This is a genomic window from Mangrovimonas yunxiaonensis, assembly GCF_000733475.1.
GTDB classification, from domain to species: Bacteria; Bacteroidota; Bacteroidia; order Flavobacteriales; family Flavobacteriaceae; genus Mangrovimonas; species Mangrovimonas yunxiaonensis.
Window position 1 is genome coordinate 643,872 of sequence record NZ_JPFK01000007.1, and the last position, 57,671, is coordinate 701,542.

Sequence of the window (57,671 nt, forward strand, 5' to 3'; positions counted from 1 at the left end):
AGACCAACGAGTTGATTAGTTTTTCGTTATCGCGCTGGTGTAGTCCTATGCTAGGTTCGTCTAGAATATAAAGCACGCCCACGAGTTGCGATCCTATTTGTGTTGCCAAACGGATGCGTTGTGCTTCGCCCCCAGAAAGGGTTTTTGAGCTTCTGTTAAGCGATAGGTAGTCTAGGCCTACATCCATTAAAAACTGTAAGCGTGTGGCGATTTCTTTAATAATTTCTTCAGAAATTTTTAATTGTGCACCCGAAAGTTGCTCGGGAAGCGCTTGGAACCATAGGGTTAAATCGGAAATGTCTTTATTGGCCAACTGGGCAATGTTTAGGTCATTTACCTTAAAATAAAGCGATGCTTTTCTTAGGCGGGAGCCTTCGCATTCGGGACAGTTTACTTTGTCCATATATTCTTTTGCCCAGCGTTTTAAAGCGGTGCTATCGGCATTGTTATATTGGCTTTCAATAAAATTGGCAACCCCTTCAAAATCGATGTTGTAATCGCGGGTTACGCCTAGGGTTTTGCTCGCTACCGAAAACTGTTCGTTACCGCCGTAAAGGATAACGTGTTTGGCTTCTTTAGGAATGCTTTTATAGGGGTCGTTAAGCGAAAACTTGTAGCGTTGGGCTATGGCTTCTAATTGCTTAAAAATCCAGCTTTTCTTTTCTGGGCCGTGTGGTGCTAGTGCGCCAGCGGCAATAGATTTGGAGCTGTCGGGAATAATTTTGTTCTCGTTAACCTGATAAAGTGTGCCAATGCCATTGCATTTTGGGCAGGCCCCTTTTGGCGAATTAAATGAAAAGTTGTTGGGCTCTGGGTTAGGGTAAGAAATTCCGGTGCTGGGGCACATAAGGTTTCGGCTAAAATAGCGAATTTCCTGTGTGTCTTGGTCCAATACCATAAGCACATCATCGCCGTGGTACATGGCGGTGTTTATGGTTTCGGTTAAGCGTTTGTCGTTGTCTGTTTGTCCATCGATTTTAAGCCTGTCGATTACAATTTCAATATCGTGTGTTTTGTAGCGGTCAAGTTTCATGCCTTTTACCAGATCCCTAATCTCGCCATCGGTTCTTACTTTAACAAAGCCTTGTTTGGCAATTTGCTCGAAGAGTTCGCGATAATGCCCTTTTCTAGAGCGCACAACTGGTGCCAGTATGTTTATGCGTTTACCGGTATAGCTTTCTACAATAAGCTTTTTGATTTGCTCGTCGTTGTAGCTAACCATTTTTTCGCCGGTGTTGTAGCTATAGGCATCGCTGGCTCTTGCAAAAAGCAATCTTAAAAAGTCATAAATTTCTGTAATGGTCCCAACGGTAGACCTTGGAGACTTGCTGGTTGTTTTTTGCTCGATGGCAATAACTGGGGAGAGGCCATCAATTTTATCGACGTCCGGACGCTCTAAACTTCCTAAAAACTGTCTGGCATAGGCCGAAAAGGTTTCGATGTAGCGCCTTTGGCCTTCCGCATAAATGGTGTCGAATGCCAAGGAGGACTTTCCAGAGCCGGATAGGCCTGTAATGACAACTAGTTTGTCGCGAGGAATGGTTACATCTATATTTTTTAGGTTATGGACCCTAGCGCCCTTAACTTCAATATGTTCTTCAAATTGGCTCATAAAATTGCAAATATGCAAAAGTACTTATTTTGAGTTGAAAAACGAAGTTAATATTCGCAGCATAAAGCACAAGGTAGTTTTGGTTTATAGGCTAAGGTGCGATGCGCTTCTCAATTTCAAGATATTTTTTTTGGGTGTGCTGTTTTAGGGCATTAAAAAACTGGGTAAACTCCTGCTCAAACTCCTGGTAATACATTTTTAGTTCGCGTGTGGCTTTATCCATTCCAGAAACATAGTTGGTACGTCTGTTCATGCCGTCGAGTACGTTTTGAATGCCTTCAATATGGGCGTAATTTAACAGCCAATTGCCCGAGATCATGTACGGCATCATGTGTTGTGTTTTTTCGGGGAGTAACTCGTAGTGCTGTTCTAGTAGGCGGTAAAAGCGATCGACATAAATGGCTAGGGGTATTGTTGAGTATTGAAGCCAGTTTTTAGCCAAAAAATGATCGTACAGAATATCGACAATAACACTGCTGTAATGGCTGTAATTTTTATGAAGCCTTTTTGTGCTTTGTCTAACAATAGGGTGGGCATCGGTATAGGTATCGATTTCCCGATGCAACAAAATGCCTATTTGAACTTCTTTGGGGTAGGTTACATACTTTTTACCGCGAATGCCATCGGCTATAAAGTTGCCAATGGTGACCAGATCGTTATTTCCAGAAAGGTAAATATGTGCTAGGAAATTCATTTCCCGAATTTACAAATTCATAATAAAGAATTACAGTTATTTCCTATTATATTTGTTGGAAAATTAAAGATCAATGACACTTATAAAATCAATTTCAGGAATACGAGGCACCATAGGAGGCGCGGTTGGCACAAACTTAACCCCTATAGATGCGGTTACTTTTGCAGCTGCTTATGGCACATGGATTAAACAACAGCGGGAGAAAGATACTTACCGCGTGGTTGTAGGTCGCGATGCCAGGTTGTCGGGCGAAATGATTCAGGGCTTGGTTATGCAAACCCTAGTAGGAATGGGAATTCACGTGATTGATCTTGGACTATCTACAACGCCAACCGTAGAGATGGCCGTGCCAATGGAACATGCCGATGGTGGCATTATTTTAACGGCCAGTCATAACCCCAAACAATGGAATGCCTTAAAGCTGTTGAATGCTGAAGGCGAGTTTTTAAATGCCGAAGAAGGCCAGAAAATATTGGATATCGCTACATCGAACCAAATGACATTTGCACCGGTTGATGCCTTAGGTAAGGTGACTAAAAACGAGGCGTATTTTGGATTGCACATTGAAGAGATTTTAGGACTGGATCTCGTAAATATCGAGGCCATTAAAAAGGCTAAATTTAAAGTCGTGATCGATGCGGTAAACTCTACGGGAGGGATTGCAATTCCTATGCTTCTGGACGCTTTGGATGTTGATTATATAAAGCTTTACTGCGAACCTACGGGGCATTTTCCCCACAATCCGGAGCCTTTAAAGGAGCATTTAACAGACCTTTCGGAAGCCGTTGTTAAAGAACGCGCCGATTTTGGTATTGTAGTCGACCCCGATGTAGACCGTTTGGCCTTTATGGATGAAACAGGCGAGATGTTTGGCGAAGAGTATACTTTGGTCGCTTGCGCCGATTATGTGTTAGGCAAAACCCCAGGAAATACGGTGAGTAACATGAGTTCGACCAGAGCCCTTAGAGACGTTACCGAAGCACATGGCGGGCAGTACGAAGCCAGTGCGGTGGGAGAAGTAAATGTCGTGGCTATGATGAAAAAGAATACTGCTATCATTGGCGGTGAAGGCAATGGCGGCATTATTTTACCTGAGCTGCATTACGGTAGAGATGCCTTGGTAGGCATTGCTTTATTTTTAAGCTTGTTGGCCGAGCGCAAAGTTAGGGTTAGTGCCCTTAGGGCCTCGTACCCCAATTACTTTATGAGTAAAAAGAAGATTGAACTTACGCCAGACTTGGATGTAGATGCCATTTTAAAGGCCATAGAAGTGGCTTACCGCCATGAAAACCCTACAACTATAGATGGGGTGAAAATAGATTTTGAAGATAGCTGGGTGCATTTAAGAAAAAGCAATACCGAACCTATTATTAGAATTTATACCGAAGCCAAATCGCAAGACGAAGCTAATACGCTAGCCGATAGATTTATAGGAGAACTAAATGCTTTGGCCCATAAATAAAAACGTTATTGAAATGCTTTGGGCACTTTATCGCGGTGTTTCCAGCGTTTGTGTGTCCAAAGATAATATCTGGGATCGTCGTAGATTTGTTTTTCAACTAACTTTAAAAACGCCTCGGTAATGGTGTAGTCTGGATAGTCTTTTGGCGTTTCTGTAATGGTTTTAAAAGTAGCTTGGTAATGGCCGCGTTTTACTTTTTCAACATTAAAAAATACAACAGCCATATCTAGCTTTTTGGCCAGCATTTCGGCACCGGTATAAACAGGAACTTTTATGCCCATAAATTCTGTCCAATGAAAAGCTTTATGAGCTTTAGGAGATTGGTCTGAAGCAAATCCGCTAATCGATAATTCCCCATCTTTTTTAGATTGTATAAGCGTAGGAATGGTTTCTTTGGTTGTAATAAGGTAGGTGTTGTATCTGGCTCTAATACGTTTAACCAAGCGATCGAAATATTTGTTAGCAAGCCTTTTGTAAATACCATAGCCTTTGTGCTTCACGTGCTTTTGCATGATGAATATCCATTCCCAACTCGCATAATGAGCACACATTAATACAATGCTTTTATGCTTTTCGCCAAGTGTATTTATAACGTCGATATTAGTAAACTTAAAGCGTTTGTTCATTTCGGCTTCAGAAATCGTCATCGATTTTATCGTTTCTAAAATCATGTCGCATAAATGATGGTAAAAAGCACTGGTTATCGCTTGTATTTCGGCATGGGACTTATTGGGGAATACCAATTTTAAGTTCTCTTTTACCGTTTTTTTCCGATACCCAAAAATTTTGAAAAGGAAGATGTAAAGGATGTCCGAAATAAAGTAAAGCACCTTAAACGGAAGGATGGAAATCATCCATAAAAACGGATAAATTATAATATAAGCGAGAAATTGCATGAATAAATTTTAGCTTTGCAAGCGCAAATATATGGTATATTTGATTGATAACATTTACAATTTATGGGCAATTTAAGTTTAGTTACGCTTGTTATTATAGCTGCCAATGCTATTATTTCTTTTAAAGGATTTAACGATTACAGTTTTTTTGAAAAGTATAAGTTTAATGTGGGCGGTATACAACGAGGCGAGCAGTTTAGAATGTTTAGCAGTGGGTTTTTACATGTAGATACCATGCATTTGTTTTTTAACATGTTTACCCTTTACATTTTTGCGCCTGTGGTTATTATGCACATGTCTGCAGTAAGTTTTATCATTATTTATCTAGGCAGTTTGATTCTAGGCAACATCCTGTCGCTATACTTTCATAAAAACGAATACCATTACAGTGCCGTAGGGGCGAGTGGTGCGGTTATGGGTATTATATACGCTGCTATTTTACTGCGTCCAGATATGGATTTATACTTGTTTTTTATTCCCATACCCATTCCAGCCTATATTTTTGGAATAGGCTATTTACTGTACACCATTTATGGGATGAAAAACCGCGTTGGAAATATTGGCCATGACGCCCATTTTGGTGGCGCCATAGGTGGGTATGCCATTACACTGCTTTTGGCACCGTGGCTATTTAAAACAAACTTGGTTATGATTGGGCTTTTGGCGCTTCCTATTATATTGCTGTTTGTGCTTAAAAAAATGGATAAGCTATAAATAAAAAGCCCGCTAGTTAAAGCGGGCTTTTTATTTATAGCTGTATAACAAATTAGTCAAGCATTTCGGCTATTTTGTCTTCTAAGGCTTTTCCTCTTAGGTTTTTAGCTACAATTTTCCCTTCAGCATCTAAAATAAAGGTTGCGGGAATGGCTCTAATGTTGTATTGTTGGGCTACTGGGCCGTTAAAATACTTTAGGTTAGAAACTTGGTGCCAGGTTAATCCATCTTTTTCAATGGCCTCGGTCCAAGCGGCTTTAGCATCTTTTTGTCTTGGGGTACCATCTAATGATACACCGATGATTTCCAATCCTTTTTCGTGGTATTTGTTATAAACTTTTACCACGTTTGGGTTTTCTTTTCTACAAGGACCACACCAAGCTGCCCAAAAATCGATAATGGTTACTTTGCCTTTAATATCGTTTAGCGCTACCATTTCGCCTTCTGGGTTAGGGGCGCTAAAGTTTGGGGCAATGCTGCCTTCGGCAGTGGCCAACTCGTTGTTTAGGCGTTCGCCTAGACGTGTTCCTATAGGGCTGGTTTTAACCGTTTCAGTAAAGGTGTCGTAAATAGCTTTTGCTTCGGCTATTTTAACGGCGTTCGAGTTGGATAAGCTTTCCAATACCATGGCGCTAACAACCAGATTGTTATTGGCTTTGGCAATTTCTAGGTTTTTATTGTTGATTTCCTGTACAAAATCCTCAAACTCTGTTCTTAAGGCCTCCATAGTAGCGGTGTCTTTTTCTTGGCTAGCGGTTCTGTACGCCGCCATTAGCGTTTTGTTTTTCTCACGAATAGGGTTGAGGTTGCTTTTAAACGTATCGAAGATTTTGTTTTCCGTGCTCCCGGTTATTGTAGAGCCCATTAGGCTGTCGTTATTAATTTCTAGCTCCATAAGCGAATTTTCTACCATTAGGGGAAATCTTTCGTTTTGGCCTTCAATGGTTAAAAGATAGAGGTCTGGATGCGTTACTTTTCCTTTTAAGGTTACTTGGCCATTGGCTACTCTAGCGGTATCTAATACTGTTTGGTTTTGCGGATCGGCAGCATAAAGTGTTACTTTTTTTCCGTTGGCAGCGGCATCAATGGTAGCATTAATGGCAAAGCCATCTATTTTAGGTTCGTTTTTACAAGCCGTAATGAGTAAGGTTAGAATACTGATGTAAAAGATTCTTTTCAACATGTTTATTTTTTCGTTTTATCGTTATAGATGCAAATATAATAGATTAATCCTACTATATCTGTTAAGATATGTTCAATGTTCTGTGTGTAATTTAGTACTTTTGTAGTATGGTAAACAACGACACTATTATTGCCTTGGCAACACCTTCGGGTGCTGGTGCTATTGCTGTTTTAAGGGTTTCTGGTAAATTGGCAATTACAATAAGCGCAAAGCTTTTTAAGTCGGTGCATGCTAAATGCCTCACCGAACAAAAAACGCACACCATTCATTTGGGGCATATTGTAGACGGCGAGCGAACTTTGGATGAGGTGCTGGTATCGGTTTTTAGAGATCCGCAATCGTACACAGGTGAAGATGTGGTGGAAATTAGCTGTCACGGGTCGCCTTACATTCAGCAAGAAATTTTACAGCTGTTTCTTAGAAACGGGTGCCGCATGGCCAATGCGGGCGAGTTTACCTTACGGGCGTTTCTAAACGGGAAATTAGACTTAAGCCAGGCAGAAGCTGTGGCCGATTTGATTGCTAGTGATAATGAAGCGTCGCACCAAATAGCCATGCAGCAGATGCGTGGTGGGTTTTCTTCGGAAATTGCTAAGCTACGCGAGGAACTTTTAAATTTTGCGTCTTTAATTGAGTTGGAATTGGATTTTGCCGAAGAGGATGTGGAGTTTGCCGATAGAACGCAATTTAAGGAACTTATTGATAGAATCACGTTTGTGTTAAAACGTCTTATCGATTCGTTTGCTGTGGGGAATGTGATTAAAAACGGGATTCCTGTTGCTATAGTAGGGGAGCCCAACGTTGGAAAATCGACCTTGTTAAATGCGCTTTTAAACGAGGAACGTGCCATTGTTAGCGATATAGCAGGAACCACACGTGATACGATAGAAGATGAAATTTCGATAGGCGGGATTGGTTTCAGGTTTATAGATACCGCAGGTATTCGGGAGACTAAAGATGTGGTGGAGAGCATTGGTATTCAAAAAACCTTTGAGAAAATAGCCCAATCGCAAGTAGTGGTTTACTTGTTTGATGCCGAAGCTGTTTTTGCAAAAAAGGCCTCTTTAGAAGGCATTAAGGTTGAAATAGAGAAAATAAAAAACAAGTACCCCCAAAAGCCCTTGGTGGTCATAGCCAATAAGGTAGACCAGATTAACGCTGCCGAGCTGCAACAGCTTAAAGCAGAGCTTCCCAACATGGAATTGTTGTCTGCCAAAACCGGAAAAGGTGTGGAAGAGCTTAAATTGATTTTAACCAATTTTGTGAATACAGGCGCCTTGAGAAACAACGAAACCATTGTAACCAACTCTAGGCACTACGATGCGCTTATTAAAGGTTTAGAAGAAATTCAGAAAGTTAAATACGGTTTGGAATCTGGCTTGTCGGGCGATCTTATGGCTATAGATATTCGCCAAGCCCTGCATTATTTTGGGGAAATTACGGGCCAAGTTACTAACGATGAGTTGCTTGGGAATATTTTTGCTAATTTCTGCATCGGGAAGTAACTTACTTTCTTTTATTTGTTAATCCTTTGTTATTGTTGGTTTTATAGTGTTTTATCTTCTTTTATTTGTTGCTTATTTACTCTTTTTTGATTAAATTTGTTGTGTATCTGTTGCCTTAAATATGGATTTGTTGCCCAAATCTGTTGGCGAAAATAAAGGCGAAATGATGCACCATAACGCACCACGTTGCACCATTACGCTACATAAAGCACCATTTATGAGCAGTAATTTATTCATTCCTAAAACTTGTAAGCATTGCGGTAATGCGTTTACAGCACGCACAACAGTTACTAAATACTGTGGTGATACTTGTGCAAAAAGGGCATATAAGGCTCGCAAGCGTCAAGAAAAAATCCAAGCTACTCTTACTGAAGATATGCAACAGCAAAAACAAGTTGTTGAAGTTTACAATCCTAATGCTGTAAATAACAAAGATTTTTTAAGCGTTACAGAAGCCTCACAACTTATTGGTGTGAGTAGATGGACCATTCAAAGAATGATTCAACAAGGACGTTTAAAAGCAGTTCCTTTTGGTAGAAAGCGTATTGTGGCCAGATGGCAAATAGAAAACCTCTTTAATTAATTCCATTATGAAAGTAACATTAAGACAACGCAAGAAGAACGACAAAATAAGCCTGTATTTAGATTACTATCATAAAGGTAAACGTAAAACCGAATACTTACGCTTATACCTTACACCAAATCCTAAAACCAAAACGGAAAGAGAGGTAAATAGGAAAACGAAGCAACTTGCAGAAACTATTTGTGCACAACGACAGATTGAAATTCAAAACGGTATTTATGGCTTTCAAGATATTGAAAAGCTAAAAGGCAGTTTTATTACTTACATCACAGCTTTAGCAGAAAAGAAAAATACAAGCTCTGGCAACTATGGAAATTGGAATAGTATGCTAAAACATTTAAAAAAGTTTTGTCCAACTGATGTTAGTTTTCAAGACATAGACAAATCATTTGTTGAGCGTTTCAAAGAGTATTTAGATAAAGATGCAATAAGTAGAGCAGGTAAAAAACTGTCTCAAAATTCAAAATATTCATATTTCGGAAAATTTTCAGCAGCATTAAAACAGGCGGTCAAGGATGGTATTTTAAAAGTAAATCCTGCAAATGGTGTTGAATACTTCAAACAAGGCGAACCTCAACGAGAATTTTTAACGCTTGATGAATTACAAAAAGTAGTTAATACAGAATGTGAACTGCCTATTTTAAAGAATGCTTTTATTTTTTCAGCTTTAACCGGATTACGTTGGTCAGATATTGAAAAACTAATATGGTCAGAAATCCAGCACTCTAAAGAAATGGGATATTATATCAGGTTTAGACAAAAGAAAACTAAAGGTGTTGAAACCTTACCAATATCAGACCAAGCAAGAAATCTATTAGGAGAAAAAGGTAATCCAGATGATAAAGTGTTTGATGGCTTACATTATAGTGCCTGGTCTAACTTAAAGCTACAACAATGGATGATGAAAGCAGGTATTACTAAAAATATAACCTTCCATTGCGCGCGCCATACCTACGCTACCTTACAATTAACATTGGGTACAGACATATATACAGTATCAAAATTATTAGGTCATAAAGAATTACGCACTACACAGATATATGCTAAAGTAATTGACGATAAAAAGAAAGAAGCTGCTAACCGTATTCAACTGGATTTATAATGAAAGGAAGTGTATTTTCAAGTTTGGTTTCTATAACCAATGGCTTACATAGAGATAATAGACAAAAAAAGGATTTTAAATACTTATTGTCTGATTTTAATTTGAATCCAAAAGCTAATAACGCAGTTTTTAAAGTAAACTTTAAAAAGCCTTTAAATGCGAAAAAAGAATACTACCAAAAGCTAATATTTAATGAAACAGAAAATACAGTAGCATCATTTGTAAAGGAATTTCCCAAAAATACAACCACACCAGAAAATAAATACAGCTATACCATTCTACTTAATAAATTTGATAAGTACTTAAATGACATTGCAGCTTATATCAATAAAAGAGTAATAACAGCAGATTTAAATAATGATGATAATTATATCATAAACTACTTAAAAGTGTCTGCTATAAGATTGTATGCTGAACTACAAGAGCAATACGGTCAGTTTTCAGAAAACACAACATTTTCTATTTCAGAAATTGCAGAAAAATACTTTAATGATGAAACTTTTGATGTTAATGTGATAGAAAAGAGCACCACTAAAAAAGTTGCTACCAAAAAAACATCAAAAACGAAAGCAAAACCAAAGACTTCTTTCGGATATAAAAGTAATGACACTTCAACTTTGCTAACTGTGCTCAAACTGGTAAATCTAAAAATAGATTTGTTAGATAACCGTACAACTGTAGAACAGTTGCACGAACTCTTATTAGCAAAAGATTTCACAAATACAGAATCGCAAATTTATCTTCAATGCGAGACGACACAGTTTAGTTACCTTGTAACAAAACTTAAACCATTTTTTATTTATTTCAATCCTACGGCAATAGAACGTTCTGGAAAATTTGTTACCAAAACAGGTACGCTATTAAAGGCTAATAATCTTCACAAAAACAAAGTTCATAACCCAAAAGAAAAGGAAGAAATAGATAAAATTATCCAACAACTGCAATAAAAAACAGTAAGAATAGTAAGAAACCTTACTGTTGTCTTACCCTTGTTTTACACTCTTACTAAAATCGAGAAGCCAATTTTGAACCTTTGTCCTGTTCTTGAAAACCAAGAATGACATTTGGCCAGATGTCCATTTACTATAAACTAAAATTTTATTAGTTATGGACGAAATATTAGAACGTCTCAAAATTATTGAACAGCACGTTTTAGACAGAAACATTATTGTAAAAAACGTATTGAGCTTCAACGAAGCGTGTAAGTTTTTGGAATTATCACAATCCCATTTATACAAACTTACAAGTACAGGAACCATTCCACATTATAAACCGAATGGAAAGAAAATTTATTTTAACAGAGTCGAATTAGAAGAATGGTTATTAAGTAACCGTGTTGATTCACAAGATGAAATCGAACAGCAAGCTGCCGATTACCTAATTAAGAAAGGAGCGGTGAAGTTATGACTGAAATAATCGATTTAATCTTGGCACTCTCGCAAGATATCAAGGACTTAAAAGCACGTATCGAATTGTTGCGACAATCGAGAGCAGAAGTATTAAAGGATACGTGGATAGACAATCAAGATGTATTGCAGACTTTACATATTAGTAAGCGTACGTTGCAAACTTTAAGAACCAATGGCACTTTGCCTTACAGCAAAGTAAAAGGTAAATTTTACTATAGAGTTGCTGACATAGAGCAATTGCTTCAAGATAACTACTACAACCATAATTTCAAGCAAGATGGAAATAAGTAGAGAAGCAATTTTAGACAAAACACATTATGGCTTAAAGATTTATGCCTATGTGTTAAGACAGTATTATCCTGATACAACAGTCCTTTCCGTAAAAGTAAGGGACTGCGGGATAACTCGTAACCCATTTAATGGTGGAAAAGAAACTTTACGGATTCATATTGATGGAGTGATTGCAACCCATAGAGATACCGAACTAAAAACCTTTAACGGTGATGTATTTGAATTTGCCAAATATCATTTTAAAACTATTGATGAAGCTGATTTATTGCAGAAAATAAATGAAGCAGTACATCTGAATTTAGAAATCAAAGAAAATGACGAGTTAGAATGGTTAAACGAACCAGACGATACCTGGTATGCTTACTGTAGCTTTTTCAAAGCACCTGTTCGTAATGTATTTCCTGCGGAAACATTGCGACTGCATCAAATATTTGCATTAATCACAAGTGATAAATACAAAAGGATTACTGAAGAATTAAGAGCAATTACCAATGTAAAAGAAGCACGTAAATTCAAAGCAAATCGCTTTGATTACGTAACACTTTCAGGAATATTTGAAAAACGAGGCGATAAAAATTTGCTAAAGCATTCTAATTTATTAACCATTGATTTTGACCATTTAGAGAATCTACAAGAGTTAAGAACACAGCTCTTAAATGATGAATATTTTGAAACCGAAATGCTATTCATATCACCATCTGGTGATGGTTTAAAATGGATTATTAGAATAGATGTTTCAGAAGTATCACATTCAGAATATTTCACAGCAGTAGCAAATTACATTAAACACAATTATAACATTGAGGTTGACCAGTCAGGTAAAGACGTTTCCAGAGCGTGTTTTTTACCATATGACCCAACAGCCTTTCTACATAAAAGACATCAAGCATTATGACAAAAATATTTAACCCAAAAGATTGGTTAGAAGTTCCTAAAGAGCAACCTCAACCAAAAAGCAACACGGCAACAACTAATGTTGTTGCTGTTGCTGATAACGACATTGAATCCTACATTTCAGCAATCGAGCAATCAGGTTTGGACATAACAGGAAACTATGCAACTTGGAGAGATTTAGGTTTTGCTTTAGCTGAAGAATATGGAGAAACAGGAAGAGATTATTTCCACCGAATAAGCAAAAACTATGCGGGCTATGATTCAAAAGAATGTGATGAACAATTCAACAAATGCTTAAATGCAAAAGGACACGGAATTACTATTGCTACCTTTTACCATAACGCACATCAATCAGGTATCAAACCGACCAAACAACAGTACAACAACGAAGTTGCAACAAACGTTGCAACTATTGTTGATACACCCAACCAAGCAATGCCAACAATACCGGATGAGGTATTTAATACCTTACCGCAGTTTTTACAACAAGTTGTAAATCCAGCGAGCAGTCAAGAGGAAAAGGACATTTTGTTATTAGGCGCATTAACAGCATTTAGTGCGTGCTTTCCTAAACTCTTCGGAATCTATGACCAACGTAAAGTGTTTTGTAATTTATATCTATTTGTTACAGCACCTGCATCTGCAGGTAAAGGAAGACTTAACCAAATTAAAAATTTGGTAGAACCTGTTCACAAGTTAAAACGGGAACAAGCCAAAGTATTAAAACAGCAATTTCAAGCAGAAACTGCTACTTACAATATGAACAAAGGCAAAGATGAAAACTTGGAAAAACCGAGTAAACCACCAGAACGAATGCTGTTTATTCCTGCTAACAATAGTGTAACAGGCGTATATCAATTAATTTCTGATAATGATGGTAGAGGATTAATTTTTGAAACCGAAGGAGATACATTAGCACAAGCCTTTAAAAGCGATTATGGTAATTATTCCGATGGATTTCGTAAAGCCTTTCATCACGAAACCATAAGCTATTATCGTAGAACCGATAGAGAATATGTAGATATTGAGAAACCGTGTTTATCAACAGTATTATCAGGGACACCAAAACAAGTGGCAACCTTAATACCCAATGCCGAAAATGGCTTGTTCAGTCGCTTTATGTTCTACTATATGAATATCAAACCAACTTGGAAAAACGTGTTTCAAAATAGCAATAAAGTAGGTTTAGACGATTACTACAACCAATTGGGTAGCGAGTTTTTAGAACTGTACAAAACCCTGAAAAACAATCCAGAGATTGAAATACGGTTAACTACAACCCAACAACAGCAATTCAATACGTTTTTTGAATCTTTACAGACCAAATACATCAACCTACAACCCGAAGAGTACATTGCAACAATAAGACGTTTAGGTTTAATTGCGTTTAGGATAATGATGCTATTTACAGCCTTTCGCATTATGGAAGATGGCGATGTAAACACAACTAAAGAATGTGAGGATATAGATTTTGAAAACGCACTAACCATAATTTCAATTTTAGTGAAGCACAGTAGTAAAGTCTTTAATGATTTACCTATTGAGCAAAAAGCAACAAAACGTTTAAATAGAAAAGAACGCTTTTTAGAGAGTTTACCAAAGCAATTTAACAGACAGGAGTATTTAGATTTAGCTACAAATCAGAGCATCCCACACAAAACCGCAGAAGGCTATATGACTAAATTTGTTGATGCAGGATTAATACACAGAGAAGCCCACAACAACTATTCAAATCCTGCAAAGATATAGTTAAGGATTTCGAGGATTTAAGGATATGATTAAATGGATTTCCTCAAATCCTCAACTTCCTCATTACCTGTTAATAACTGTTTATATCTTTTTACTTTCCTTTTGTTTCCTTTTCTTAAATTAGACAAATATTGACAAGTCAAAATATCTCTAAAATGACATTTGGTAATTATATAAGGAAGTTAAGGGAAGAAAAGCAACTATTACTGCGTGAGGTTGCCTCTCAAATGAACATTGATACCGCCTTATTAAGTAAAATTGAACGTGGTACACGTATGGCCCGAAAGGAACAGGTGGAAGATTTAGCAAAGGCATTAAACAAAAGTGAAAGTGATTTACTAAAGTTTTGGATGGCTGATAAAATTGTCAATATGCTTAAAGATGAATCCAACAGTACGGAAATCCTCAAAAAAGTAGAAGAAGAAATTAAGAACTTAACCAACAAAAACCAGCAGCTTTAAATGGCATTATTTCAAACATCAGTAATAAAAACATATCTGGCGCAACAAGATAATTCAGTTGTAGAGCGTGCCTATAAAAAATATACCAAGTATTTTCACAATGCTACCATTCAAGAGAATATTAAAAACTCTAAAGAAGAACAGTACCAGGCAAAGTTTCTGGATGAGCTGTTTGTCAATGTCTTGGGTTATACGCTAAATCCAAAGCCTGATTTTAATATCACTACCGAGTTTAAAAACCAAAAAGGCGCAGGTAAAGCAGATGGAGCTATTTTAAAGGAAGCTAAAGCAATTGGCGTAATTGAACTAAAGGGAACCAATACCAAAGATTTAGAAAGCATCCGTAAACAGGCGTTCGATTATAAAGCCAATCAAAAAGGCTGTGTGTATGTCATTACATCCAATTTTGAGAAGTTGAGGTTTTACATCAACGACGCTACCGAGTTTTTGGAGTTCAATCTCTTTCAATTAGCACCCGAAGAATTTGCTTTAATGTACCTGTGCTTACAAAAGGATAACATTCTTAACAATCTACCGCTAACTATAAAAGAAGCATCTTTAGTTGAAGAAGACAAGATTACCAAACAGTTTTACAACGACTATTCCGTATTTAAACGCGAACTCTTTAGAGACCTCGTAAAACGAAATGCCAAACGCATTAAAATGGATGCTGTCATTGCGAGCGAAGCGCGGCAATCTCTTGAAGAGAACAACGCGAATGAGAATAAAGCACTCGAAAAAAACGTAAAATTATCCCTATTCAAAAAATCACAGAAACTCATAGACCGTTTTCTGTTCATTTTCTTTGCCGAAGATAGAGACCTCTTACCACCAAACTCAACCATCCAAATTCTCGACAAGTGGAAAGCCGATATCGATTTTGGTGACGAACGTCCATTATATGGATTGTTCAAACAATACTTTCACTTTCTCGACCAAGGCAGAAAAGGCACAACCTCAAGAGCCGAAATATATGCCTACAATGGCGGATTGTTTAAACCGGATGCCATTCTCGATAGTTTAGAGATTGATGATGATTTGCTGTACAAACACACTTATAAACTCGCTAAATACGATTTTAGCAGTCAAGTAGATGTCAATATTTTAGGGCACATCTTTGAAAACTCACTTAACGAAATAGAAAGTGTTAATGCCGAAATTGAAGGTGGCGAGTTCGATAAGCAAAAGAGCAAGCGTAAAAAAGATGGCGTGTTCTACACACCAAAATACATTACCAAATACATTGTAGAAAATACCGTTGGTAAACTTTGCCAAGAGAAAAAAGACCAATTAGGTTTTAAGGAAGAAGCATATTTCGAAATAAAAAAGGGGACACACCAAAACACCAAAAAGCAATTATTAGAGGTTTTAGATAATTACAGAGCGTGGTTACTACAAATCACTATATGCGACCCAGCTTGTGGCTCTGGAGCATTCTTAAACCAAGCATTAGATTTTCTTATTAAAGAACACCGTTACATCGATGAGCTAAAAGCAAAAGTATTGGGTGGTGGCCTTATATTAAGCGATATAGAAAACACCATTTTAGAAAACAATATTTATGGGGTTGACCTTAACGAAGAATCTGTAGAAATTGCTAAACTATCGCTTTGGTTACGTACCGCACAACCACGACGAAAACTAAACGATTTAAGCAACAATATTAAATGTGGTAACTCATTAATTGATAGCAAAAACGTAGCAGGAGATAAAGCCTTTAATTGGCAACAAGAATTTCCACAGATTTTTGATAAAGGTGGTTTTGATGTGATTATTGGGAATCCGCCTTATGTTAGACAAGAATTGTTTAAGGATATTAAACCATATTTAGAAAAGCATTATAAATGCTATAATAGTATTGCCGATTTATACACTTATTTTATTGAAAAAGGGATTAATTTAATGAATGAAAGAGGACTATTTTCATTCATTTTACCAAACAAGTTTTTAAAAGCCACTTATGGTAAACAAATACGAAAAGTGATTAAGGAAGAATCCAATTTAGAATTACTTTTTGATTTTGATGATTACCCTGTTTTTGCAGATGCTACTACCTATCCAATTATCTATGTCTTAAACAATAATAAAGAAGATAACAAAAAGTCGTTTGTGTATTCTGAGATCAATAAAAGAACAAGTAGCTCTGACCCCATAAATACGCTTGAAACTAATAAAGTTATTGTTCCTTATGAATCATTAACTGAAGATATGTGGAACTTTATTGATGTAACTTCATTTGAAATATTAAACAAATTAGCAAACGATTCCATTGAATTAGGTAAATATGTCAACAAGAAAATTTATAGAGGTTTAACAACTGGCAGAAATGAAGCGTTTATAGTTGATGGAGAAAAGCGAAAAGAATTAATAGCTAAAAACTCTAAAAATGCTGAAAGAATTAAAGTTTTAGCAACAGGAAAAGAAGTAAAAAGAAATCATTTTAATTTTCAAGATAAATACTTGTTGTTTACTGGGTATGATGATGATATACCAAATCTATATCCTGATATCCAAGAAGAGTTAGATAACTACAAGGATGCTTTAATAAAAAGATATGACCAAGGCGAAAATTATTGGAATTTAAGAGCGTGTGCATACTATGAAGAAATGCAACAACCAAAAATAATCTATCCAAGAATTAACAATAGAGGTAATTTTTATTTTGATGAAAAAGGAGAAGTTTTCTTGTTGGACAATAACTTTTTTATCTCAACAGATTCTAAAGCATTATTAGCTCTTTTAAATTCCAAATTGGTGTATTTCTATTTAAAGAATGTTTGTACAACATTACAAGGTGGTTTTTATGATTTTAGAAGAGATAAAATAACAACCATACCAATTTCCAACAAGTTTAAAGATATTGGTTCCGAATTATCGAAATTAAGCAATAATCTAATTGAACTAAATGATAGTAGTAATAAGGTCCAAGATTCCTTTAGAAAATATTTCTGTATCAAATTTAATTTAGAAAAGTTATCAGGAAAACTTGAAAACTGGCACGAGTTAGACTTTGCAGACTTTATAAAAGAACTCAACAAAGCCATTAAAAAAGCAGGTGGCACACCGCTTACCAAAAAAGACGAGTTTGAGTGGTTAGAACTCTTCGAGGATAACAAGAAAAAAGCCCAAGAGTTACAAACCCAAATCACCCAAACAGAAAAAACAATTGATACTATGGTGTACGATTTATATGGCTTAACAGAGGAAGAACGAGATATTGTAGAAAATAGTTAGTAATGAAAGAAAATAAAAAGGAAATTGTAAAATTCACACCCAAACAGCTTGAAGGTTGGGAAGAGTATCGTAATGCACTTTATATTCAAAAATCAAAAAGTGACGATTTATTTGAAAAAGCCATTACGTTTATTTCATCTGGTGCTTTAGGACTCACATTGACTTTTCACGATAAAATAGTACCTGTCGAAAATTCTATTTGCGTAATCATCATTGCAATTGGCTGGACACTCTTGATAACAACACTTTTTATTAATCTTATCAGTCATTATCAATCCAGTAAATCAACAGATGCTTCAATCGACGAAATTGATGGAATATTAGACTATAAAATCAATTATTCAACCTATCAAGTTAATTTGCATAAGAGAAATAAGAAAATTGACAATCTTAATAAAACGTCTATATACCTTTTAGGAATAGGTCTATTTTTAATTATAATTTACGTATCAATAAACATTCATTATGGCAAAGAAAAGCAACTCGACACCAAAGTCGAAACCTCAAAACAGGCAACAACCAAAGACAAACAGTCAGAGTCAAAAAGGACAATCGATTCCACGTCCTACATCTCAATTAAACAACAACCCTAAAAAAAAGTAGAATGGCAAACAAAGACAACTCATCCAAGCAAAAAACAGTTAAAATTGATTTAGGAAACACTATTAAAAGACCTTCAAACAATTTAAAACCAAAAGATAGTAAACCTAAAAATAAATAATACTTGTCATTGCGAGAAGCGCAGCGACGTGGCAATCTTTTAAATTGAAACTAAAAAAATAAATATGTAAAACCCAAAAACACCTCATTACCAATGCAAGAACACCTCAAAACTAACATACTCAACTTTAAATGGCCTAATAGTGCGCCTACTATTTATTTAACTTTAGAGGATATGGAAGGCAGTCATCCCATCCATAAATCTAAATTTTCAAGGCAGATTAAAGAGGTGTTTCCAGATGCAGACCTATCTAATACAGACCAGATATTTACAACATTTACAACAGAAATACCCAATGCACCAAACATTAAGCTAAATTTAGTAGATGGTAAAGAATTAAGAATATACAAGCAATTCCTTAAACACCAATTAAGAAGCTATTTTAAATCTAAAGACTATATAGTAGTAAAAAACTTCGTTGGTGATGTACAAGTGTGGATGCCTTCAAAAAAAGGGAATACAACAGACTATAACCTCTACTATAAATTTTCATTTAAAATACAGTTTGCAAAACTCACAGACTTACCAGAGTTAATTGTATCATACGATGGTACTTCAAAAGTCCTTACAACGTCGGTTAAGGATATAGAGGATTCAGAGCTAATAAAGCGTTGTGTATATGGTCAAAAAACGTTCAATTACCAAATGGACCTCGACACAGAGGAAAAAGAAGAATTTTACAATGCTATTCAGTTTGAGCAAGCATACCCAATTTTTAATTTGCCATTAGCACGAGCATTAGATATTCCTATTGAGGAACCTGTAAGGCCAGCCAACAAATACCAAAAGTATGTAGCACTTATTAATAATTTCGCTACCAATTATCTATTTACAGAAGATTTCAAAGCCATATTTCCGTTTAAGACTGATGCGTTTATTGATGTGCCACTCAATCGTATCAATCACATTGACCCACAAGTAGGTTTATTGGAATTTGGTAAAGACCAATACGGTAATAAAAAAACACATTTAGTACCTAAATTGGCAATGAATAACCTCAACCCTTACAAAAGACCAAACAACCAAAACATTAAGTTTTTCTTTGTGTACCATACCTCACATAAAGAAGCTATTAAGACCTTTTATAACAACCTTAAATTTGGTGTTACCTCTCAAAAAAAATATTTTAAAGGGATTGAGGCTTATGTAAATATTAAGGCTTCAACGTCTAAAGAACATTTTATAGAGTTTAAAAATGAAAACGACCCAATACCAGAAATAACAGAGCAGTTAGAAAACCTTTCGTTTGACCACGATAATGTACGTTATGCAGCGTTCTATTTAAGTCCTTTCGATAAGTATACACCAAATCCCGAAGACCGAGAAATCTATATTCAAATCAAAGAACTCTTTTTAAACGAAGGCATTGTTACACAAGTTGTAGATTATGAAAAAATGGTGGTCAATATCGAGAATCAATACAACTTCCAATTTTCATTGCAAAATATGGCGTTGGCAATTCACGCCAAATTAGGTGGTGCACCTTGGAAACTCGCAGTAACTGATAAAAAGGAATTAGTAATTGGTGTTGGTGCATTTACCAATCAAGGCGAAAACAGACGGTATATTGCAAGTGCTTTTAGTTTTCAAAACAATGGCTTGTTTAGAAAGTTCGAGTATTTCGACCAAAGCGAAACAGACCTATTAGCAGGTAGTATATGTAAAGCCATAAGAGATTTTACATCGGTTGCAGAAGCAGATAAAGTAGTGATTCACTTTTATAAGGAAATGAGTTACGAGGAACTAAAACCAATTATTAGAGGGATGCATACATTAGGCTTAAAAATTCCACTCTACATTCTAAATATCAATAAAACAGAAGCAGAAGATATTATTGCTTACGACCTTAATTGGAATAAAAAGCTAATGCCAGTTAGTGGGACATACATACGAATTAGCGAAAATCAATTCCTATTGTTTAATAATGCACGTTATCCAAGTGACCGTTTTTATTCAGATACAGATGGTTATCCATTCCCAATAAAGATAAAAATAAGCAGTCCAGATGAAGATGCTTTTGAAGATGCAGATGTAGTGTTAGAATTATTAACACAAGTGTATCAGTTTAGCAGATTGTATTGGAAATCACTTCGACAACAAAATGTTCCAATCACTATAAAATATCCAGAAATGGTAGCACAAATAGCACCACGATTTAATAATGGTGTTCCAGACGATGCTAAAGATGCTCTATGGTTTTTGTAATTTACCAATCAATTTATTTGCAACACCATTGCATTCAATAATTTGTATATTTGTATAAATTATATGAAAATATTTGTTTCCATATCAATGTCTATTTTATTCTTTTTTCAAGGGATAAGCATAGATATGGACTTTTGTGGTCCAATTAAAGAAATTTCAAATGTAATTACCCATTATCAAGACCATAAAATTTATGGAGACTCTTTCCTTGATTATGTAGTTGAAGACTACATTGACGGCGATTCTAAAAATGGAGAGCATCATCATAACCCAGATAAGGAGAATACACCAGTCCATTCCCATAATCAATGTTGTCACCCTTTAGTGTTAATTATAGCTAACAATAATTTGGCTTTAACCAATCGACTAAAGTTTGAAAAGAAAAAACAATATAATTTACATAAAGTAAACTTCACTTCCAGATATTTGGAATCACTTTTCCAGCCACCTAAAGTATAATTCAGTTTTTTAAAGGATAGCTATATCCTTACGCAATGCTTTTTAACAAAAGCATTGCTTCGCTTTTATTTTGCGCGAAGCGCAAAATGATATGTTTAACTGAATTAAAATTTTACTATGATTAATAAAATCATTGATTTTTCAATCAATAACAAATTCATTATTGGTTTGCTTACGCTTACCATAATTGGAGCAGGTATTTGGAGTATGACCAAAGTGCCAATCGATGCTGTTCCAGACATTACCAATAACCAAGTACAGGTTATTACACAAGCACCTAATTTAGGTACAGAAGATATTGAACAATTTGTAACCTACCCTGTGGAAGTTGCAATGAGCAACCTGCCTGATGTAAAGGAAATTAGGTCAATCTCTCGTTTTGGCTTATCGGTTGTTACCATCGTATTCGACGATGATATGGGAACCTATCTACCTCGTCAATTAGTAGCCGAAAAACTAAACGAAGTCAAAGAACAAATTCCAGCTGGTTTTGGAGAACCTACTATGGGACCTATTTCCACAGGATTAGGGGAAATTTATCAATACACCTTAAAAGTAGCACCAGAGTATAAAGACAAATACGACATTGCAGATTTACGCTCAATGCAGGATTGGATTGTACAACGTCAAATGGCAATGGTAGAAGGTGTGGTTGAGGTTAACGCCATAGGCGGTAAAATTAAACAATACGAAGTCGCGGTTGACCCAAACGATTTAAACGCAATTGGATTGACCATTACAGATGTCTTTAATGCACTTGAAGCCAATAATCAAAATACAGGTGGTGCATATATTGAAAAGAACCATCAGGCTAATTTTATTCGTGGAGAAGGCTTGGTACGGAGTTTAGAAGACATTAAAAAAATTACGGTAAAAACCGTTAATAATATTCCTGTAACTATTAATGATATTGCAACTGTGCAATTCGGTTCTGCCATACGTTACGGTGCATTAACCCAAGATGGTGAAGGTGAAGTTGTAGGTGGATTGGTGATGATGCTAAAAGGTGCAAATTCCAATGATGTTATTGCCAATGTAAAAGAGCGAATGGCTCAAATTGAAAAGTCATTACCTGAAGGTGTAATTATTGAACCCTTATTAGACCGAAGTAAATTAATTGGCGAAACAACTTCTACTGTAACCACAAATCTTATTGAAGGTGCATTGATAGTTATTTTTGTGCTTATCTTCTTATTGGGTAATTGGCGAGGTGGTTTAATCGTTGCTTCAACAATACCATTATCCTTATTATTCGCTTTTATTTTAATGAACGTGTTCGATGTTTGGGTAAACTTAATGAGTTTGGGAGCAATAGATTTCGGTATTATAGTTGATGGCGCTGTAATTATTGTAGAAAGTACAGTATTTCTCATTGCATCACAAGTACTAAAAAAGAAACAGCTTACATCCAAAGAGCGAGATAAAGTGGCGTCTAATGCTTCAAAAAAGATGATGAACGCTGCGTTTTTCGGTCAGTTGATTATCCTTATCGTTTTTCTACCCATTTTAGCCTTACAAGGTATTGAAGGAAAGATGTTTAAACCAATGGCATTGACCTTTATTTTTGCTATGATTGGTGCAATGGTACTGTGTTTAACCTATGTGCCAATGATGTCTGCTTTAGTGTTAAGAGCACCAAAAAATGATAAAAAATCTTATGGAGATAGATTTGTACATTGGGTTGAAGACAAATATCAACCTTTATTGGTTAGAGCCTTGCGAAAAGGTAAATGGGTAATTGGTATTGCAGTTGTGTTGTTTGGGATAACCGTTTTTATGTTTTCAAGAATGGGTGGTGAATTTATCCCGCAACTCGATGAAGGTGATATTGCATTTCACGCTATTTTAAAACCAGGTAGTTCCCTTACTGAAACCATTGAAACTACCACTAAAATAGAACAAATAGTAAAAGCCAAATTTCCAGAAGTCGAAAAAATTGTGAGTCGTATTGGTGTTGCTGAAATACCAACCGACCCAATGCCAATGGATTTAGCTGATGTTTTTGTTATTCTGAAACCTAAAAGCGAATGGACAACAGCAGAGACAAAAGATGAATTGATTGAGAAAATGAAAGAAGCGGTTGAAATCGTTCCTGGTGTTAATTATGAATTTACTCAACCTATCGAAATGCGTTTTAATGAGTTGCTTGAAGGTGTGCGTGAAGATATTGCCATTAAACTCTATGGTGAAGACATTGACATACTATCCCAAAAAGCTGAAGAAATATCTAAAATTATTGCAGGTACTGAAGGTATTGGAGATATGAAAGCGGAAGCCACAACGGGTTTACCACAAATGACCATCAATTACAACCGGAATAAATTAGCACAATACGGACTTCAAATAAATACGCTCAATCAAACCGTACAATCTGCATTTGCAGGTGGTACAGCAGGTGTGATTTTTGAAGGTGAAAAACGCTTCGATTTAGTGGTGCGTTTAAGTTCTCAAAACCGAAAGGATATAACAGATGTTCAAAACCTGTACATCAATTTACCTTCAGGTGCTCAAATTCCTTTACGTGAAATTGCAGATGTAAGCTACAAAGCAGGACCAATGCAAATAAGTAGAGACAATACCAACAGAAGAACCTATGTAGGTATCAATGTCAGAGGTCGAGATGTAAAATCTTTAGTAACTGAAATAAAATCAAAATTAGATGCACAATTGGAACTACCATCGGGTTATTTTATTCGCTATGGTGGTGCATTTGAAAATCTGGAACGTGCCAGCAACCGATTACAAACCGTTGTGCCTATTGCATTGTTACTCATATTTATTCTAATATACTTTGCATTAAAATCTTTACCACAAACCTTAATGATTTACATAGCCATTCCAATGGCAACCATTGGTGGTGTTGTAGCCTTATGGTTGCGTGATATGCCATTTAGTATTTCAGCAGGTGTTGGTTTTATTGTGTTGTTTGGCGTTGCAGTTTTAAATGGATTGGTAATGATAAGCGGACTCAACGAATTAAAAGAAGAAGGTGTAACCAATTTAAAGGATAGAATAGTTGAAGGTACTAAACGAAGAATCAGACCTATTATGCTAACTGCTTTTACAGATGTATTAGGCTTTCTACCAATGGCTATTTCATCATCAGCTGGTGCAGAAGTACAGCGTCCTTTGGCAACTGTAGTTATTGGTGGATTATTAACTTCAACTTTGCTTACCTTATTTGTTTTACCAATTTTATATCATTGGGTAGAAAACAAATCTTTTACGTTTAAGCCAAATAAAAAGTTAGTAACAGCAACAGCAGTTGTATTATTACTATTTGGCTTTTCACCACAAAGTAATGCTCAAGAGTTGAATGATACAATTCCCGAAATTTCATTACAGGAAGCTGTTAAACTCGCAAAAAGTAATTATCCATTGCTCAAACAAAAGCAGTTGGAAATTACAAAACAAGAGCAATTAAAAGCGACTGCCTATGATTTCGGAACGACTCAAATTTTTACAGGTGGAGAAGAAGTTAATAGTGGTAATGGCATCTATACAACCATAGGTGTTGGTCAATCCAACATTGATTTATTTGGAATTGGTTCAAAAAGGAAGTTACAAGAACAACGCATTCAGTTAGCACAAAAAGCCTTTCAACTTTCCGAATTAGAACTGGAATTGGAAGTAAAAAAAGCGTGGTCAAAATGCTATCAAATGAAACGGAACTATAACTTGTATAAAGAACTGGATTCCATTTATTCCAAATTTGAACAAGCAGTAGCTTTAAATTATGAAGTCGAAGCCATTTCTAAATTAGAATATTCGGCAGCAAAAAATCAAGCGTTTCAAATTAAAAATAAAAAAGCGCAAGCCTATAGTGATTACCTTATTGCCTTACAGCAATTCAATTTGTGGTTGGTATCAGAAGAAATTTTTACAGTTTCAGATGAATTTGAGGTAGCGATAGATAGTGATATGGAAACGATTAGTATTGAAAACCATCCGTTGTACAGTATGTCGCAGAACATTGTAGATGAAGCGGAAGCTAAATATAAAGCTGCAAAAGCAGATAATTTGCCAAAGTTCAATCTTCAAGGTGGTATACAGAAAGTAAATGGCAATTCAGGGTTTTACACGTATCAAGCAGGTATTTCCATTCCGTTTTTATCAGGTACTAACAAAGCACAAATTAGAAGTTCCAAAATTGATAAAGAAATAGCAGAAACCAATGTAGCGTTCAAAAAACAGGAAGTACAATCAAGGTTTGTTCAGGCTAAAGAAAACTATATAAAATGGAAAACATCTTGGGAGTTTTACAAAGACCAAGTTTTACCATTAACAAAAGAGCAAAAAACAGGTGCATTACTGGCGTACAGAGAAGGCGAAATAGATTATACTGCATTTACGCAGTTGATAAAAGAAGCCATTCAATCGGAACTTGAAGCACAGACTGCATTAGTAAACTATTTAGAAAGCACATTTCAATTACAATATTTTAATCAATAAGACAATGAAAAATAAAATATATAAAATTCTTACCGTAATGGTGTTAACCATTTTTGTTTCAGCTTGCGGAAATAAAGAAAATCATAACGAGAATGATGGTCATTCCCACGATGAGGAAGAAAAAACAGAAGTTGACGAAGAACATAATGAAAGCGAAGAAGTAATGCTATCACAACAGCAATTCGATGCTTTAAAAATGAAAATAGATACGTTGGCATTACGTAATATGAGCGGCTATGTAGAGGCAAACGGAACGTTAGAAGTACTACCACAAAACGAAGCAGCTATTACTACTGTTGTTGGTGCAAATGTCGTTTCAATTGAAGTGATTGAAGGTGATAAGGTTAATAAAGGTCAAGTTGTGGCTTATCTATCGCACCCAAATATCATACAAGCGCAAACGGATTATTTAAACGCTTATAGCAATAGCGAGCTTGCAAAGAAAAATTATGAACGTCAACAAAAATTATACGATGCTGGTGTTGGTTCTGGTGCTAATTTCCAGAAAGCAGAAGCAGAATATCAAGCATCAAAAGCAATGGTTAATGGTTTAGAAGCGCAATTAAGAATACTCAACGTTAACACTACATCAGTTCGCAATGGAACAATTGCACAGCGCATAGCATTGCGAAGTCCAATAGAAGGCTTTGTGCAAAAAGTTGAAGTAAAAACAGGTCAATATGTAGAGCCACAAACCGAATTATTTGAAATTGTAAATACGCATCACGTTCACGCCGATTTTATGGTCTTTGAAAAAGATGTCCATAAAGTACAGAAGGGTCAAAGAGTAAACTTTACGGTACAATCTATACCAGATACAGAACTTACCGCAGAAATCTATTCCGTAAGCATAACCTTTGAGGACAACCCAAAAGCAGTTCACGTTCACGCAGAAATAGAAAACAAAAAAGGTAATTTAATTCCTGGTATGTATATTCAAGGTAAAATTCAAGTAGATAATACCCAAACAAAAGCTTTACCAGAAAGTGCAATTATAAAAGAAGGCGAAAGATATTATGTGTTTTCAGTAGAAAAAGAAAATGACGATTGGAGCTTTAAACCTGTTGAAGTGATTGTTGGAGAAAAAGATGGCAAATGGGTAGCAATTAAATTTACTGAAGAAATAGATGAAAACACACAATTTGCCTATAACAATGCTTATTACCTTAACGCAGAAATGAAAAAAGGAGAAGCAGAACACGAACATTAATTATGCAGACAATAGAACAATTATTAGAGTCAAAACAAATTCGTATTACAGCAATGCGTTTGCTTATATATAAGTTTCTTGCAGAAAAAGAAATAGCAGTAACATTAAGTGACATTGAAAATGCTTTTGAAAAAGCAGATAGAACTACCTTATACAGAACTATTAAAACATTTGAAGATAAAGGAATAGTCCATCAAATTGACGATGGCACAGGGATAACAAAATATGCGTTATGCGAAGAGGGATGTAATTGTGATATTAAAAACGATTTGCATTTACATTTTCATTGTAATAATTGCAATGAAACCATTTGCTTAACAGAACATAAAATACCTCAAATAAAAGTGCCAAATGGTTTTGTGTCAGAGAATGTAAATTTGGTGGTAAAAGGTATTTGCGATAAGTGTAGTGTCTAATTATTGCACTTCCATTGCACTGTTTTTAATTGCATTTTTGTAATCAAAGAATTAAGTAATTATGAAAAGTAAATTAGCGATAACAAGTTTGCTTACAGCAATTACAGCTTCATTATGTTGTATAGCCCCAGTTTTGGCTCTAATCGCGGGAACAAGTGGATTTGCTTCAACTTTTTCTTGGATAGAACCATTTAGACCTTACTTAATAGGGCTAACAATAGTAGTTCTTCTATTTGCTTGGTATCAAAAACTAAAACCAGAAAAAGAAATAGACTGTGAATGTGAAACGGATGAAAAACCAAAATTTATGCAGTCAAAAACCTTTTTAGGTGTTGTAACAGTATTCGCAATAGTGTTGTTGGCTTTCCCATACTACTCAAGTATGTTTTATCCCAATTCAGAGAAACAAATTGTTGTCGTTGATAAATCAAATATAAAAACAACAGAGTATAAAATAAGTGGAATGACTTGTGCCAGTTGTGAAGCTCACGTAAACCACGAAGTAAATAAACTTAACGGAATTGTAAACTCAAAAACATCATACGAAAATGGTAACGCAATCATTGAGTATGATAAAACTAAAACAAATGAAGCGGAAATTGAGAAAGCAATTAACGCAACAGGTTATAAAGTAACTGATAAAAAAGAAAATTAATGAAAACCATATTAAAATCGGAAATCACTTGCCCTAACTGCGGACATAAAAAAGAAGAAGATATGCCAACAAATGCTTGTCAATTCTTTTACGAGTGCGAGAATTGTAAAACGGTACTAAAACCAAACGAAGGTGATTGTTGTGTGTATTGTTCTTATGGTACAGTTCCTTGTCCACCAATTCAACAAAACAAAAGTTGTTGCTAAAACAAAACTAAATGAAAAAAAAGAAAGTCAATTTAAGAGATTTAAAACCAAATTCAGAAGTGCAACACACGCATAATGATGGTCATAATCACGGTAATGGAAGTGCATTCAAAACCTACGTGCCTGCAATAATAAGTTTTACAATGCTTATCATTGGTATAGGTTTAGATTATTTTGATGTTTCATTCTTTAAGGATTGGATTCGTATTGCTTGGTATGGTATTGCATATCTTCCTGTAGGGTTTCCTGTTGTAAAAGAGGGTTGGATTAGTATTAAAAAAGGTGATGTTTTTACAGAGTTCTTTTTAATGTCTATAGCAACCATTGGTGCATTTGTTATTGGTGAATATCCCGAAGGTGTTGCAGTAATGCTATTTTATGCAGTAGGCGAATTATTTCAAAGTGCTGCTGTAAATCGTGCAAAAGGAAATATAAAAGCATTATTAGATGTTAGACCTAAAGAAGCCAATGTATTTCGTGAGGGAGATTATAAAAGTGTTTCGCCAAAAGATGTAAACATTGGAGAAAAAATTCAAATTCGAGTAGGTGAAAAAATTCCATTGGATGGTGTTTTATTATCCGAAAAAGCATCTCTAAACACCGCAGCATTAACAGGCGAAAGCAAACCAGATTCCATTCAGAAAGAAGCAAAGGTTTACGCAGGTAGTATCAATTTAGAAAGTGTTATTGAAGTTGAGGTAACCAACAAGTTTGAAGATAGTTCTATTGCGAGAATATTAGACTTGGTTCAAAATGCTACAGCTCGTAAGTCTAAAACAGAATTATTCATTAGACAGTTTGCTCGTATCTACACACCAATTGTAGTGTTCTTGGCTATTGGTGTTACTTTTATACCTTACTTTTTTGTAGATGATTATATATTTAGAGATTGGTTATACAGAGCATTAATATTCTTGGTAATATCTTGTCCTTGTGCGTTAGTGATTTCAATTCCATTAGGATATTTCGGTGGATTGGGAGCAGCTTCAAAAAATGGAATATTATTTAAAGGTGCTTCATTTTTAGATGCAATGACCAAGATAAATACTTTGGTAATGGACAAAACAGGAACCGTAACTAAAGGTGTTTTTAAAATCAAAGAAGTAAAAGCAATTGATTGGAAAGAAACCGAATTTATGCAATATTTAATGGCGATGGAAGAACAATCCACGCATCCAATTGCTAAAGCAATTTTAGAGTATAAATCAGAAGGAGAAGATTTTGAAGCTCAAGACGTTTCTGAAATTGCAGGTAAAGGATTAAAAGGAATTGTAAATAGTAAAACAGTTTTAGTAGGTAATAAAGCATTAATGATTGCTAATAATATAGAAGTCCCAGCGGAAACGGAAAATATTGTAGAATCTATTGTATTAGTTGCAATAGATAACAAGTTTGCTGGTTATGTGGTAATAGCAGACGAATTAAAAGAAGATGCCAAAGAAACAATTGTCAAATTACAAAAAGTTGGTATCAAAAATATTATGATGCTTTCCGGTGACAAAGATTCCATTACTCAACAAGTCGCTAAAGAGTTGAACATCGAAAATGCAAAAGGTGATTTACTTCCAGAAGATAAGTTAAACGAAGTTGAAATATTAAAAAAGAATCCTGAAAATAAAGTAGCATTTATAGGGGATGGTATAAACGATGCGCCTGTTTTAGCAGCAAGTAACGTTGGAATTGCAATGGGTGGTTTGGGTAGTGATGTAGCTATTGAAACAGCAGACGTTATCATTCAAACCGACCAACCTTCAAAAGTAGTTAGAGCCATTAAAATAAGTCGTTCCACACGCAAAGTAGTTTGGCAGAATATCATTTTAGCGTTTGGAGTTAAAGTTATTGTCTTGATATTAGGAGCAGGTGGTTTAGCCACAATGTGGGAAGCTGTTTTTGCAGATGTAGGAGTAGCATTATTAGCAATTTTAAATGCAGTTCGATTGCAGAAAATGAAATGGGATTAAGCAGATTAATCAATTAAACTTCTGTTAAACAAAATCAATAGTTGTTAAAATTTCGTAACTTCGCAATCAATATGAAGCAGATTTTCCATAAAATAATGTCTTTAGCAATGACTTTTGTAGTGTTATTCTCTACAATGTCATTTACTGTGAATATGCATTATTGTGGAGATACTTTAGTAGAATCTGCTATCTTTCAAAAAGCCAAAGGTTGCGGAATGGAAATGGAAAAGCCTTCAACCGAAGAATGTTCTATTACCAAGAAAAATTGTTGTGATGATAAACAATTAGCAATTGAAGGTCAAGACGAATTACAATTGCAAGTTGACAAAATCACGTTTGAGCAACAAGTATTCATCGCTTCATTTGTTTATACTTACATTAACCTTTTTGAAGGTTTAGACAGTAATGTATCTACCTACGAAGAATACAAACCACCACTCGTCATAAGGCAACTCTACAAGATTGACGAGACATACTTAATTTGATTTTTAAACAATAGACTCTTTTATCCTATGACTGCAATGTCGTAAGGATAATTTACTGTATTCGGTGTTTTTACAACACTATTGTCTAATTGTTTAAAATCAATCATATGCTAAATAAAAGCATCAAATTTTTAATAGAAAACAAACTCGTTGCAGTTTTACTACTTGTCCTTTTTATTGGATGGGGAACTGTTAATGCACCTTTTAATTGGGATACAGGATTTTTGCCAAGTAACCCTGTAGCAGTAGATGCTATTCCCGATATAGGTGAAAATCAACAAATCGTATTTACCAAGTGGGATGGTCGTTCCCCACAAGATATAGAAGACCAAATAACCTATCCATTAACCACATCATTATTGGGTATTCCTGGAGTGAAAACCATTCGTAGTTCCTCTATGTTTGGGTTTTCAAGCATCTATATCATTTTTGAAGAGGATATAGAATTTTACTGGAGCAGAAGTCGTATTCTCGAAAAACTTAATTCCTTACCAAGTGGTTTATTACCCGAAGGTGTTAATCCAGCGTTAGGTCCAGATGCCACAGGATTAGGACAAATATTTTGGTACACACTTGAAGGTCGTGATGAGAACGGTAATGTAACAGGTGGTTGGGATTTACACGAATTACGTAGTATTCAAGATTACTATGTTAAATATGCCTTGTCCTCTGCAAGCGGTGTTTCTGAAGTTGCATCAATTGGTGGTTATGTTCAAGAGTACCAAGTGGATGTAAACCCAGAACTAATGCGTCAATATAACATTGGGTTACATCATATTGTTAAAGCTGTAAAAGAAAGTAATAAGGATATTGGCGCACAAACCTTGGAAATTAACCAAGCTGAATATTTAGTTCGTGGTTTGGGGTATGTAAAATCCATTGCAGATATTGAAAATGCTGTAGTTGATTCTGAAAATTTCACTTCAATAAAAATTAAAGACATTGGAAAAGTTTCATTAGGTCCAGCAACAAGACGAGGTTTATTGGATAAAGAAGGTGCTGAAGTTGTTGGTGCTGTTGTGGTGGCTCGTTATGGAGCAAACCCAATGGAAGTCATTAATAACGTAAAGGAAAAAATTAATGAATTAAGTGCAGGATTACCTTCAAAAGTTTTGGCAGATGGAAGAACATCACAAGTTACCATAGTGCCTTTTTATGACAGAACAGAATTGATACAAGAAACTTTAGGTACACTCAATGAAGCCTTAACTCTTGAAATATTGATTACCATTTTGGTTATAATCATTATGGTGTTTAATCTTCGAGCTTCTGTCTTGATTTCAGGATTATTACCAGTTGCAGTCTTAATGGTATTTATTGCGATGAAACTCTTTGGCGTCGATGCTAATATTGTCGCATTATCTGGTATTGCAATTGCTATCGGAACAATGGTCGATGTTGGTGTTATACTATCAGAAAATATCATTCGGCATTTAGATGAAGATGATGGAACACAATCCATTAATACAGTAGTTTACAACGCAACAGCCGAAGTTTCTGGTGCAATCGTAACCGCAGTAATGACTACAATTATAAGTTTCATTCCTGTATTTACAATGATTGGCGCTGAAGGTAAATTGTTCAGACCATTAGCATTCACAAAAACCTTTGCATTAACAGCATCCATTATTGTAGCATTATTTTTAATTCCGCCTTTCGCTGCATTCTTATTCAGAAAAAAATCCATTAAAAACACTTTTAAATATGTTTTAAATAGCATTTTAATAGCATTAGGTATCGCAGCAATAATATATGGATATTGGTTAGGATTGATATTGATAGCTTTTGGTATCACAGCATTGTTAAGTACTCAAAATAAAATAACAGAAAAACAATCCAACTTAATTAATATCATAATATGTACAACTGCAATAGTATTTCTGTTAGCGGAATATTGGAGACCTTTAGGAGTTGATAAAAGTATCTTCTGGAACCTCATCTTTGTTGGTGTCATTTGCTTTGGCTTATTGGGTGTTTTCTCATTATTTATAAAATACTACACACGTATTTTAAGGTGGTGTTTAGATAATAAGTTATTGTTTTTATCTGTACCAACGGCTATTGTAATTGCAGGTTTTTTCATTATGAAAAATACAGGCAAAGAGTTTATGCCCTCATTAAATGAAGGCTCATTTCTACTAATGCCAACCTCGATGCCTCATTCTGGCGTGGAAGAAAATAAACGTGTTTTACAGCAATTGGATATGGCAGTAGCCAGTATTCCAGAGATTGAAACCGTAGTTGGTAAAGCAGGTAGAACAGAATCAGCGTTAGACCCAGCACCTTTGTCGATGTATGAAAATATCATTCAGTATAAACCAGAATATATGCTGAATGAAAACGGAGTACGCCAACGCTATAAAGTCAATGATGATGGTGAATATGTGTTAAAAAACGGAATGTCATTGCGAGCGGAACAGCGTGAAGCGTGGCAATCTCTTAAAGCAAAAGAACAACTCATTCCAGACAATAATGGCGAGTTCTACCGTAATTGGCGACCAGAAATACAGTCACCGGACGATATTTGGAATGAAATTGTAAAAGTTACCAAATTGCCAGGCGTAACCTCTGCACCAAAGCTACAACCTATTGAAACCCGATTGGTAATGCTTCAAACAGGAATGAGAGCACCTATGGGAATTAAAGTAAAAGGTCAAGACTTAAAGCAGATTGAAGCGTTTGGTGTGCAATTAGAAAACATCATCAAGGAAGCTGAAGGTGTTAAAAAAGAAGCTGTTTTTGCAGACCGTATTGTTGGTAAACCCTATTTGTTAATTGATATTGATAGAGAGAAAATTGCACGTTATGGCATTTCGATACAAGATGTTCAAGATGTATTAAAAGTAGCAGTTGGTGGTATGGTCTTAACCCAAACGGTAGAAGGTCGAGAGCGATATGGTGTACGAGTACGATACCCAAGAGAATTACGAGCAAACCCAACAGACTTACAACAGATTTATGTGCCAGTTGAAAAAGGAAGTCCTGTGCCTTTAAGCGAATTGGCAACTATAAGTTACGAACAAGGTCCACAGGTCATTAAAAGTGAAGATACCTTTTTAGTTGGCTATGTATTGTTCGATAAACTAGATGGTTTTGCCGAAGTCAATGTAGTTGAAAGCGCACAAGCTCTAATTCAGCAAAAGATAGATAGTGGCGAATTAGTAGTGCCAAAAGGTATTAACTACCAATTTACAGGAACATACGAAAATCAGTTGCGAGCCGAAAAAACCTTGTCGGTTGTTGTGCCTTTAGCATTAGCAATTATTTTCTTAATTCTGTATTTCCAATTCCGTTCTGTAGGTACGTCATTAATGGTATTTACAGGTATTGCAGTAGCATTTGCAGGTGGTTTTATTATGATTTGGTTGTATGGTCAAGGATGGTTTTTAAACTTTAATTTCTTTGGCGAAAATCTACGTGATTTATTCCAAATACACCCAATTAATTTAAGTGTTGCAGTCTGGGTAGGGTTTATTGCACTATTCGGAATTGCAACCGATGATGGTGTAGTTATGGCAACCTATTTAACTCAAACATTCGGTAGAAATACACCGGATAATAAAAAGGAAGTAAGAGCATCTGTTGTAGAAGCAGGAGAAAAACGTATCAGACCTTGTTTAATGACTACAGCTACGACCATTTTAGCATTATTACCAGTATTAACATCTACAGGAAGAGGTAGTGATATTATGATACCTATGGCAATACCAAGTTTTGGTGGAATGCTTATAGCCTTAATCACTTTGTTTGTTGTACCAGTATTGTATAGCTGGAAAGCAGAAGTTCAACTTAAAAGAACATCAAAATGAAATATAAATCAATACAAATAAAAATCGTCTTGGCTCTTGGCTCTTGTTTCTTGAGTCTTTTTGCGAATGCTCAACAATTAGAAATACTTATCGATGAAGCCTTAACAAACAATCCAGAAATTCAAAAGTTTGAGTTACAATACAAAAGAGCTTCCGAAAAGGTAAACGAGGTCAACACCATTCCTAATACCGAATTTGGTGTTGGTTATTTTGTGAGTGAGCCAGAAACACGAACAGGTGCACAACGCTTTAAAGTATCTGCTAAACAAATGTTACCGTGGTTTGGGACTATTACTTCGAGAGAAAATTACGTGAGTTCATTGGCAGATGCTAAATACGAAGACATTGTCATCGCAAAGCGAAAACTAATGGCTTCGGTATCACAATCCTATTATAATCTATACGCTAACAAAGCAAAGCAAGAGGTTTTAACTGAAAACATCAAACTATTAGAAACTTATGAAACGTTGGCATTAACTTCTGTAGAGGTTGGTAAAGCATCCGCAGTAGATGTGTTGCGATTGCAAATGCGTCAGAACGAAATGCAACAATTAAAAGACGTATTGCAACAACAATTTTTAGCAGAACAAACTAACTTCAATAATCTATTGAATAGAGGTAATGATGTTACCGTGAATGTGGTAGATAGTTTAATGATACCTTCTGAAGACTTTGATATTACTTTTGAAAAATTAGTATTACATCCTGAATTACTAAAATTTGATAAACTCTATCAATCCATAGAGCAATCAGAATTATTGAATCAAAAAGAAAGCAGTCCAATGATTGGTTTTGGATTAGATTATATCAATGTTGCTGAAAGACCAAATATGGATTTCAGCGATAACGGAAAGGATATTGTAATGCCAATGGTTTCGGTATCTATCCCAATTTTCAATAAGAAATATAAATCCCAAACCAAACAAAATGATTTGCAACAGCAGGAAATTACTGCTCAAAAACAGGAACGTTTAAATGCATTGGAAACGCTTTTAGACAAAGCGAATAACGAACGCATTTCTGCAAGAATAAGTTATGCTACCCAAACCAAAAACCTACAGCAAGCCAAAGATGCAGAAGACATTTTAATCAAAAGCTATGAAACAGGAACGATTGATTTTAATGATGTTTTGGATATTCAAGAGTTGCAGCTAAAGTTTCAAATGAACCAAATAGAATCTGTGAAGACCTACTATGTGCAAAGTACAATCATTAATTATTTAATTCAGTAAACAATGAAAACATTTAACACAATATTTCTCTTGTTTCTAACTTCAATGGCATTTGCCCAAGTTGGTACAAATGGTCAAGATAGAAAAGAAGAAGGCCGAAACATACAAGAGTATAACCTTACTATAGAAGAAAATGAAATAACTCTTTCAGGTGTAACCGCCAAAGGAATGACAATTAATGGTGGAATTCCAGGTCCTACATTAGAATTTAATGAAGGTGACCTCGCTATTATTAACGTAACTAATAAAATGGATGAAGAAACCTCTGTACATTGGCACGGTTTAATACTTCCTAATTTTTATGATGGTGTACCTTATTTAACTACGCCACCTATAAAACCAAACACTACATTTCAATATAGAATACCTATAAACCAATCTGGCACATATTGGTATCATTCCCACACGATGTTGCAAGAGCAAAAAGGAGTTTATGGCTCAATAGTCATTCATCCTAAAGAAAAGACCTTGGACTATGATAAGGATTTAGTCGTAGTCCTTTCAGATTGGACAAATGAAAAACCAATAAATGTACTGCGAAACCTTAAACGAGGAAATGAGTGGTATCAGGTTAAAAAAGGAACAGCGGTACCATTAAGCAGAGTTATAAAAGAAGATGCATTAGGCGCACAATTCAAATTTTGGCGCGATAGAATGGAAGGTGCAGATATTGCAGATATCTACTATCCTGCGTTTTTAGCCAATGGTAAAAAAGTTGCAGAATATCCAGAGTTTAAAGCAGGTGAAAAAGTACGACTACGTTTTATTAATGCATCTGCTTCATCTTATTATTGGCTGGATTTTGGTGGTGGTAACCCGATGATTGTAGCGAGTGATGGTGTGGATGTAACACCAAAATATAAAAACCGATTTCTTTTTGCAATTGCCGAAACCTATGATGTGATTGTAACCATTCCAGAAGGCACATTGGAAATTACCGCAACAGCACAAGATGGTTCTGGTAATATGTCCATTCGTTTAGGTAGCGGAAAACTGTATCCAGCAACAGTTATAGACAGACCAGATAAAGTAGCTATGATGAAGCAAATGGCAAAAATGGATATGAAGATGGGTGCACCTGCTTTAGTAGGAAATAAAAACAGTAACACACCAGAAGTCCTAATGCAGAAATATGGGATGAAGATGAATATGGATATGAAAGATGGACAGATGGAGAATGAAATGAATATGGAAATGAAAAAGGATGTGATGCCAATGAATCATAAGATGATGCAAAAGGACACCACTTCATTTAATTATGACACACGTAAAACCTATTTCAATTATGATTTTTTAAAGGCAAAAGAAAACACGACTTATAAGGCAGACATACCTGTAACCGACCTTTTACTTAATCTAACAGGTAATATGCAACGTTATGTTTGGAGTTTGAATGGCATACCACTTTCGGAAACAGACAAAATTAAAATTAAAGGTGGAGAGGTTACTAGAATTACTTTGAATAACCTAACAATGATGCATCATCCAATGCACTTACACGGACATTACTTTAGGGTCATCAATGAAAATGGCGAACGTTCCCCATTAAAACATACCGTCAATGTACCACCTATGCAAAAAGTGGTCATCGAATTTTATAACGAAGAATATGGTGATTGGTTCTTTCATTGTCACGTGTTATATCATATGATGGGTGGTATGGCAAGAGTATTTAGCTATGATACACCACGCGATGAAAGGATGAAACCTTATCCAGTTCAAAAACTAATTGATGAAACTGACCATTATTACTCTTGGGGAGCTGCACGTGTAGGTTCAAACTTTAATGAACTTTTATTGATGTCAAGCAACATTCGTAACGAATTTGGACTACGTGCCGAGTTTGATTATAACCAAAATGCCGAGATAGAAGTAAATTATAACAGATATCTCAATGATTGGGTACGTGTGTATGCAGGTGTAAATACTGAAACTTCTACACCAAATTCTTATGATACATTTAATACTGTAGGATTAGTTGGAGTTAAATATTTCACGCCTTACAGATTTAATGTGGATGTGAGTATGGACCATCAACTGCGCCCAAGAATACGTTTGGACAGAGAACTATTGATTTTTCCTAGAATTTTTCTCGAAGGAGAATACGAGTATAGAGCGGATTTTGGATGGGTCAATGATTTAGAAAACAACAATTCTTATGAAGGTGAAACTCAATGGTTAATTGGAGCATCGTACATCTTATCTCGAAATTTTTCAATTCAAGGGAATTATAACAACCGATATGGTTGGGGTGGTGGACTTTCAATTAGATTTTAAATAAAATTATAACAATGAAACACACATATCACATACACGGAATGACTTGCAACGGTTGTCGCAGTCACGTTGAGGAAACGCTCTCTAAAGTAGGAGGTGTTTCAAAAGCAACAGTCGATTTAGATAAGGCAGAAGCTAACATAGAAATGGAATCACATATTCCCATAGAAACATTTCAAGAAGCCTTAAAAAAAGATGGTGGTACATATAGCATTCATAAACAAGGTGAACACCATCAGCATTCAGAAGCTAAAAAGGAAAAGCAACCTAAAGGTACAGGCACATTTTATTGTCCTATGCATTGCGAAGGCGATAAAACTTATGATAAACCAGGCGATTGTCCTGTTTGCGGAATGGATTTGGTGGAAGAACAAAATCTATCAGCAACTTCAAAGGAACAATGGACGTGTCCGATGCATCCAGAAATTGTCAAAGACGAAGCAGGTTCGTGTCCTATTTGTGGGATGGATTTAGTGCCAATGGAAGCAGATAGTTCAGCAGAAGAAAAAACGTATAAAAAGCTATTAAAGAAATTTTGGATTGCCACAGCATTTACCTTGCCCATTTTCTTAATGGCTATGAGCGAAATGCTCAATAACAATCCGTTGTACGATATAATGGAACAGAAATATTGGAACTGGATTCAGTTTGCATTATCAATTCCAGTAGTGTTTTATGCCACTTGGATGTTCTTTGAACGTGCCTATAAAAGCATTAAGACTTGGAATCTCAATATGTTTACACTTATTGGGATTGGTGCAGGTGTGGCGTGGTCGTTTAGTGTTTTTGGTATGTTCTTTCCAGACGTATTTCCAAGTCAATTTAAAACAGAATCAGGTGCAGTTCACGTCTATTTTGAAGCAGCAACTGTGATTTTAACGTTAGTGCTTTTAGGTCAGTTGTTAGAAGCTCGTGCACATAGTAAAACCAATTCGGCAGTAAAAGAACTGTTGAAATTAGCACCTAATAAAGCCATAAAAATAGTAGATGGTGAAGAAGTTGAAGTCAGTATTGACGAGATAGAACTTAATGATATTCTAAAAGTGAAACCAGGAGATAAAATTCCTGTGGATGGTGTGATAACTGAAGGCGAAACAACTATTGATGAATCTATGATTACAGGCGAACCTATTCCTGTAAACAAATCTCAAGAAGATAAAGTAAGTAGCGGAACCATTAATGGGAATCAATCCTTTTTAATGAAAGCAGAAAAGGTAGGAAGTGACACTTTATTATCACAAATCATTCATATGGTTAATGATGCCAGTAGAAGTCGTGCACCTATTCAAAATTTAGCAGATAAAGTTTCAGGCTATTTTGTGCCAGTTGTAGTTCTTATTTCTATTATCACATTTATTGTATGGTCTATTTGGGGACCAGAACCAGTTTATGTGTATGCGTTTGTCAATGCAATTGCAGTACTAATCATTGCTTGTCCTTGTGCTTTAGGTTTAGCAACACCAATGTCTGTAATGGTTGGTGTGGGTAAAGGTGCTCAAAATGGTGTATTGATTAAAAATGCTGAAGCTCTTGAAAAAATGGATAAGGTAAATACGCTTATCGTTGACAAGACAGGAACAATTACCGAAGGAAAACCAACAGTTGAAACCGTTGGAGCTTTTAATGCTGCTTTAAGCGAAAAAGAAGTGTTACAATACATCGTTTCATTAAATACCAATAGCGAACATCCTTTGGCAGAAGCGACAGTTAAATATGGCAAAGAACACAACACAGAAATTTTAAAGTCCGAAGATTTTAGTGCAGTCACAGGAAAAGGTGTTGAAGCTAAAATTGATGGAAAAAATGTAGCATTAGGTAATCCTAAAATGATGGAATATGCTAAAGCGGATATTACTTCTAAAATGAAAGACGAAGCTAAATCTTACCAAGAACAGGGTAAAACAGTTTCTTATTTGTCAATAGATGAAACCGTAGTTGGATATGTAGTTATAGGCGATAAAATAAAAGAAACAAGTGCTAAAGCCATTAAAGCACTTCAAGATAAAGGCATTGATGTTATAATGCTTACAGGCGATAATCACGATACTGCAAAAGCAGTAGCATCAGAACTTAATCTCGCAGATTTTAAAGCCAGTATGCTACCAGAAGATAAACTCAAAGAAGTAGAGAAACTGCAAGAAAAAGGGAAAGTGGTTGCTATGGCAGGTGATGGTATTAATGATGCACCAGCATTGGCAAAAAGTGATGTAGGTATTGCAATGGGAACAGGAACAGATGTAGCGATAGAAAGTGCTATGATAACTTTAGTAAAAGGCGATTTACACGGTATTGTAAAAGCAAAAAATTTGAGTAATGCTGTAATGAAGAACATTAAGCAAAACCTATTTTTTGCACTTATCTACAACACTTTAGGTGTACCTATTGCAGCAGGTGTGTTGTTTCCATTCTTCGGAATACTACTCTCGCCAATGATAGCAGCTTTAGCAATGAGTTTTAGCTCGGTTTCGGTAATAGGTAACGCATTACGATTAAGAACAAAAAACATTTAATTATATGCAGAAAACAGTTTTCAAAATATCAAAAATGGATTGTCCTTCTGAAGAAAATCTAATTAAGATGAAGCTATCTGATATAGATGGTATCAAACAACTTGATTTTAATTTAGAAGAAAGAATCTTAACACTATATCATAATTCAAATGTAAATGAAATTGGTAATGCCTTAAATGAATTAAAATTAAATGAAAGTTTAATCAGTTCAGAAGATACAGACACAATTATTACTGAATCTACAAGGAGTCAATCCAAACTGTTGTGGACAGTTCTAATCATCAATTTTGCATTTTTTATTATCGAAATGAGTACAGGACTTATTTCAAAATCAATGGGATTAGTTGCTGATAGTTTAGATATGTTGGCAGATTCATTTGTTTACGGATTGAGTTTAATAGCGGTTGGTGGTACAGTTTTAAAAAAGAAACGGATTGCAAAATATGCAGGCTATTTTCAGATAACACTTGCAATTATCGGAATCGTTGAGGTAATACGTAGATTTTTAGGCTATGAAGCTTTACCTGTATTTTCAACAATGATTATAGTTTCAGTATTTGCTTTGATTGCAAATGGCATTTGCTTGTACCTCTTACAAAAATCTAAAAGTCAAGAAGCACATATGCGTGCCAGTATGATTTTTACCTCTAACGATATTATAATAAATCTTGGCGTAATTACAGCAGGCGTTTTAGTCAATTGGCTGCATTCTGGTATTCCAGATTTAATTATAGGAATCATTGTATTTGGATTGGTGATACAAGGTGCATTCAGGATATTAAAATTAAGTAAGTAAAAAGTTTAACTATAAAATCAAAAAATATGGAAAATTCAAAAGAACACTCAAACAAAGGAAATTACAAAACCTTCTTTATAATGTTGGCTTGCTCATTTGTAGCAATGTACATCACAATGTATTTAAACACCTATTCCATAGACCACGTATGGTTTAGTCTAACACGATTCTATATGACCTGTTTAGGAATTTCAACAATGGCAGTAATAATGTGGTTTTTTATGCGAAAAATGTATAATGATAAAAAGAAGAATATCGCAATACTCGCAAGTAGTTTCATTCTGTTTGTTGGTGCATTAGGGTTGGTAAGAACACAAGCACCCATTATTGGTGATGTCCTTTGGATGAAAGCAATGATACCACATCATTCTATCGCTATTTTAACAAGTGAGAGAGCAGATATTCAAGACCCAGAAGTTAAAAAATTAGCAGAAGACATTATAAAAGCACAACGTAAAGAAATAGAAGAAATGAAAGCAATGATAAAACGATTAGAGAATGAAAAATAATAAAATAGTCATATATATTGGCATACTCGTAGTAGGTGTGTTATTGGGTTGGTTGCTTTTTGGTGGCTCGACAAATGAAGAAATAGACCATAATCACGATGCGGTTGCAGCAACCAATCAAATGTGGACGTGTTCTATGCATCCACAGATTATGCAACCAGAGCCAGGCGACTGCCCCATTTGTGGTATGGATTTAATTCCTGCGGAAAGCGGAAGTGATGGCTTAATGGCAGACCAATTTAAACTAACAGAAAATGCGATGGCATTAGCCAATATTCAAACAACTGTTGTAGGCAAGGGAAATGTTGAAGGCAACACCATAAAGTTATCTGGTAAAATTGCTGAAAACGAAGAAGCCAATGCAGTACAGGTAAGTTATTTCGCTGGAAGAATTGAACGTTTGAATGTGAGTTTTACAGGCGAAGAAGTTCGTAAAGGTCAATTATTGGCAACCATTTATTCGCCAGAACTCTATGCAGCACAACAAGAATTAATTACAGCAGCATCTTTAAAAGAATCACAACCTGCTTTATACAAAGCAGTCCGTAATAAATTGAAATTATGGAAGCTCTCTGAAAATCAAATCAACCAGATTGAAGAAACAGGAAAAGTAAAAGAAAACTTTCCTGTTTGTGCAACCGTTTCGGGTACTGTTACAGAAAAATTGGTAGAGCAAGGCGATTACATCAAACAAGGACAACCCTTATTAAAAATTGCCAATCTCAACACAGTTTGGGGAAATTTTGATGTGTATGAAAATCAGATTGACCGCTTTAAAAAAGGACAGGAAGTGATGATTACAACCAACGCTTATCCTAATAAAGAGTTTAAAGGTAAAGTTGATTTCATTGACCCAGTTTTAAACACGAAAACAAGAACTGTAACCTTACGTGTTGTTTTAAGCAATAAGGACGATGTATTTAAACCAGGAATGTTTGTAACCGCAAATATTGAAGGCAGTACAGCTAAAAATGATGAAGTATTATCAATTCCTGCATCTTCTGTATTATGGACAGGTGAACGTTCTGTGGTGTACCTTAAAACAAATCCAGACCAACCTATTTTTGAAATGCGTGAAATTAAATTAGGCAATCAAATTGGTAATGAATATGAAGTTGTAGAAGGTTTATTTGTTGGAAATGAAATAGTGACTAACGGAACATTTACGGTTGATGCAGCTGCACAATTACAAGGCAAAAAATCTATGATGAATAAAGATGGTGGTAAAGTAATGACTGGACACGAAGGTCATTTAGGTATGGATAACAATGCATCTAACAAAGAAAGTGACCACACTAATATGAATGAGCGTTTGGAAGTATCAGAGAAATTTCAACAACAGTTAAATAGTGTTTACAATGCGTATATCAATTTAAAAGATGCTTTAGTAAAAGAAGATTCAATAAGTACTTCAGCAAACGCAACAACTTTATTAAATAAATTGAACAAAGTAGATATGAAATTGTTGTCAGATAATAAGGCGCATAACCATTGGATGTCATTAGAAGGCGAAATAAAATCTTCTGCAACTTCAATTTCTGAAACGTCCGATATAAAATCACAAAGAGACCATTTTAAACATTTATCATCACATCTAATCAATGCTGTACAACTATTTGGTATCAATGAAAAGGTCTATGTAGAATTTTGTCCAATGGCAGATAACAATAATGGTGCTTATTGGTTAAGCAAAGAAGAAAAAGTAATCAATCCATATTTTGGCGAAGCAATGCTAACCTGTGGTGAAGTAAAACAAGTAATAGAATAATAAATCAAGTAATAACAATTAAATTTTAAACAATGAATTTTTCAAAGAAAAATCACGAACACAAAAACAAAAATGTAATCGACGTGAGTAAAAAAGTAATTTTAAGTGTAGCTGTAATAGCAGCATTAGGTTTAACAAGTTGTAAAAACGAAACCAAAAAAGAAACAGAAACCACAACTACTGAAATGTCAAAAGATATGGCAATGACAGACCTGTCTTTTGGTGTAAGAGGAAATTGCGGAATGTGTAAAAACACTATCGAAAAAGCAGCTAACGGTGTTGAAGGAGTTGCAAGTGCTAATTGGGATGTCGATAAAAAGAAGATTGATGTGTCTTTTGATGATACAAAAACCGATGCAATGGCAATCCATAAAGCAATCGCAGCTTCAGGATATGATACCGAAAAAGTAGCAGGTGATGAAGAAGCATATGATGGTTTACCAGGTTGTTGTAAATACGACCACGAAATGATGATGAATCAATCTGGTGAAGAAGAAAGTGATGACCATTCAAATCACGACCATTAAGCAATAATGAAAGAGTCTTTTTCGGAAGGCTCTTTTTTATTCCCCACAACCCAAAACCCAGTTTTTTCGCTTGCCTTGTCTTGAGCCTGACGAAAGCTCAAAATCCTCTGTCTTTTGTGTTGTTCCGCTCACCAAACAAGTTTAGCGTTTTTTTCGTCTTTAAGGTAATAGCATATTACAGCTTTGGTTTTCATAAAATCAAACCAAACTGCAAAAAGCTATTCTGTTATTATTTTATCATAAAACCCTAAACTCACCCAAGCTATGTTACATAATACAAGTTATAGTAGCAAACGGCACTTTTCAAAGGTTTGCTATCGCAGTATTAATGCATTTTGTAGCTATAACTGGTATTATGTAAAATATCCGCTATTCCAACGCGCACTTCCGTACATTAAACCACATTTTGAACTAACATTAAACATTTGAACATTTTAAGGTTTCCGTTAATTGATAATAATATTCGTTACCTCATTCAAGCTGCACAAAACCATCGTTAAGTCCAAGTATTCCTTACCTCAAGTCTTTGTTTGTTTCATTTCGTTAACAAATATAAAAGTCCACTTTTCCCCACCACCCAAGTCAGCGGTTATAAAAAAATAGGTTTATAAAGTGTAGTAATACCCCATAGCATATTGCTTTTTCTCGTGCCTCAAAAAAAGCAATTAGCTATTGTCTAAAAGTCCTGTATAAGTAGCTTGTTTAAATGCTGTTTTATCAAACAACTATTTAAAACGCTACCCATACAAACGCTTCATCCAACACTTAATAACAAAATGCAACCTATTTTTTTAAGTGTTAATTCCCCAGAAAAGTTAAAGGCAATTTCAATCAAGTTTAAACCAATTTGAAATATTAAAATAAAAAAAGATGGCAAATATATGTGGCTACCTCTGCCAACCGCACAAGGCTATAAAGGTCAAGCCCTACGGGTTTTGAATAAAACTTTTTTCAATACCTTTTTTTTTTGATTTAGTCATTCAATAAAAAAACTTTTATCCAAAAACCTTGACAGCCTTACCCACGCCACAACAACTATGGCTATCTTTTTTCTTTTCAAAAAAAAATAATGGCGCGAAGCGTAGCGAAGCAATTTTAAATTGGATAGCTATGTCAACTTTTGAACTAAAAACACACCAAGTCGGAAAAGCTTACTCAAACCCTCATTTTTTTATACTAAACAAAGGGCTAAACAGCGGAAAACCACTCTTAAAATCCTGTGCTAACTGTTTCGTTGTCACTACTACAACAGAAGAGGTAAAACACACACTTTTTAACTTATCTATGATGTTACAAATAGGCGGTTTTTACGCTTACCATTTAAAAGGAAGTGTTATTCCGTTTATTTCAATAGATGATTGCAGAAATACTCTAAAAAATAGTTTTATATCATTAATAAATAATGAATTTCAATTGCAAAAGCATATTAATATAGTGTCAGCGATTAGTAAAAAAGAAGCCGAACTTCAAAAAGTCATTTCAAAAATGGCAGATTTGAAAGTATCATACATTCAAAGTTTATTTTCTAAAATGCAAAAAGAAGCAATCTAAAGCAACAAAATCCATATCTAACGAATAGCATAAAACTTGCCATATATTCAGTCGGAAGGTACAACTTCGTGTTAAGTCCGTACCAAGTCCGAAGAAAATTATGTTTCATTAAAATTATTTATGTTATGGGTAAAATTGCTCAAGGTATTTTAGGAGGGCTTTCAGGTAAGGTTGGAAACGTTATCGGTGGAAGCTGGAAAGGAATTGATTACATTAGAATTAAACCTTCAAGTGTAGCCAATCCAAGAACTGTTGGTCAAGTAAACCAAAGAACCAAGTTTACTGCCACTTTAGAATTTTTACAGGCTGTAAAGCCTTTTATTAAGTTAGGTTATAAAGGGTTAGCTGTTAAGAAAACAGAATTTAATGCTGCGATGTCGTATGTGTTGAATAATGCGATTACAGGTACTGAACCTAACTTTGTTGTTGACTATCCGAACGCTTTAGTAAGTCGAGGAGGTTTATCTGGTGCGTTAAACCCAACGACTGATTTAGCAACTGCTGGAGAAGTTACCTTTGATTGGGATGATAACTCTGCTGAAGGTAATGCAAATGCTACTGACAAGTCAATGTTATTGATTTACAACCCCTCAAAAAAGGAATCTATTTCTTTACTTGATGGAGCCGACAGAACTGTTGGTTCTCAAATTGTTTCAATCCCAACAACTTATGCAGGAGATACGGTAGAGTTATTTATGGCGTTTATTACTGCTGATGGTAGTCAAGTATCAAACAGTATTTATTTAGGCTCTGGTACAGCTAATTAATGCTTGGTGTTTTTATTTGGAAACCGCTCTAATCGAGCGGTTTTTTTTGTGCTATATTAGTAGCTCAATTTATTGATGTTTACTCTTTATTTATTCTTTTTATGTATTTTTTGCACCCTATTTGTTGCCCAAATGCCTTAACGTCAATAGACATAAGGATAGTTAAATATTGTATCGGGAAGTAACTTTCTTTCTCTCTCTCTCTCTCTCTCTCTCTCTCTCTCTCTCTCTCTATTTGTTAATGGCTACATCACCAAATTTGTTGATGCAGGATTAATACATAAAGAAGCACATAATAGCTATTCAAATCCTGCAAAAGCATAAATAAGGAGCTTAAGGATTTAAGGTATTAAATACATTTTGTCAGTCTATAGCCTTATTTTTTGTTTAGTAACGTCAGCTTATAAACTGACTAAATATTTGTATATATCAGGTTAAAACCTTACGTTTGTATATGATATGTCAGTCTAAAGCCTTACATTATGAACAAGAAGCGATTACAATTGGAACAATTAGACCGAAAATTAAAAGGGTTTAATACAGCTGCTCAAGTAACACCACCACCAACAGGTTGGCTTAAAGCGGTAAGGGTGTCTTTAGGGATGTCTTTACAGCAGTTGGCAGATAAGTTGTCTATTACAAAGCAGAGTGTACAGGAGATTGAAAAAAGGGAAAAAGAAGGAAATATAACCCTCAAAACCTTAAAAGATACTGCCAGTGCGCTCGATATGCAATTGGTATATGGTTTCGTGCCTAAAGATGGTACGTTAGATGATTTAATAGAGCGAAAAGCCAAAGAATTGGCAATGCGCATTGTGTCAAGAACATCCAACACAATGAAACTGGAAGATCAAGAAAACTCTAAACAACGCATTAAAAAAGCGATTGAGGAGCGCACAACCATTATTAAAAACGAAATGCCAAAAATGCTATGGGATTAAACTTGGACTACATCGATGGGCAAACCCCAATTGATGAAGAAGAAAAAGAGGGCTTACTCATAGAAACCATATCCACTAAACGCGAATTGGACGAGTTCGAACAACTCAATATCGAAGAAGCCTTACAGTGGATATTTGGTAAAAAGTTCAAGCTACAACAAGTATTCACAGAGAAATTTATTTGCGATTTACATAAGCGCATGTATGGTAATGTATGGGCGTGGGCTGGTACGTTTAGAAAAACAGAAAAAAACATAGGGGTTAAGAGTTATCTAATCCCAATGCAGTTAAAAGAACTTTGTGATGATACGTTGTTTTGGATAGAGAACAAAACCTATCCACCAGAAGAAATTGCTATTCGTTTTAAACATAGGTTGGTAAGTATCCATTGTTTCCCTAATGGAAATGGGAGACATAGTAGATTGATGGCAGATGTTATTATCGAAAAACTATTTGGTAAAGAACCCTTCTCTTGGGGTGCAGCAAATCTCTCTAAAGATATCGATACACGTAAAGCGTATCTTAAAGCTGTAAAACAAGCCGATAATAACGAATACAAACCTTTATTGGAGTTTGCGGTTTCTTTAATTCCCCAATATCCTCAACTTCCTTATATCCTTACAATGTCATTGCCAACTGTCACATTAAGCCTGGCGAAATGAAACTCGCGGCAATCCCATCACTTAAAAGTTTACTCACATAGCTCATCCATTACCCGATTTTAACCGAGGTCATGGTAAGCGATCCCCCAACGGGTTTGTCGTTAAATAAGGTTGTTTCTTCATGCTCATCTTTCAACGCTAAAGTATAGAGTAGGGGCAAATAATGTTCGGGAGTTGGGATGGCCAAATCAAAGGCTTTTCCTTGCGATTTAAAATCGATTAAAGGTTGAAAATCCCCACTTAAAATATGGCTTTTCATTTTTTCGTTGGCTTCGGTAGCCCAATCAAAAGCAAATTCTTCGTTTAGCTTGTTCCAGGCCACCCTACGCAGGTTATGCACCATATTGCCACTTCCAATAATTAAAACGCCTTTATGGCGTAGGCTGTTTAGCTCTTGAGCCAATTCGTAATGATACTTTGCCGGTTTCGAATAATCAATGCTCATTTGTATGACCGGAATATCGGCATTGGGGTACAGGTGTTTTATAACGCTCCAAGCGCCGTGGTCAAGCCCCCATTTATCGTCCAATCCAACCTCTGTTTTGGTAATCATACTTTTGGTTTGTTGTGCCAATTCTGGGCTTCCCGGTGCAGGGTACTGAACATCGAATAAGGCTTGCGGAAAGCCTCCAAAATCGTGAATGGTTCTTGGGTGCTGCATGGCGGTAACAAAGGTCCCTTTAGTTTCCCAGTGGGCCGAAATACAAAGAATGGCATTTGGACGTACAAGTTCTTGCCCTAATTTTTTAAAAGTTGAAACAAATTCGTTTTCCTCAATGGCATTCATAGGACTGCCATGACCCAGAAAAAGCACAGGCATTTTTCCTGTACTTTTCATGGTTGCGGTCATTTTATTTAAATCTTTTAAAGTCATACTTGAACCTATTAGTGGCAATAGTGCCATTGATTTTAAGAATTGTTTTCTATCCATTTTATAGTAAGTAAAAGGCTTTGTTCGGGGCCTTTATAATTTACCTTGCCGGGCTTTAATGGTTTTAGCGCTTTCTGAAGCAACAACCAACCCTGCGCCCATCATAATAATGTCTTTAAGCACCAACCTGCCGGCTCCAGACAAGTAGGGGAAACCGTATTGTGGTGTGGGGAAATCGCCACCCAAATTAGGCACATAGACCTCGGGCGTTGTTATTAAAAAGGAGAGCGTAACCAACGACATACCAAAGGTAAGCAACCCGCCTATAAGCCCTATTTTAGCCGACCAAATCCCTAAAAGGGTTAATAGTCCTATGATTACGATAACAGTTCCCAAACCATAAGAAAAGATGTAAGTGCCATTTTCTTTATGCCAATCAATGTGTTTTTGTACTGTTTTGCCTTCAGGGTTTTTATATGCTTTGTATTCGGGGGCGTCTTTGCTGTAAAAAAACGACATCAGCGGACTGTTGGCCACAAAAGGAACAATGCCGTCGGCTTCATATTGAAAAGCTTTTAAGCCACCAATCCAGACCATGACAGTAAAAATAGCAAAACGGGTGAAATTAATCCATTGGGGTTGCATGTTAGCTAGTAGGGTGATAAGGTTTTTCATGTTTTTATAAGTTGTTTTCGTTTATACTATATCGGGGTTACAGTTTCTGCTGGTTTTAAGATGAAGCATCATAGCTGTAATTTTTTAAGGGATTATTAATGCAACAAAAACAATAAATATAGGCATTTCTTATGGATTTTAAGAGGTTTGTGATTATGATGTTAAGCCAAGCAGCAGCAGTAGGTTAAAGTACTGACAATTCTTTTGTTATTCCTTAAATATGCCGTACCTTTATGGGGTTGTAACGTAAATGATAATGGCACGACTATTTGCATTTAAAACGTATTTTGCGCATAGGGTTTTAGCTTTGCTGCGCCATCTTCACGACGACATATTTTTAAGAAGCTCGAAAGAGTTTCTTGCTTAAACCCTGCCAAACTCCTTAAGGCGGGGAACACATTTCGAATTCATTTAAGTCAAGCAGCATGGGTGTTTACTAGGCCCAAGCAAGTGCTTTATGTTTATTAGTCATTTAAATAGTACAATCATGGAAAAAAATATTATAGTTACCACAGGCATATACGATGTTATTAAAGATCACGTAAGAAGAAAAAAAGTTACCAAGGCCGAAGAAGATCGGTTGCTGGCAGAGCTTAAGAACGCCAAGCAAGTAAGAAGGCGAGAGCTTCCTGATACTGCCGTTACGGTTAACAGAAGGGTCACCATCCTAGACCATTCAAACCAAGAGAAAAAAGAATATATTTTTGTGCCAACCACTAGAGTAAAGCTCAAGAAAAACAAACATTCCATACTTTCAGATATGGCTTTGGCAACAGTAGGGTATTGCGTAGGCGATACCATTGAGTGGCCGTTTAGAACTGGAAAAAAGAAAATAGAGATTGTTAAAGTAGAACCTTTCGAGCAGCTTTAAGCGGTTTTGTCTTTTGTTTTAAAGCGCTTATGCAGGCTGTTAACGGCTTGTATAGGCGCTTTTTTTTAGACCATTAAGGGAAGGGTAAAGGCATTCTTGGTGGTAGGGCTGGGCAAAACAGGCTAAAAACAGAAGCCAAAACACCTAAAGTAAAGCGATAACGGCTTAAAAGTGTGGCCATTTTTAGCATTTTATGTATCTTTCTAATGGTTTAATTAAAGGTATGTTGGGACTTTATAATATAAAAGTGCAATTGAATGCTTTTTTAAAAGAAATAGGAGAACTCACTTATTTTACAGTACGCTTTTTTAGAGAGGTTTTTAAACGGCCTTTCGAGTTTAAGGAACTCTTGCGCCAATGTTACAATATGGGAAACCGTTCGTTGTTTCTAGTGGGCATAACAGGCTTTATTATAGGTTTGGTATTAACCTTGCAAACCCGGCCAACTCTGTTGGAATTTGGTGCGGTTTCATGGATGCCCTCTATGGTGGGCATCTCTATAGTAAGGGAAATAGGGCCAATAATAACGGCCTTGGTATGCGCAGGACGCATAGGCTCTGGAATTGGTGCCGAACTGGGCTCTATGCGGGTAACAGAACAAATAGAAGCCATGGAGGTTTCTGGTACCAACCCCTTTAAGTACTTGGTGGTAACACGGGTTTTGGCCGTTACCTTAATGTTGCCTTTGTTGGTAATTGTTGGCGATGCTATTGCGTTATTAGGGTCTTATTTGGTTGAAAACGTAAAGGGCAATGTGTCGTTTATGCTGTACCTTAACCAGGTGTTTAATGCCTTAGAATTTGGCGATATCATTCCGGCAACCATCAAAACCTTCTTTTTTGGTTTGGCCATAGGACTTGTTGGTTGCTTTAAAGGCTATTACTGTAAAAACGGAACAGCCGGTGTGGGTATTGCCGCAAATTCGGCTGTGGTGTTTTCGTCTTTACTGCTTTTTATCATCGATTTTATTGCCGTTTTCGTAACCGATATTTTTTATGACCTATGATGGCAGACCACAACATATCAAACAATAATATTGTTCTTGAAGTTAAAAACCTCTATAAGCGTTTTGGAGACAACCGCGTGCTTAACGGGTTTAACCTAAAGCTTTACCAAGGCGAAAATTTGGTTGTTATGGGGAAATCGGGCTCTGGGAAATCGGTCATGATAAAGTGCTTGGTGGGTTTAATGGAGGCCGATAGTGGTTCTATTTCGGTCATGCATCACGATATTACTAAATTAAACCAGCAGGCTTTAGATGTTTTAAGGGCCGATATTGGTTTTTTGTTTCAAGGAAGTGCGCTGTACGATTCTATGACAGTACGCGAAAACCTAGAATTTCCGTTACGGCGGCATAGCCGAAAAAATAAAGCCAAATTGGATACCGAGACGCAGGTTGTAGCGGCTTTGGAAAGTGTTGGACTTGCACATGCCATAGATTTAATGCCTGCCGAATTATCTGGCGGCATGAAACGGCGGGTGGCCTTAGCGCGCACATTAATCCTACAACCTAAAATTATTTTATACGACGAGCCTACAAGCGGTTTGGATCCCATTACGGCCAAAGAAATTATCATCTTAATGCAGGATGTGCAGAAAAAATACAAAACCTCATCGCTTATAATTACACACGATGTAGATTGTGCGCGAGTTATTTCAGATCGAATTTTATTGCTTATCGATGGGGTTGATTATGCCGTGGGAACATATAAAGCATTGTCAACATCAGAAGACCCCAAAATAAAAGCATTCTTTAAACAATAACGCCCTGCCTTTTTTTAACGGCTCATAAAAATAACATCATGAAAACCACCAATTCACAGAAAGTAAGATTAGGACTTTTCGTCATTATAGGCACCATTTTGTTTATCGCAGCGGTTTACCTTATTGGTCAGCGGCAGGATATGTTTAAAAAAACATTTACCATTAATGCTTTTTTTCAGAATGTAAACGGCCTGCAAAAAGGAAATAATGTGCGCTATTCTGGGATTGATATTGGTACGGTAAAAGAGATTAGCATGATTAACGATTCAACCATAAAAATAGACATGACTATTGATGAGAAAATCGTGAGCCATATTAAAAAAGATGCTATTGCCACTATTGGGTCGGATGGCTTGGTAGGAAACATGATTGTAAATATCGTACCTGGTAAAGGCGAGGCCGCTGTTATTACCAATGGCGATACAATAGCTTCTTACAATAAAATAGGGGCCGACGACATTTTAAGCACCCTAAGTGTGAGTTCGGAAAATGCTGCCATTTTAACGGCAGATTTGTTAAAAATTACCAATGCCATGACCGAAGGAAAAGGAACTCTGGGTATTTTGCTTAACGATACCATTATGGCCCAAGAATTGAAAGAATCCATAACCAACCTCAAAACAGCTAGTCGCGGTGCCTCGCACGCTATCGATGAATTGAACGTTATTATAACCAATCTAAAAACAAATGACGATACGGTTTTGGGCATGCTAATTAACGATTCGATTTCTGGAATGAAACTAAAAAACATTGTCCTAAATCTTGAAGCTTCAAGCACCGAGATAGAGCAGGTTTTGGGTAGTATAAATGCCGTGGTAGACGATTTTAGCTCCAGCCAAGGAGCCTATAACTATATTGTTAAGGACACCTCGTTGGTAAACAGCTTAAAATCGACTCTTAAAAATGTTAATGAAGGCACAGAGAAGTTTAACCAAAACATGGAAGCCTTAAAACACAACATCTTAACCCGGGGGTATTTTAAAAAACTAGAGCGGCAAGAAAAAAAGGAGGGCAAGTAAATGGCCTTGTGTTAAGCACTAGAGCCTGTTCCAGATTTAATCACGGCGCATTTTTCCTGTGATGTTGTTAATCTTTATAAGAAAAACCGAAGGGATGTTGTCCTGGTATGTTTTGCTGGAAAATTCCCTGATAAAATCTACTTTCCTGTGTTCTTTTTCTATAATAATGTCCTTAACCCCTAATGAAAACTTGTGCAGGTAAGCTTTTGCATCGCTGCCAAAATGTTGCTCGAAAGTGCCGTGAACGGCTATGGATTTCCAGCTGTTAACGGCTTCGATTTCATCGACCTGTAAGCATACGTCGGTATTCGTGCGCATGGCCTGCATTTTATGGCCATCTCCCGAATAGCAAATAATGGCCCGACTGGCTTTGTCGTAATAATACGTAATAGGAACCACAAAAGGGCTGTTGTTGTATACGTAGCCCAAATGGCCAATATAGTTGTTTTCCAAAATAAATTCGATTTCTTTTTCTTCTAGTGCTTTAAACATTTTGCCGGGTTTTAATTAAGTAAAGGGGCCAGTTTTTCAATAATTAAGCGAGATACAGTCGTGCTGTTTTCTAATCTAGATTCGCCCGTTAGGGCATCAATACCTTCCATTTTACTAGAGCCGTCTCCAGAGGTTGTTAAGATAACCATCTTATTTTTAAAAGCCGCAGACCGATTAAGAAATGTTTTAACCGCTGTTGGGGGCTTTTGGTATTCCCAGGCGTAAACTACTAAAATGGCCTCAAAATCTTCAGCAGCTATTTGCGGTAAGCCCAAAACATCTATAACGCTAATAAACACAGCATCTTGCTTGTAATGGGCAACAACATGTGCTGTTATGGCATTTTTAAAGGTACTGCCTTGGGTGGCAATGAGAAGCTTACTAGCCTGTGCTGGTGCGTTAACCTGAAAGGCTTCGACCTTGGCCATAGCGTGGGTATTCTTGTACCAAACGAACATTAAAACTCCTGTGCCTAAAACCGCCACCACAATAAAAAGGACGCTCTTTTTTGAAATTTTTAGCCTCATGATAATTTTTATATGAAGTTACTCCAAACCTTGGGGTTTTAAAATGATAAAAATCAGTTGGTAAAAGATGTGCTTTTGTGTGCTTATGTGGTTTTTTTATAGCTCCATACGGCCAGTCCGTTCATAATTATGGCATAAGCCAACGTTTTTAGGGCTTGAGGCAGCACATCGGTAAACCCAGAGCCCTTAAGCATGACCATACGTATAATTTCCACATAATACTTAATGGGGTTAAAGGCCGTAAGGGTTTGCGCCCATTTGGGCATGCTTTCGATAGGGGTAAACAAACCACTCATTAAAATAAAAATGACCATAAAAAACCAGGCGATAAACATGGCTTGTTGCTGGGTCTCCGTGAAGTTTGAGATAAATAAGCCTATCCCTAAAATTAGCAGCACATAAATGGCCGTATACGCATAAAGCAGCCCAAGGTTGCCTAGCATGGGGACATTAAAAATAACCTTGGCTAGCACAATGCCAATGGTTAACAGCCCCATGCCCAACACCCAAAACGGAAACAGTTTGCCAATAATAAAATGGCTTTTTCTTATGGGGGTTACATTAATTTGTTCTAGGGTGCCTATTTCCTTTTCCCTAACAATGTTCATCCCAGATAAAAATAACGTAATCATGGTTACCAAAAGCACCAAGATGCCAGGCACCATAAAGGTTTTGTAGTTTAGGGTTTCGTTGTACCAAAATAAGGGGATGCTCTCAATACGGTGGATTTTTTCAAGGGCATCTCTGGGTTGACTTAATTGCGGAGTAATGTGTTTGTTGTACTGCTGTATAATTTGTGAAACATAAACATTTATAACCCCGGCAGCGGCACCATCTATAGCATCAATAAACACCCCTAGTTGCGCCTGTTGGTGTTTTTGTAAATCCTGTTCAAAACGTGTAGGCAGGGTTAAATAAACATCTACAAGCCCTTTTTGCATGGCGTTAGAAGCCTCGTTTTCTGAAGCAAAACGGTGGGCAACGTTAAAATAGTTAGACGCTTCAAACTTTTCAATAAGCCCTCTGGAGGTACTGGTATTGTTGGCGTCGACATAACCAAACGTGATGTTTTGTATGTCGTAGGTCGCGGCATTAGATAAAATGACCAGCTGCAGAATGGGCAAAATAAAAATAATGGGAAGCATGCCTTTATTTCTAAAGATTTGCTTGAATTCCTTTTTTATAATGTGCTTTATAATGGTCATAATTACTCCAGCCTAATTTTATATTTCTTCACACTTATACCCAGATATATGAGGGTCATGGCCAATAGAATTAAGGTTTCCTTTAATAAAAAGCCAAGCCCAATGCCTTTTAGCATGATGCCTTTAACAATAACGATAAACCATTTGGCCGGTATAATGTTACTAATCGCTTGTAAGGGCAGGGGCATGCTGCTTATGGGAAAAATAAACCCTGAAAGCAAAATAGTGGGTAGCATTAAGCCCATAAGGGAGATCATCATGGCTGTTTGTTGTGTAGCGGCAATGGTTGAGATTAAGATGCCCAAAACCAAGGAGGTAATAATAAACAAAACACTTTCCAAGGCTAAAAAAAACAGGCTGCCATTTACAGGCACCTTAAAAACAAAAATACTTAGCAGCACAATGGCCATGGCGTTTATAACAGATAGAAAAATATAAGGAAACACTTTTCCGGCAATAACCTGATAGGGTTTTAAGGGCGAAACCAATAAAATTTCCATAGTGCCTTGTTCTTTCTCCCGGGTGATTGATATGGAGGTCATCATGGCAGAAACTAACATTAAAATAACCGTCATAACCCCAGGAACAAACATGTATACGCTTTTTAATTCGGCATTGTAAACCATGCGGCTTTGTGGGATTATTTGGTAGGGGGTAAATGCACCATTGTTGATGTCCTGTTGCTGTTTTTTTAGGATAGAGGTAATGTAATTGCTTATGGTATTGGCCATGTTGGGGTCTGTAGCATCGGTAAGTATTTGTACGTTGGCTTGTGCTTCTTTAGTGATGTTCTTCGCGAACATGTTTTCAAACTGAAGCACGGCTTTTATCTTCCCTTTTTTAAAAACGGTTTCTATAGCAGTTTCATCCTGAAGCACATCAACAATATTAAAATGTTTTGAGGCCGCTATATTGTTGATGATTTCTTTGGTGGTAACATCGTTCGATTGGTCTAAAATAGCAATGTCTACATGGTTTATCTCGTTGGTAATGGCAAAGCCAAACAGCAGTATTTGGGCAATGGGCATACCAAAAAGGATAAACAAGGAGCGTTTATCACGGTAAATGTGAAAAAACTCTTTTTTTACAAAACCTATAAACTTTTTCATCCTCTGGCCAATTTTAGGAACACCTCGTTCATGGTGTCTGTTTTATAGTGTGCTTTGAGCCTTTTTGGGGTGTCTAAGGCTTCAATTTTCCCGTTAACCATAATCGACACCCGGTCGCAATATTCGGCCTCGTCCATATAGTGCGTGGTTACAAAAATGGTGGTACCCTTGTGGGCGGCCTTATAAATCATTTCCCAAAACTGGCGTCTGGTAATGGGATCGACCCCACCGGTGGGTTCATCTAAAAAAACAATTTTGGGGTCGTGTAATAGCGCTACCGAAAAGGCCAACTTTTGTTTCCATCCTAGCGGGAGCCCACCTACCAAGCTGTTGGAAACGGCTTGCAGGTTTAACTCTTCTATTAGCTTATGCGATTTTTCTTTAACCGCTTTTTTAGACAACCCATAAATACCACCATAGAACGAAATGTTTTCCTTGACCGTTAAATCGTCGTAAAGGGCAAACTTCTGACTCATGTAGCCGATATTTTTCTTAATGGCTTCGGTTTCTTTATACACATCAAATCCGGCAACGGTAGCACGTCCTGACGATGGGGTAGAAATGCCTATAAGCATTTTCATGGCTGTGGTTTTTCCAGCGCCATTAGCCCCTAAAAAACCAAAAATTTCCCCGGCCTTCACATGAAAACTAATGCGGTTTACCGCAGCAAAGTCCCCAAACAACTTGGTTAGGTTTTCGGCTTGTATAACGTAGTCGGTTTTCATTTTTTGGCGAGTTCCATAAACGAATCTTCTATGGTAGGTTTGGTTTTTTCTATGGTGATTTCTGTAAGCCCCAAGTGTTTTAGGTATTGGCTTAAAGCTGTTTTGTCCGGCGTGTTGCGCTTGTCGGTATAGTGTACGTACTCTCCAAACGGAAAAACGCTATGGGTGTGTTGGTATTTTTGAAGGCTGGTAATTAATAGGTACATGTTGTTGGCCCTAATATTGTACAAGGGTTTTGGAAAATGTTCTGTAATGGCCTTAGGGGTATTAATCTCCAAAATGCGCCCATCTTGAATTAAGGCAATGCGGTCGCAGAGTGCAGCTTCATCCATATAGGGGGTCGATACTAAAATGGTCATGCCTTTGTTTTGCAGCCGCTTTAGCATGTCCCAGAATTCTTTCCGCGATACGGGGTCAACCCCAGTTGTGGGTTCATCTAAAAACAGGACTTTGGGCTTGTGTATTAGGGCGCAGCTTAGGGCGAGTTTTTGTTTCATGCCGCCAG

General features: G+C 36.1%; 50 protein-coding genes (2 of these 50 cut by a window edge). 38 read left to right on the forward strand and 12 right to left on the reverse strand.

Features of this window, described 5'->3' with window-relative positions; genetic code table 11:
• Positions 1-1,612, reverse strand: partial view of an excinuclease ABC subunit UvrA gene (uvrA, locus tag IA57_RS10340; protein ID WP_036122917.1) — the 5' portion only. It extends 1,223 nt beyond the left edge of the window; only the first 1,612 of its 2,835 coding nucleotides appear in the window; its start codon is at positions 1,610-1,612; the stop codon falls past the left edge of the window.
• 91 nt (positions 1,613-1,703) lie between these two features.
• On the reverse strand, positions 1,704-2,306 hold the full coding sequence (locus IA57_RS10345; RefSeq protein WP_036122918.1) for an acyl carrier protein phosphodiesterase: 603 nt from the start codon (positions 2,304-2,306) through the stop codon (positions 1,704-1,706).
• Between the two features lie 73 nt (positions 2,307-2,379).
• Here IA57_RS10345 and glmM point away from each other — a divergent pair, with 73 nt between their 5' ends.
• Positions 2,380-3,768, forward strand: coding sequence for a phosphoglucosamine mutase (gene glmM / locus IA57_RS10350; RefSeq protein WP_036122921.1), 1,389 nt, complete (start codon positions 2,380-2,382; stop codon positions 3,766-3,768).
• A 5-nt stretch (positions 3,769-3,773) separates the two neighbouring features.
• Here glmM and IA57_RS10355 read toward each other — a convergent pair whose 3' ends face one another.
• On the reverse strand, positions 3,774-4,664 hold the full coding sequence (locus tag IA57_RS10355) for a lysophospholipid acyltransferase family protein (RefSeq protein WP_036122924.1): 891 nt from the start codon (positions 4,662-4,664) through the stop codon (positions 3,774-3,776).
• Between the two features lie 63 nt (positions 4,665-4,727).
• Here IA57_RS10355 and IA57_RS10360 point away from each other — a divergent pair, with 63 nt between their 5' ends.
• Positions 4,728-5,378 carry a rhomboid family intramembrane serine protease gene (locus tag IA57_RS10360; RefSeq protein WP_036122927.1) on the forward strand — a complete coding sequence of 217 codons (651 nt, stop codon included), beginning with the start codon at positions 4,728-4,730 and terminating at the stop codon, positions 5,376-5,378.
• Positions 5,379-5,430: 52 nt separating this feature from the next.
• Here IA57_RS10360 and IA57_RS10365 read toward each other — a convergent pair whose 3' ends face one another.
• Positions 5,431-6,561, reverse strand: a complete 1,131-nt coding sequence (locus IA57_RS10365; protein WP_051881038.1) for a TlpA disulfide reductase family protein — start codon at positions 6,559-6,561, stop codon at positions 5,431-5,433.
• 107 nt (positions 6,562-6,668) lie between these two features.
• On the opposite strand from IA57_RS10365, the gene mnmE reads away from it, so the two are divergent.
• The 32 genes from mnmE to IA57_RS10520 all read left to right on the forward strand — a co-directional run bounded on the left by mnmE (position 6,669) and on the right by IA57_RS10520 (position 47,908).
• Complete coding sequence (mnmE, locus tag IA57_RS10370; protein ID WP_036122930.1) at positions 6,669-8,066, forward strand: tRNA uridine-5-carboxymethylaminomethyl(34) synthesis GTPase MnmE; 1,398 nt, start codon at positions 6,669-6,671, stop codon at positions 8,064-8,066.
• A 121-nt stretch (positions 8,067-8,187) separates the two neighbouring features.
• Positions 8,188-8,649, forward strand: a complete 462-nt coding sequence (locus IA57_RS10375; protein ID WP_229730290.1) for a helix-turn-helix domain-containing protein — start codon at positions 8,188-8,190, stop codon at positions 8,647-8,649.
• A 7-nt stretch (positions 8,650-8,656) separates the two neighbouring features.
• Positions 8,657-9,751 (forward strand): site-specific integrase, encoded by a 1,095-nt coding sequence (locus tag IA57_RS10380; protein ID WP_036122932.1) that lies wholly within the window; start codon positions 8,657-8,659, stop codon positions 9,749-9,751.
• Complete coding sequence (locus tag IA57_RS10385; protein WP_036122933.1) at positions 9,751-10,698, forward strand: DUF6617 family protein; 948 nt, start codon at positions 9,751-9,753, stop codon at positions 10,696-10,698. Before IA57_RS10380 ends, IA57_RS10385 begins: the two co-directional genes overlap by 1 nt.
• Before the next feature lie 160 nt (positions 10,699-10,858).
• Positions 10,859-11,158 carry a helix-turn-helix domain-containing protein gene (locus IA57_RS10390; RefSeq protein WP_036122936.1) on the forward strand — a complete coding sequence of 100 codons (300 nt, stop codon included), beginning with the start codon at positions 10,859-10,861 and terminating at the stop codon, positions 11,156-11,158.
• Positions 11,155-11,451: a helix-turn-helix domain-containing protein gene (locus IA57_RS10395; protein ID WP_027879784.1), complete on the forward strand. Its 297-nt coding sequence runs from the start codon at positions 11,155-11,157 to the stop codon at positions 11,449-11,451. Before IA57_RS10390 ends, IA57_RS10395 begins: the two co-directional genes overlap by 4 nt.
• On the forward strand, positions 11,438-12,346 hold the full coding sequence (locus IA57_RS10400) for a BT4734/BF3469 family protein (protein WP_036122943.1): 909 nt from the start codon (positions 11,438-11,440) through the stop codon (positions 12,344-12,346). The genes IA57_RS10395 and IA57_RS10400 overlap by 14 nt, the downstream gene beginning before the upstream one ends.
• Positions 12,343-14,094 (forward strand): DUF3987 domain-containing protein, encoded by a 1,752-nt coding sequence (locus tag IA57_RS10405; protein WP_036122945.1) that lies wholly within the window; start codon positions 12,343-12,345, stop codon positions 14,092-14,094. The genes IA57_RS10400 and IA57_RS10405 overlap by 4 nt, the downstream gene beginning before the upstream one ends.
• 155 nt (positions 14,095-14,249) lie before the next feature.
• Positions 14,250-14,555 carry a helix-turn-helix domain-containing protein gene (locus IA57_RS10410; RefSeq protein WP_036122948.1) on the forward strand — a complete coding sequence of 102 codons (306 nt, stop codon included), beginning with the start codon at positions 14,250-14,252 and terminating at the stop codon, positions 14,553-14,555.
• Positions 14,556-17,789 (forward strand): Eco57I restriction-modification methylase domain-containing protein, encoded by a 3,234-nt coding sequence (locus IA57_RS10415; protein ID WP_036122951.1) that lies wholly within the window; start codon positions 14,556-14,558, stop codon positions 17,787-17,789.
• 2 nt (positions 17,790-17,791) lie between these two features.
• Positions 17,792-18,382, forward strand: a complete 591-nt coding sequence (locus tag IA57_RS10420; RefSeq protein ID WP_036122953.1) for a hypothetical protein — start codon at positions 17,792-17,794, stop codon at positions 18,380-18,382.
• A 221-nt stretch (positions 18,383-18,603) separates the two neighbouring features.
• The gene (locus tag IA57_RS10425) at positions 18,604-20,715 is read left to right on the forward strand and encodes a Piwi domain-containing protein (RefSeq protein WP_084176749.1); all 2,112 of its coding nucleotides are present in this window, start codon (positions 18,604-18,606) and stop codon (positions 20,713-20,715) included.
• A 63-nt stretch (positions 20,716-20,778) separates the two neighbouring features.
• Positions 20,779-21,174, forward strand: a complete 396-nt coding sequence (locus tag IA57_RS10430; RefSeq protein ID WP_223878838.1) for a hypothetical protein — start codon at positions 20,779-20,781, stop codon at positions 21,172-21,174.
• 117 nt (positions 21,175-21,291) lie between these two features.
• The gene (locus IA57_RS10435; protein WP_036122958.1) at positions 21,292-25,626 is read left to right on the forward strand and encodes a CusA/CzcA family heavy metal efflux RND transporter; all 4,335 of its coding nucleotides are present in this window, start codon (positions 21,292-21,294) and stop codon (positions 25,624-25,626) included.
• Positions 25,627-25,630: 4 nt separating this feature from the next.
• Positions 25,631-26,836, forward strand: coding sequence for an efflux RND transporter periplasmic adaptor subunit (locus tag IA57_RS10440; protein WP_036122961.1), 1,206 nt, complete (start codon positions 25,631-25,633; stop codon positions 26,834-26,836).
• 2 nt (positions 26,837-26,838) lie between these two features.
• Complete coding sequence (locus IA57_RS10445; RefSeq protein ID WP_036122963.1) at positions 26,839-27,252, forward strand: Fur family transcriptional regulator; 414 nt, start codon at positions 26,839-26,841, stop codon at positions 27,250-27,252.
• A 61-nt stretch (positions 27,253-27,313) separates the two neighbouring features.
• Positions 27,314-27,907 (forward strand): mercuric transport protein MerTP, encoded by a 594-nt coding sequence (merTP, locus tag IA57_RS10450; protein ID WP_036122966.1) that lies wholly within the window; start codon positions 27,314-27,316, stop codon positions 27,905-27,907.
• Entirely contained in the window at positions 27,907-28,113 is a 207-nt protein-coding gene (locus IA57_RS12735) for a GDCCVxC domain-containing (seleno)protein (protein ID WP_084176750.1), read from the forward strand. Before merTP ends, IA57_RS12735 begins: the two co-directional genes overlap by 1 nt.
• A gap of 11 nt (positions 28,114-28,124) precedes the next feature.
• Entirely contained in the window at positions 28,125-30,074 is a 1,950-nt protein-coding gene (locus IA57_RS10455) for a heavy metal translocating P-type ATPase (RefSeq protein WP_036122967.1), read from the forward strand.
• A 71-nt stretch (positions 30,075-30,145) separates the two neighbouring features.
• A complete protein-coding gene (locus IA57_RS10460; protein WP_036122971.1) occupies positions 30,146-30,559 on the forward strand; it encodes an HYC_CC_PP family protein in 414 nt (137 codons plus the stop codon).
• Positions 30,560-30,666: 107 nt separating this feature from the next.
• Positions 30,667-34,368, forward strand: coding sequence for an efflux RND transporter permease subunit (locus IA57_RS10465; protein ID WP_036122973.1), 3,702 nt, complete (start codon positions 30,667-30,669; stop codon positions 34,366-34,368).
• Positions 34,365-35,600, forward strand: a complete 1,236-nt coding sequence (locus IA57_RS10470) for a TolC family protein (protein ID WP_036122977.1) — start codon at positions 34,365-34,367, stop codon at positions 35,598-35,600. Before IA57_RS10465 ends, IA57_RS10470 begins: the two co-directional genes overlap by 4 nt.
• A gap of 3 nt (positions 35,601-35,603) precedes the next feature.
• Positions 35,604-37,877 carry a multicopper oxidase domain-containing protein gene (locus tag IA57_RS10475; RefSeq protein WP_036122979.1) on the forward strand — a complete coding sequence of 758 codons (2,274 nt, stop codon included), beginning with the start codon at positions 35,604-35,606 and terminating at the stop codon, positions 37,875-37,877.
• Between the two features lie 14 nt (positions 37,878-37,891).
• Positions 37,892-40,387 (forward strand): heavy metal translocating P-type ATPase, encoded by a 2,496-nt coding sequence (locus tag IA57_RS10480; RefSeq protein WP_036122980.1) that lies wholly within the window; start codon positions 37,892-37,894, stop codon positions 40,385-40,387.
• A 4-nt stretch (positions 40,388-40,391) separates the two neighbouring features.
• Positions 40,392-41,183: a cation transporter gene (locus IA57_RS10485; RefSeq protein ID WP_027879802.1), complete on the forward strand. Its 792-nt coding sequence runs from the start codon at positions 40,392-40,394 to the stop codon at positions 41,181-41,183.
• A gap of 26 nt (positions 41,184-41,209) precedes the next feature.
• Positions 41,210-41,692 (forward strand): DUF305 domain-containing protein, encoded by a 483-nt coding sequence (locus IA57_RS10490; RefSeq protein ID WP_036122983.1) that lies wholly within the window; start codon positions 41,210-41,212, stop codon positions 41,690-41,692.
• A complete protein-coding gene (locus IA57_RS10495) occupies positions 41,682-43,460 on the forward strand; it encodes an efflux RND transporter periplasmic adaptor subunit (RefSeq protein ID WP_036122985.1) in 1,779 nt (592 codons plus the stop codon). Before IA57_RS10490 ends, IA57_RS10495 begins: the two co-directional genes overlap by 11 nt.
• 32 nt (positions 43,461-43,492) lie before the next feature.
• Positions 43,493-43,987: a heavy-metal-associated domain-containing protein gene (locus tag IA57_RS10500; RefSeq protein ID WP_051881039.1), complete on the forward strand. Its 495-nt coding sequence runs from the start codon at positions 43,493-43,495 to the stop codon at positions 43,985-43,987.
• A gap of 1,008 nt (positions 43,988-44,995) precedes the next feature.
• The gene (locus IA57_RS10505; protein ID WP_229730288.1) at positions 44,996-45,538 is read left to right on the forward strand and encodes a DUF6943 family protein; all 543 of its coding nucleotides are present in this window, start codon (positions 44,996-44,998) and stop codon (positions 45,536-45,538) included.
• A gap of 125 nt (positions 45,539-45,663) precedes the next feature.
• Entirely contained in the window at positions 45,664-46,305 is a 642-nt protein-coding gene (locus IA57_RS10510; RefSeq protein WP_036122988.1) for a DUF6266 family protein, read from the forward strand.
• Positions 46,306-46,787: 482 nt separating this feature from the next.
• Positions 46,788-47,246: a mobile mystery protein A gene (locus tag IA57_RS10515; RefSeq protein WP_036122991.1), complete on the forward strand. Its 459-nt coding sequence runs from the start codon at positions 46,788-46,790 to the stop codon at positions 47,244-47,246.
• Positions 47,237-47,908, forward strand: a complete 672-nt coding sequence (locus tag IA57_RS10520; RefSeq protein WP_084176751.1) for a mobile mystery protein B — start codon at positions 47,237-47,239, stop codon at positions 47,906-47,908. Before IA57_RS10515 ends, IA57_RS10520 begins: the two co-directional genes overlap by 10 nt.
• 49 nt (positions 47,909-47,957) lie before the next feature.
• Here IA57_RS10520 and ygiD read toward each other — a convergent pair whose 3' ends face one another.
• Positions 47,958-48,782: a 4,5-DOPA-extradiol-dioxygenase gene (gene ygiD / locus IA57_RS10525; protein ID WP_036123378.1), complete on the reverse strand. Its 825-nt coding sequence runs from the start codon at positions 48,780-48,782 to the stop codon at positions 47,958-47,960.
• 90 nt (positions 48,783-48,872) lie between these two features.
• Entirely contained in the window at positions 48,873-49,454 is a 582-nt protein-coding gene (locus IA57_RS10530) for a DUF417 family protein (protein WP_036122995.1), read from the reverse strand.
• A gap of 487 nt (positions 49,455-49,941) precedes the next feature.
• On the opposite strand from IA57_RS10530, the gene IA57_RS10535 reads away from it, so the two are divergent.
• The 4 genes from IA57_RS10535 to IA57_RS10550 all read left to right on the forward strand — a co-directional run bounded on the left by IA57_RS10535 (position 49,942) and on the right by IA57_RS10550 (position 53,108).
• Complete coding sequence (locus tag IA57_RS10535) at positions 49,942-50,325, forward strand: GreA/GreB family elongation factor (protein WP_036122998.1); 384 nt, start codon at positions 49,942-49,944, stop codon at positions 50,323-50,325.
• A gap of 223 nt (positions 50,326-50,548) precedes the next feature.
• A complete protein-coding gene (locus IA57_RS10540; RefSeq protein WP_036123381.1) occupies positions 50,549-51,331 on the forward strand; it encodes an MlaE family ABC transporter permease in 783 nt (260 codons plus the stop codon).
• Positions 51,328-52,089, forward strand: a complete 762-nt coding sequence (locus IA57_RS10545) for an ABC transporter ATP-binding protein (protein ID WP_051881040.1) — start codon at positions 51,328-51,330, stop codon at positions 52,087-52,089. Before IA57_RS10540 ends, IA57_RS10545 begins: the two co-directional genes overlap by 4 nt.
• Before the next feature lie 38 nt (positions 52,090-52,127).
• A complete protein-coding gene (locus IA57_RS10550) occupies positions 52,128-53,108 on the forward strand; it encodes an MlaD family protein (RefSeq protein WP_036123001.1) in 981 nt (326 codons plus the stop codon).
• Positions 53,109-53,144: 36 nt separating this feature from the next.
• On the opposite strand, the gene IA57_RS10555 is transcribed toward IA57_RS10550, so the two are convergent.
• From IA57_RS10555 to IA57_RS10580, 6 genes are all read right to left on the reverse strand, one after another.
• Positions 53,145-53,600 (reverse strand): pyridoxamine 5'-phosphate oxidase family protein, encoded by a 456-nt coding sequence (locus IA57_RS10555; RefSeq protein ID WP_036123003.1) that lies wholly within the window; start codon positions 53,598-53,600, stop codon positions 53,145-53,147.
• 11 nt (positions 53,601-53,611) lie between these two features.
• Positions 53,612-54,127 (reverse strand): hypothetical protein, encoded by a 516-nt coding sequence (locus tag IA57_RS10560; RefSeq protein ID WP_036123006.1) that lies wholly within the window; start codon positions 54,125-54,127, stop codon positions 53,612-53,614.
• An 83-nt stretch (positions 54,128-54,210) separates the two neighbouring features.
• Positions 54,211-55,332 (reverse strand): ABC transporter permease, encoded by a 1,122-nt coding sequence (locus IA57_RS10565; protein WP_036123009.1) that lies wholly within the window; start codon positions 55,330-55,332, stop codon positions 54,211-54,213.
• Positions 55,333-55,334: 2 nt separating this feature from the next.
• Entirely contained in the window at positions 55,335-56,441 is a 1,107-nt protein-coding gene (locus IA57_RS10570) for an ABC transporter permease (RefSeq protein WP_036123011.1), read from the reverse strand.
• A complete protein-coding gene (locus IA57_RS10575; protein ID WP_051881041.1) occupies positions 56,438-57,166 on the reverse strand; it encodes an ABC transporter ATP-binding protein in 729 nt (242 codons plus the stop codon). Before IA57_RS10575 ends, IA57_RS10570 begins: the two co-directional genes overlap by 4 nt.
• Positions 57,163-57,671, reverse strand: the 3' portion of a protein-coding gene (locus IA57_RS10580; protein WP_036123014.1) for an ABC transporter ATP-binding protein. The gene runs 397 nt beyond the window's last position; the window shows 509 of its 906 coding nt (coding positions 398-906); its start codon lies off the right edge, out of view — the gene reads right to left on this strand; it ends in the stop codon at positions 57,163-57,165. The genes IA57_RS10575 and IA57_RS10580 overlap by 4 nt, the downstream gene beginning before the upstream one ends.

Excerpts from the sequence above, each read along its gene's own strand:
- IA57_RS10345 (WP_036122918.1), bottom strand. The coding sequence starts at position 2,306 with ATGAATTTCCTAGCACATATTTACCTTTCTGGAAATAACGATCTGGTC.
- glmM (WP_036122921.1), top strand. The coding sequence starts at position 2,380 with ATGACACTTATAAAATCAATTTCAGGAATACGAGGCACCATAGGAGGC.
- IA57_RS10355 (WP_036122924.1), bottom strand. The coding sequence starts at position 4,664 with ATGCAATTTCTCGCTTATATTATAATTTATCCGTTTTTATGGATGATT.
- IA57_RS10360 (WP_036122927.1), top strand. The coding sequence starts at position 4,728 with ATGGGCAATTTAAGTTTAGTTACGCTTGTTATTATAGCTGCCAATGCT.
- IA57_RS10365 (WP_051881038.1), bottom strand. The coding sequence starts at position 6,561 with ATGTTGAAAAGAATCTTTTACATCAGTATTCTAACCTTACTCATTACG.
- mnmE (WP_036122930.1), top strand. The coding sequence starts at position 6,669 with ATGGTAAACAACGACACTATTATTGCCTTGGCAACACCTTCGGGTGCT.
- IA57_RS10375 (WP_229730290.1), top strand. The coding sequence starts at position 8,188 with ATGGATTTGTTGCCCAAATCTGTTGGCGAAAATAAAGGCGAAATGATG.
- IA57_RS10380 (WP_036122932.1), top strand. The coding sequence starts at position 8,657 with ATGAAAGTAACATTAAGACAACGCAAGAAGAACGACAAAATAAGCCTG.
- IA57_RS10385 (WP_036122933.1), top strand. The coding sequence starts at position 9,751 with ATGAAAGGAAGTGTATTTTCAAGTTTGGTTTCTATAACCAATGGCTTA.
- IA57_RS10390 (WP_036122936.1), top strand. The coding sequence starts at position 10,859 with ATGGACGAAATATTAGAACGTCTCAAAATTATTGAACAGCACGTTTTA.
- IA57_RS10395 (WP_027879784.1), top strand. The coding sequence starts at position 11,155 with ATGACTGAAATAATCGATTTAATCTTGGCACTCTCGCAAGATATCAAG.
- IA57_RS10400 (WP_036122943.1), top strand. The coding sequence starts at position 11,438 with ATGGAAATAAGTAGAGAAGCAATTTTAGACAAAACACATTATGGCTTA.
- IA57_RS10405 (WP_036122945.1), top strand. The coding sequence starts at position 12,343 with ATGACAAAAATATTTAACCCAAAAGATTGGTTAGAAGTTCCTAAAGAG.
- IA57_RS10410 (WP_036122948.1), top strand. The coding sequence starts at position 14,250 with ATGACATTTGGTAATTATATAAGGAAGTTAAGGGAAGAAAAGCAACTA.
- IA57_RS10415 (WP_036122951.1), top strand. The coding sequence starts at position 14,556 with ATGGCATTATTTCAAACATCAGTAATAAAAACATATCTGGCGCAACAA.
- IA57_RS10420 (WP_036122953.1), top strand. The coding sequence starts at position 17,792 with ATGAAAGAAAATAAAAAGGAAATTGTAAAATTCACACCCAAACAGCTT.
- IA57_RS10425 (WP_084176749.1), top strand. The coding sequence starts at position 18,604 with ATGCAAGAACACCTCAAAACTAACATACTCAACTTTAAATGGCCTAAT.
- IA57_RS10430 (WP_223878838.1), top strand. The coding sequence starts at position 20,779 with ATGAAAATATTTGTTTCCATATCAATGTCTATTTTATTCTTTTTTCAA.
- IA57_RS10435 (WP_036122958.1), top strand. The coding sequence starts at position 21,292 with ATGATTAATAAAATCATTGATTTTTCAATCAATAACAAATTCATTATT.
- IA57_RS10440 (WP_036122961.1), top strand. The coding sequence starts at position 25,631 with ATGAAAAATAAAATATATAAAATTCTTACCGTAATGGTGTTAACCATT.
- IA57_RS10445 (WP_036122963.1), top strand. The coding sequence starts at position 26,839 with ATGCAGACAATAGAACAATTATTAGAGTCAAAACAAATTCGTATTACA.
- merTP (WP_036122966.1), top strand. The coding sequence starts at position 27,314 with ATGAAAAGTAAATTAGCGATAACAAGTTTGCTTACAGCAATTACAGCT.
- IA57_RS12735 (WP_084176750.1), top strand. The coding sequence starts at position 27,907 with ATGAAAACCATATTAAAATCGGAAATCACTTGCCCTAACTGCGGACAT.
- IA57_RS10455 (WP_036122967.1), top strand. The coding sequence starts at position 28,125 with ATGAAAAAAAAGAAAGTCAATTTAAGAGATTTAAAACCAAATTCAGAA.
- IA57_RS10460 (WP_036122971.1), top strand. The coding sequence starts at position 30,146 with ATGAAGCAGATTTTCCATAAAATAATGTCTTTAGCAATGACTTTTGTA.
- IA57_RS10465 (WP_036122973.1), top strand. The coding sequence starts at position 30,667 with ATGCTAAATAAAAGCATCAAATTTTTAATAGAAAACAAACTCGTTGCA.
- IA57_RS10470 (WP_036122977.1), top strand. The coding sequence starts at position 34,365 with ATGAAATATAAATCAATACAAATAAAAATCGTCTTGGCTCTTGGCTCT.
- IA57_RS10475 (WP_036122979.1), top strand. The coding sequence starts at position 35,604 with ATGAAAACATTTAACACAATATTTCTCTTGTTTCTAACTTCAATGGCA.
- IA57_RS10480 (WP_036122980.1), top strand. The coding sequence starts at position 37,892 with ATGAAACACACATATCACATACACGGAATGACTTGCAACGGTTGTCGC.
- IA57_RS10485 (WP_027879802.1), top strand. The coding sequence starts at position 40,392 with ATGCAGAAAACAGTTTTCAAAATATCAAAAATGGATTGTCCTTCTGAA.
- IA57_RS10490 (WP_036122983.1), top strand. The coding sequence starts at position 41,210 with ATGGAAAATTCAAAAGAACACTCAAACAAAGGAAATTACAAAACCTTC.
- IA57_RS10495 (WP_036122985.1), top strand. The coding sequence starts at position 41,682 with ATGAAAAATAATAAAATAGTCATATATATTGGCATACTCGTAGTAGGT.
- IA57_RS10500 (WP_051881039.1), top strand. The coding sequence starts at position 43,493 with ATGAATTTTTCAAAGAAAAATCACGAACACAAAAACAAAAATGTAATC.
- IA57_RS10510 (WP_036122988.1), top strand. The coding sequence starts at position 45,664 with ATGGGTAAAATTGCTCAAGGTATTTTAGGAGGGCTTTCAGGTAAGGTT.
- IA57_RS10515 (WP_036122991.1), top strand. The coding sequence starts at position 46,788 with ATGAACAAGAAGCGATTACAATTGGAACAATTAGACCGAAAATTAAAA.
- IA57_RS10520 (WP_084176751.1), top strand. The coding sequence starts at position 47,237 with ATGGGATTAAACTTGGACTACATCGATGGGCAAACCCCAATTGATGAA.
- ygiD (WP_036123378.1), bottom strand. The coding sequence starts at position 48,782 with ATGACTTTAAAAGATTTAAATAAAATGACCGCAACCATGAAAAGTACA.
- IA57_RS10530 (WP_036122995.1), bottom strand. The coding sequence starts at position 49,454 with ATGAAAAACCTTATCACCCTACTAGCTAACATGCAACCCCAATGGATT.
- IA57_RS10535 (WP_036122998.1), top strand. The coding sequence starts at position 49,942 with ATGGAAAAAAATATTATAGTTACCACAGGCATATACGATGTTATTAAA.
- IA57_RS10540 (WP_036123381.1), top strand. The coding sequence starts at position 50,549 with ATGTTGGGACTTTATAATATAAAAGTGCAATTGAATGCTTTTTTAAAA.
- IA57_RS10545 (WP_051881040.1), top strand. The coding sequence starts at position 51,328 with ATGATGGCAGACCACAACATATCAAACAATAATATTGTTCTTGAAGTT.
- IA57_RS10550 (WP_036123001.1), top strand. The coding sequence starts at position 52,128 with ATGAAAACCACCAATTCACAGAAAGTAAGATTAGGACTTTTCGTCATT.
- IA57_RS10555 (WP_036123003.1), bottom strand. The coding sequence starts at position 53,600 with ATGTTTAAAGCACTAGAAGAAAAAGAAATCGAATTTATTTTGGAAAAC.
- IA57_RS10560 (WP_036123006.1), bottom strand. The coding sequence starts at position 54,127 with ATGAGGCTAAAAATTTCAAAAAAGAGCGTCCTTTTTATTGTGGTGGCG.
- IA57_RS10565 (WP_036123009.1), bottom strand. The coding sequence starts at position 55,332 with ATGACCATTATAAAGCACATTATAAAAAAGGAATTCAAGCAAATCTTT.
- IA57_RS10570 (WP_036123011.1), bottom strand. The coding sequence starts at position 56,441 with ATGAAAAAGTTTATAGGTTTTGTAAAAAAAGAGTTTTTTCACATTTAC.
- IA57_RS10575 (WP_051881041.1), bottom strand. The coding sequence starts at position 57,166 with ATGAAAACCGACTACGTTATACAAGCCGAAAACCTAACCAAGTTGTTT.